Source organism: Streptomyces cyaneochromogenes, from assembly GCF_003963535.1.
GTDB classification, from domain to species: domain Bacteria; phylum Actinomycetota; class Actinomycetes; order Streptomycetales; family Streptomycetaceae; genus Streptomyces; species Streptomyces shaanxiensis.
The window spans coordinates 5,756,344-5,813,599 of sequence record NZ_CP034539.1; the positions used below are offsets into that span (position 1 = coordinate 5,756,344).

Annotated in this window: 50 protein-coding genes, 3 rRNA genes and 1 pseudogene (2 of these 54 running past the window's edge); 39 read left to right on the forward strand and 15 right to left on the reverse strand. The window is 69.1% G+C overall.

Annotated features, from left to right (window positions below):
- The 9 genes from panC to EJ357_RS26210 form a co-directional block, all read left to right on the forward strand.
- On the forward strand, positions 1–613 hold the 3' portion of the coding sequence (panC, locus tag EJ357_RS26170) for a pantoate--beta-alanine ligase (protein ID WP_126394025.1). The gene continues 389 nt to the left of window position 1, outside the view; the window shows 613 of its 1,002 coding nt (coding positions 390–1,002); the start codon falls outside the window, past its left edge; the stop codon is at positions 611–613.
- The gene (locus EJ357_RS26175; protein ID WP_126394026.1) at positions 610–2,325 is read left to right on the forward strand and encodes an L-aspartate oxidase; all 1,716 of its coding nucleotides are present in this window, start codon (positions 610–612) and stop codon (positions 2,323–2,325) included. Before panC ends, EJ357_RS26175 begins: the two co-directional genes overlap by 4 nt.
- A gap of 5 nt (positions 2,326–2,330) precedes the next feature.
- A complete protein-coding gene (gene nadC, locus EJ357_RS26180) occupies positions 2,331–3,311 on the forward strand; it encodes a carboxylating nicotinate-nucleotide diphosphorylase (protein WP_126394027.1) in 981 nt (326 codons plus the stop codon).
- Positions 3,312–3,319: 8 nt separating this feature from the next.
- Entirely contained in the window at positions 3,320–4,117 is a 798-nt protein-coding gene (locus EJ357_RS26185) for a type III pantothenate kinase (RefSeq protein WP_126394028.1), read from the forward strand.
- Positions 4,118–4,630: 513 nt separating this feature from the next.
- Positions 4,631–5,296: a hypothetical protein gene (locus EJ357_RS26190; RefSeq protein WP_126400050.1), complete on the forward strand. Its 666-nt coding sequence runs from the start codon at positions 4,631–4,633 to the stop codon at positions 5,294–5,296.
- Between the two features lie 134 nt (positions 5,297–5,430).
- On the forward strand, positions 5,431–5,610 hold the full coding sequence (locus EJ357_RS26195) for a hypothetical protein (RefSeq protein ID WP_126394029.1): 180 nt from the start codon (positions 5,431–5,433) through the stop codon (positions 5,608–5,610).
- A 188-nt stretch (positions 5,611–5,798) separates the two neighbouring features.
- Positions 5,799–6,383, forward strand: a complete 585-nt coding sequence (locus EJ357_RS49530) for a BlaI/MecI/CopY family transcriptional regulator (protein ID WP_407698528.1) — start codon at positions 5,799–5,801, stop codon at positions 6,381–6,383.
- 9 nt (positions 6,384–6,392) lie between these two features.
- Positions 6,393–6,956, forward strand: coding sequence for an amino-acid N-acetyltransferase (locus EJ357_RS26205; protein ID WP_126394030.1), 564 nt, complete (start codon positions 6,393–6,395; stop codon positions 6,954–6,956).
- A 258-nt stretch (positions 6,957–7,214) separates the two neighbouring features.
- Complete coding sequence (locus EJ357_RS26210) at positions 7,215–7,550, forward strand: histone-like nucleoid-structuring protein Lsr2 (RefSeq protein ID WP_030959275.1); 336 nt, start codon at positions 7,215–7,217, stop codon at positions 7,548–7,550.
- 78 nt (positions 7,551–7,628) lie between these two features.
- Here EJ357_RS26210 and EJ357_RS26215 read toward each other — a convergent pair whose 3' ends face one another.
- On the reverse strand, positions 7,629–8,333 hold the full coding sequence (locus EJ357_RS26215) for an SCO3374 family protein (protein ID WP_126394031.1): 705 nt from the start codon (positions 8,331–8,333) through the stop codon (positions 7,629–7,631).
- A 430-nt stretch (positions 8,334–8,763) separates the two neighbouring features.
- Between EJ357_RS26215 and EJ357_RS26225 the strand changes: the two genes are divergently transcribed.
- Complete coding sequence (locus tag EJ357_RS26225; protein WP_126394032.1) at positions 8,764–11,289, forward strand: ATP-dependent Clp protease ATP-binding subunit; 2,526 nt, start codon at positions 8,764–8,766, stop codon at positions 11,287–11,289.
- A gap of 79 nt (positions 11,290–11,368) precedes the next feature.
- On the opposite strand, the gene EJ357_RS26230 is transcribed toward EJ357_RS26225, so the two are convergent.
- Positions 11,369–12,013: an HAD family acid phosphatase gene (locus tag EJ357_RS26230; protein ID WP_126394033.1), complete on the reverse strand. Its 645-nt coding sequence runs from the start codon at positions 12,011–12,013 to the stop codon at positions 11,369–11,371.
- Positions 12,014–12,507: 494 nt separating this feature from the next.
- On the opposite strand from EJ357_RS26230, the gene EJ357_RS26235 reads away from it, so the two are divergent.
- A complete protein-coding gene (locus tag EJ357_RS26235) occupies positions 12,508–13,110 on the forward strand; it encodes a M23 family metallopeptidase (RefSeq protein WP_126394034.1) in 603 nt (200 codons plus the stop codon).
- A gap of 1 nt (position 13,111) precedes the next feature.
- Here EJ357_RS26235 and EJ357_RS26240 read toward each other — a convergent pair whose 3' ends face one another.
- On the reverse strand, positions 13,112–13,711 hold the full coding sequence (locus tag EJ357_RS26240) for a TetR/AcrR family transcriptional regulator (protein ID WP_126394035.1): 600 nt from the start codon (positions 13,709–13,711) through the stop codon (positions 13,112–13,114).
- A gap of 118 nt (positions 13,712–13,829) precedes the next feature.
- On the opposite strand from EJ357_RS26240, the gene EJ357_RS26245 reads away from it, so the two are divergent.
- From EJ357_RS26245 to EJ357_RS26255, 3 genes are all read left to right on the forward strand, one after another.
- Positions 13,830–15,395, forward strand: coding sequence for an MDR family MFS transporter (locus EJ357_RS26245; RefSeq protein ID WP_126394036.1), 1,566 nt, complete (start codon positions 13,830–13,832; stop codon positions 15,393–15,395).
- 82 nt (positions 15,396–15,477) lie between these two features.
- Positions 15,478–15,909, forward strand: a complete 432-nt coding sequence (locus EJ357_RS26250; protein ID WP_126394037.1) for a helix-turn-helix transcriptional regulator — start codon at positions 15,478–15,480, stop codon at positions 15,907–15,909.
- A 55-nt stretch (positions 15,910–15,964) separates the two neighbouring features.
- Entirely contained in the window at positions 15,965–16,411 is a 447-nt protein-coding gene (locus EJ357_RS26255; protein WP_126394038.1) for a VOC family protein, read from the forward strand.
- Positions 16,412–16,421: 10 nt separating this feature from the next.
- Here the strand turns inward: EJ357_RS26255 and cseC are convergent, their stop codons facing one another.
- The 5 genes from cseC to EJ357_RS26280 all read right to left on the reverse strand — a co-directional run bounded on the left by cseC (position 16,422) and on the right by EJ357_RS26280 (position 21,283).
- Positions 16,422–17,921: a two-component system sensor histidine kinase CseC gene (cseC, locus tag EJ357_RS26260; RefSeq protein ID WP_228472604.1), complete on the reverse strand. Its 1,500-nt coding sequence runs from the start codon at positions 17,919–17,921 to the stop codon at positions 16,422–16,424.
- A gap of 11 nt (positions 17,922–17,932) precedes the next feature.
- Positions 17,933–18,637: a two-component system response regulator CseB gene (gene cseB / locus EJ357_RS26265; protein ID WP_126394039.1), complete on the reverse strand. Its 705-nt coding sequence runs from the start codon at positions 18,635–18,637 to the stop codon at positions 17,933–17,935.
- A gap of 126 nt (positions 18,638–18,763) precedes the next feature.
- Positions 18,764–19,369 (reverse strand): hypothetical protein, encoded by a 606-nt coding sequence (locus EJ357_RS26270; RefSeq protein WP_126400057.1) that lies wholly within the window; start codon positions 19,367–19,369, stop codon positions 18,764–18,766.
- A gap of 131 nt (positions 19,370–19,500) precedes the next feature.
- The gene (locus EJ357_RS26275) at positions 19,501–20,040 is read right to left on the reverse strand and encodes a SigE family RNA polymerase sigma factor (RefSeq protein ID WP_003999062.1); all 540 of its coding nucleotides are present in this window, start codon (positions 20,038–20,040) and stop codon (positions 19,501–19,503) included.
- Between the two features lie 304 nt (positions 20,041–20,344).
- Positions 20,345–21,283, reverse strand: coding sequence for an HhH-GPD family protein (locus EJ357_RS26280; protein WP_126394040.1), 939 nt, complete (start codon positions 21,281–21,283; stop codon positions 20,345–20,347).
- A gap of 140 nt (positions 21,284–21,423) precedes the next feature.
- On the opposite strand from EJ357_RS26280, the gene EJ357_RS26285 reads away from it, so the two are divergent.
- Both EJ357_RS26285 and EJ357_RS26290 read left to right on the forward strand, forming a co-directional pair.
- The gene (locus tag EJ357_RS26285) at positions 21,424–23,058 is read left to right on the forward strand and encodes a sensor histidine kinase (protein ID WP_126394041.1); all 1,635 of its coding nucleotides are present in this window, start codon (positions 21,424–21,426) and stop codon (positions 23,056–23,058) included.
- Complete coding sequence (locus tag EJ357_RS26290; protein ID WP_126394042.1) at positions 23,055–23,714, forward strand: response regulator transcription factor; 660 nt, start codon at positions 23,055–23,057, stop codon at positions 23,712–23,714. Before EJ357_RS26285 ends, EJ357_RS26290 begins: the two co-directional genes overlap by 4 nt.
- 3 nt (positions 23,715–23,717) lie before the next feature.
- Here the strand turns inward: EJ357_RS26290 and EJ357_RS26295 are convergent, their stop codons facing one another.
- Positions 23,718–24,350, reverse strand: coding sequence for a phosphatase PAP2 family protein (locus EJ357_RS26295; protein ID WP_175647535.1), 633 nt, complete (start codon positions 24,348–24,350; stop codon positions 23,718–23,720).
- Between the two features lie 186 nt (positions 24,351–24,536).
- Here EJ357_RS26295 and EJ357_RS26300 point away from each other — a divergent pair, with 186 nt between their 5' ends.
- Positions 24,537–25,364, forward strand: a complete 828-nt coding sequence (locus tag EJ357_RS26300) for a hypothetical protein (protein ID WP_126394044.1) — start codon at positions 24,537–24,539, stop codon at positions 25,362–25,364.
- A 45-nt stretch (positions 25,365–25,409) separates the two neighbouring features.
- On the opposite strand, the gene EJ357_RS26305 is transcribed toward EJ357_RS26300, so the two are convergent.
- The 3 genes from EJ357_RS26305 to radA form a co-directional block, all read right to left on the reverse strand.
- Positions 25,410–25,721: a hypothetical protein gene (locus EJ357_RS26305; protein WP_228472605.1), complete on the reverse strand. Its 312-nt coding sequence runs from the start codon at positions 25,719–25,721 to the stop codon at positions 25,410–25,412.
- A gap of 230 nt (positions 25,722–25,951) precedes the next feature.
- Entirely contained in the window at positions 25,952–27,076 is a 1,125-nt protein-coding gene (gene disA, locus EJ357_RS26310; RefSeq protein WP_126394045.1) for a DNA integrity scanning diadenylate cyclase DisA, read from the reverse strand.
- An 81-nt stretch (positions 27,077–27,157) separates the two neighbouring features.
- Positions 27,158–28,567, reverse strand: coding sequence for a DNA repair protein RadA (gene radA, locus EJ357_RS26315; RefSeq protein WP_126394046.1), 1,410 nt, complete (start codon positions 28,565–28,567; stop codon positions 27,158–27,160).
- 205 nt (positions 28,568–28,772) lie between these two features.
- Here radA and EJ357_RS26320 point away from each other — a divergent pair, with 205 nt between their 5' ends.
- A complete protein-coding gene (locus tag EJ357_RS26320) occupies positions 28,773–30,569 on the forward strand; it encodes a BACON domain-containing protein (protein WP_126394047.1) in 1,797 nt (598 codons plus the stop codon).
- A gap of 11 nt (positions 30,570–30,580) precedes the next feature.
- On the opposite strand, the gene EJ357_RS26325 is transcribed toward EJ357_RS26320, so the two are convergent.
- Positions 30,581–31,459, reverse strand: a complete 879-nt coding sequence (locus EJ357_RS26325; RefSeq protein ID WP_126394048.1) for a hypothetical protein — start codon at positions 31,457–31,459, stop codon at positions 30,581–30,583.
- A 74-nt stretch (positions 31,460–31,533) separates the two neighbouring features.
- Here EJ357_RS26325 and EJ357_RS26330 point away from each other — a divergent pair, with 74 nt between their 5' ends.
- From EJ357_RS26330 to ilvD, 4 genes are all read left to right on the forward strand, one after another.
- On the forward strand, positions 31,534–32,466 hold the full coding sequence (locus tag EJ357_RS26330; RefSeq protein WP_126394049.1) for a Ppx/GppA phosphatase family protein: 933 nt from the start codon (positions 31,534–31,536) through the stop codon (positions 32,464–32,466).
- A 204-nt stretch (positions 32,467–32,670) separates the two neighbouring features.
- Positions 32,671–33,495, forward strand: coding sequence for a sugar phosphate isomerase/epimerase family protein (locus EJ357_RS26335; protein ID WP_126394050.1), 825 nt, complete (start codon positions 32,671–32,673; stop codon positions 33,493–33,495).
- Positions 33,492–34,133: a TetR/AcrR family transcriptional regulator gene (locus tag EJ357_RS26340; RefSeq protein ID WP_126394051.1), complete on the forward strand. Its 642-nt coding sequence runs from the start codon at positions 33,492–33,494 to the stop codon at positions 34,131–34,133. Before EJ357_RS26335 ends, EJ357_RS26340 begins: the two co-directional genes overlap by 4 nt.
- 124 nt (positions 34,134–34,257) lie before the next feature.
- A complete protein-coding gene (gene ilvD, locus EJ357_RS26345) occupies positions 34,258–36,111 on the forward strand; it encodes a dihydroxy-acid dehydratase (protein ID WP_126394052.1) in 1,854 nt (617 codons plus the stop codon).
- A gap of 153 nt (positions 36,112–36,264) precedes the next feature.
- Here the strand turns inward: ilvD and EJ357_RS26350 are convergent, their stop codons facing one another.
- Positions 36,265–38,403, reverse strand: coding sequence for a protein kinase domain-containing protein (locus tag EJ357_RS26350; protein WP_126394053.1), 2,139 nt, complete (start codon positions 38,401–38,403; stop codon positions 36,265–36,267).
- 182 nt (positions 38,404–38,585) lie between these two features.
- Here EJ357_RS26350 and EJ357_RS26355 point away from each other — a divergent pair, with 182 nt between their 5' ends.
- The 6 genes from EJ357_RS26355 to proC all read left to right on the forward strand — a co-directional run bounded on the left by EJ357_RS26355 (position 38,586) and on the right by proC (position 43,829).
- Positions 38,586–38,978: an SH3 domain-containing protein gene (locus EJ357_RS26355; RefSeq protein WP_175647536.1), complete on the forward strand. Its 393-nt coding sequence runs from the start codon at positions 38,586–38,588 to the stop codon at positions 38,976–38,978.
- 167 nt (positions 38,979–39,145) lie between these two features.
- Entirely contained in the window at positions 39,146–39,649 is a 504-nt protein-coding gene (locus EJ357_RS26360) for an EamA/RhaT family transporter (RefSeq protein WP_126394055.1), read from the forward strand.
- 584 nt (positions 39,650–40,233) lie between these two features.
- Positions 40,234–41,004 carry a class I SAM-dependent methyltransferase gene (locus tag EJ357_RS26365; protein ID WP_126394056.1) on the forward strand — a complete coding sequence of 257 codons (771 nt, stop codon included), beginning with the start codon at positions 40,234–40,236 and terminating at the stop codon, positions 41,002–41,004.
- Positions 41,005–41,287: 283 nt separating this feature from the next.
- Positions 41,288–42,097, forward strand: coding sequence for an ABC transporter ATP-binding protein (locus EJ357_RS26370; RefSeq protein ID WP_126394057.1), 810 nt, complete (start codon positions 41,288–41,290; stop codon positions 42,095–42,097).
- A complete protein-coding gene (locus EJ357_RS26375; protein ID WP_126394058.1) occupies positions 42,094–42,885 on the forward strand; it encodes an ABC transporter permease in 792 nt (263 codons plus the stop codon). The genes EJ357_RS26370 and EJ357_RS26375 overlap by 4 nt, the downstream gene beginning before the upstream one ends.
- 131 nt (positions 42,886–43,016) lie before the next feature.
- Positions 43,017–43,829 carry a pyrroline-5-carboxylate reductase gene (proC, locus tag EJ357_RS26380; protein ID WP_126394059.1) on the forward strand — a complete coding sequence of 271 codons (813 nt, stop codon included), beginning with the start codon at positions 43,017–43,019 and terminating at the stop codon, positions 43,827–43,829.
- Between the two features lie 41 nt (positions 43,830–43,870).
- On the opposite strand, the gene trpS is transcribed toward proC, so the two are convergent.
- Positions 43,871–44,896, reverse strand: coding sequence for a tryptophan--tRNA ligase (gene trpS, locus EJ357_RS26385; RefSeq protein WP_126394060.1), 1,026 nt, complete (start codon positions 44,894–44,896; stop codon positions 43,871–43,873).
- Between the two features lie 841 nt (positions 44,897–45,737).
- On the opposite strand from trpS, the gene EJ357_RS26395 reads away from it, so the two are divergent.
- The 11 genes and pseudogenes from EJ357_RS26395 to EJ357_RS26450 all read left to right on the forward strand — a co-directional run.
- Positions 45,738–47,263, forward strand: a 16S ribosomal RNA gene (locus EJ357_RS26395).
- A 317-nt stretch (positions 47,264–47,580) separates the two neighbouring features.
- Positions 47,581–50,702, forward strand: a 23S ribosomal RNA gene (locus tag EJ357_RS26400).
- A 93-nt stretch (positions 50,703–50,795) separates the two neighbouring features.
- Positions 50,796–50,912 (forward strand): 5S ribosomal RNA (rrf, locus tag EJ357_RS26405).
- The 16S, 23S and 5S rRNA genes sit together here, the layout of an rRNA operon.
- A gap of 60 nt (positions 50,913–50,972) precedes the next feature.
- Positions 50,973–51,617 (forward strand): HAD family hydrolase, encoded by a 645-nt coding sequence (locus tag EJ357_RS26410; RefSeq protein WP_126394061.1) that lies wholly within the window; start codon positions 50,973–50,975, stop codon positions 51,615–51,617.
- A gap of 111 nt (positions 51,618–51,728) precedes the next feature.
- A pseudogene (locus EJ357_RS49535) lies at positions 51,729–52,033 on the forward strand (VC0807 family protein); the annotation flags it as partial.
- An 81-nt stretch (positions 52,034–52,114) separates the two neighbouring features.
- Entirely contained in the window at positions 52,115–53,359 is a 1,245-nt protein-coding gene (locus EJ357_RS26420) for an MFS transporter (RefSeq protein ID WP_126394062.1), read from the forward strand.
- Positions 53,310–54,482 carry an acetoin utilization protein AcuC gene (locus EJ357_RS26425; protein WP_126394063.1) on the forward strand — a complete coding sequence of 391 codons (1,173 nt, stop codon included), beginning with the start codon at positions 53,310–53,312 and terminating at the stop codon, positions 54,480–54,482. The genes EJ357_RS26420 and EJ357_RS26425 overlap by 50 nt, the downstream gene beginning before the upstream one ends.
- Before the next feature lie 536 nt (positions 54,483–55,018).
- Positions 55,019–55,834 carry a phosphatase gene (locus EJ357_RS26435; protein WP_126394065.1) on the forward strand — a complete coding sequence of 272 codons (816 nt, stop codon included), beginning with the start codon at positions 55,019–55,021 and terminating at the stop codon, positions 55,832–55,834.
- Between the two features lie 129 nt (positions 55,835–55,963).
- Entirely contained in the window at positions 55,964–56,176 is a 213-nt protein-coding gene (locus tag EJ357_RS26440) for a helix-turn-helix domain-containing protein (protein WP_004984898.1), read from the forward strand.
- A gap of 157 nt (positions 56,177–56,333) precedes the next feature.
- Positions 56,334–56,432 (forward strand): 30S ribosomal protein bS22, encoded by a 99-nt coding sequence (locus EJ357_RS26445; RefSeq protein ID WP_003948845.1) that lies wholly within the window; start codon positions 56,334–56,336, stop codon positions 56,430–56,432.
- Positions 56,433–56,704: 272 nt separating this feature from the next.
- Positions 56,705–57,256 carry the 5' portion of an NAD-dependent epimerase/dehydratase family protein gene (locus tag EJ357_RS26450; protein WP_126394066.1) on the forward strand. It continues 510 nt past the right edge of the window, so only the first 552 of its 1,062 coding nucleotides appear in the window; its start codon is at positions 56,705–56,707; its stop codon lies beyond the right edge, outside the window.

Consider the following 57,256-nt stretch of genomic DNA (forward strand, 5'->3'; position numbering starts at 1 on the left):
CACCGTCGTCGCCAAGCTGCTCCACCTCACCCGCCCCGACGTCGCCCTGTACGGCCAGAAGGACGCTCAGCAGCTCGCCCTGATCCGCCGCATGGTCCGCGACCTGAACTTCGGCGTCGAGATCGTCGGCGTGCCGACCGTGCGAGAGGAGGACGGCCTCGCGCTCTCCAGCCGCAACCGCTACCTCTCGCCCGAGGAACGGCGCACCGCGCTCGCCCTGTCCCAGGCGCTGTTCGCCGGGCGCGACCGGCACGCGGCGCAGGAGGCGCTGCGCGCGCGGGCCCGCGAAGTGCCCGCCACACGCGCGCGTGCCGAGGCGCTCAGCGCCATAGGGGAGTCCCGCGCGGCGGCCGACGCGCACGCCGTCGCCAAGGCCGTCCCCGGCGCCGCGGCGGCCGTCCGCGCGGCCGCCCGTCTGGTCCTCGACGAGGCCGTCCGCCTCGACCCGCCGCTCGAACTGGACTACCTCGCCCTCGTCGACCCGTCGGACTTCACGGAGATCACCGATCACGAGGACGACTTCACCGGCGAGGCCGTCCTCGCCGTCGCCGCCCGGGTCGGGACGACCCGGCTGATCGACAACATCCCCCTCACCTTCGGAGCCGCCTCGTGACCAGCACAGGCATACGACTGCACGCGCCCGCGCCCGGGTGGTCCATCGCCGCGGACGTCGTGGTCGTCGGCTCCGGTGTCGCCGGCCTCACCGCGGCCCTGCGCTGCGAGGCCGAGGGCCTGAAGACGGTCGTCGTCACCAAGGCCCGCCTCGACGACGGCTCCACCCGCTGGGCCCAGGGCGGCATCGCCGCAGCCCTCGGCGAGGGCGACACCCCCGAACAGCACCTGGACGACACCCTGGTCGCGGGCGCCGGCCTGTGCGACGAGGAGGCCGTACGGATCCTCGTGACGGAGGGCCCGGACGCCGTACGCCGCCTCATCGCGACCGGCGCCCACTTCGACGAGTCCGAGGAAGGCGGCCTGGAGCTCACCCGCGAGGGCGGCCACCACCGCCGCCGTATCGCCCACGCCGGCGGCGACGCGACCGGCGCGGAGATCTCCCGGGCACTGGTCGAGGCGGTACGCGCGCGTGGCCTGCGCACGATCGAGAACGCCCTGGTCCTCGACCTGCTCACCGACGCCGACGGCCGTACGGCGGGCGTCACCCTGCACGTCATGGGCGAGGGCCAGCACGACGGCGTAGGCGCGGTCCACGCCCCCGCGGTGATCCTGGCGACCGGCGGCATGGGCCAGGTCTTCTCGGCGACGACGAACCCGTCGGTGTCGACGGGCGACGGCGTCGCCCTGGCGCTCCGGGCGGGCGCCGAGGTGAGCGACCTGGAATTCGTGCAGTTCCACCCCACCGTGCTCTTCCTCGGCCCGGACGCGGAGGGCCAGCAGCCCCTGGTCTCCGAGGCGGTACGCGGCGAGGGCGCCCACCTGGTCGACGCCGACGGCGTGCGCTTCATGGTCGGCCGGCACGAACTCGCCGAACTCGCCCCCCGGGACATCGTCGCCAAGGGCATCATGCGGCGCATGCAGGAGCAGGACGCCGAGCACATGTTCCTCGACGCCCGGCACTTCGGCGCCGACATGTGGGAGCACCGCTTCCCGACGATCCTCGCCGCCTGCCGCGCCCACGGCATCGACCCGGTGCACGACCCCATCCCGATAGCGCCGGCCGCCCACTACGCCTCCGGCGGCGTACGCACCGACTCCCAGGGCCGTACGACCGTCCCCGGCCTGTACGCGTGCGGCGAGGTCGCCTGCACGGGCGTGCACGGCGCCAACCGCCTGGCCTCGAACTCACTCCTCGAAGGCCTGGTCTACGCCGAGCGCATCGTGGAGGACATCGCGGCCTCCCGGGAGGCGAACGGCCTCCACGCGCGCGTGCCGCACCCGGTGCCCTACCCCGAGACCCCCGAGCACCCCCTGCTCGCTCCCGAGGCCCGTTTCGCGATCCAGCGGATCATGACGGACGGCGCCGGAGTCCTGCGCTCCGCCGAGTCCATGACGAAGGCCGCCGACCAGCTCCAGCGACTCCACACCGAGGCCCGCGACGCCCTCGCCGAGAACGGCAAGACCGCCGAGCCCGGTGTCGACACCTGGGAGGCCACGAACCTCCTGTGCGTGGCCCGGGTCCTGGTGGCCGCCGGCAGCCTGCGCGAGGAGACTCGGGGCTGCCACTGGCGCGAGGACGAGCCCGACCGCGACGACGCGACATGGCGGCGCCACATCGTCGTACGCCTGAACCCGGACCGCACACTGGCCGTGCACACCACCGAAACCGCAGACTTCCCCCCGACCCGGCAGCCACAGCAGGAGCAGTGACAGAAGTGACCACCCCCGACCTTCCCCTCGCCCCGAACGGCGGCTGCGGCGACGACTGCGCCTGCGGTGCCGGCGAGGAGGCCGCAGAATACGCGGAGTGCGGCCTCGACCCCGCGCTCGCCCAGCTCCTGGCCGACGCGGGCCTCGACCCGGTCGAGGTCGAGGACATCGCCAACGTGGCCATCCAGGAGGACCTGGCGCACGGCGTGGACGTGACGACGGTCGCGACCATCCCCGAAGAAGCAGTGGCCACGGCCGACTTCGTAGCTCGCGAGGCGGGCGTCGTGGCGGGCCTCAGGGTCGCCGAAGCGGTCATCTCGATCGTCTGCGAGGACGAGTTCGAGGTGGAGCGCCACGTGGAGGACGGCGACAGGGTGGAGGCGGGCCACAAGCTCCTGTCGGTCACCACCCGCACCCGAGACCTCCTGACGGCCGAACGCAGCGCACTGAACATCCTGTGCCGCCTGTCGGGCATCGCGACCGCCACGCGCGCGTGGGCCGACGTACTGGACGGCACGAAGGCAAAGGTCCGCGACACCCGCAAGACGACGCCGGGCCTGCGCGCGCTGGAGAAGTACGCCGTGCGCTGCGGCGGCGGAGTCAACCACCGCATGTCCCTGTCGGACGCGGCGCTGGTCAAGGACAACCACGTGGTGGCGGCGGGCGGCGTGGCCCAGGCCTTCAAGGCGGTCCGCGAGACCTTCCCGGACGTCCCGATCGAGGTCGAGGTGGACACCCTCCACCAACTCCGCGAAGTGGTGGACGCGGGCGCGGACCTGATCCTCCTGGACAACTTCACGCCGATCGAGTGCGAGGAGGCGGTGGCCCTAGTGCACGGCCGCGCGGCCCTCGAGGCATCGGGCCGCCTGACCCTCGACAACGCCAAGGCGTACGCCGAGACGGGCGTCGACTACCTGGCCGTAGGGGCCCTCACCCACTCCTCGCCGATCCTGGACATCGGCCTGGACCTGCGAGCGGCGGAGTAGGAACGGGCATGCTCCTCACGATCGACGTAGGCAACACCCACACCGTCCTCGGCCTGTTCGACGGCGAGGACATCGTCGAGCACTGGCGCATCTCCACGGACGCCCGCCGCACGGCCGACGAACTGGCCGTCCTCCTCCAGGGCCTGATGGGCATGCACCCGCTCCTCGGCGAGGAACTGGGCGACGGCATCGACGGCATCGCCATCTGCGCGACGGTCCCCTCGGTCCTGCACGAGCTCCGCGAGGTGACCCGCCGCTACTACGGCGACGTCCCCGCGGTCCTCGTCGAACCGGGCGTGAAGACGGGCGTACCGATCCTCACGGACAACCCCAAGGAGGTCGGCGCCGACCGCATCATCAACGCGGTCGCGGCGGTCGACCTCTACGGTGGCCCGGCGATCGTCGTCGACTTCGGTACGGCGACGACGTTCGACGCGGTGAGCGCGCGCGGCGAGTACGTCGGCGGCGTCATCGCCCCCGGCATCGAGATCTCGGTCGAGGCCCTCGGCGTCCGGGGCGCGCAACTCCGCAAGATCGAGGTGGCCCGCCCGCGCAGCGTCATCGGCAAGAACACCGTCGAGGCCATGCAGTCCGGCATCATCTACGGCTTCGCAGGCCAGGTGGACGGTGTGGTCGCCCGCATGGCCCGCGAACTCGCCGACGACCCCGAAGAGGTCACCGTCATCGCCACGGGCGGTCTGGCCCCGATGGTCCTGGGCGAGTCCTCGGTCATCGACGAACACGAGCCGTGGCTGACACTGATCGGCCTACGCCTGGTCTACGAACGCAACGTCTCCCGCATGTGACTCCGTCGGCAGGGCCGCTCACCAGTGCCGCCCACCGCCGACTCACCCGACGTCGACGCGGCCCACTGGGGGCCTGCGGCCCCCAGACCCCCGCTTCGGCCCCGAAAGGGCCTCGTCCTCAAACGCCGGACGGGCTGGAATGCCGCGACCGGCGTCCAGAGGTGACGGCCCACCGGGGATGGGCGCACCCCCGCGGCGCCGCAGTCGCGTACGGCGGCAAGGGGACGTGCCGGGGGGTGTCCGCCCGCAGTGGCCGGCGTCAACACGCGGCACCTCCCGGCCTAAGTCCAACCGCCGGTCCGAGGACGGACACCCCCCGGCACGGCCCCGACCCCCACCCCACCCGCAGGCGCTACGCGCACCCCACCAAGGCGGCACAGGCCGCCGCAGGCATAGAGGCGCACCCCCACCACCCGAGTGGCTCCCCACGCCACACCCACCCCCCTATGCCGTGTTTGTCTGATTAGCGCGTATCGTCACCGCATGCCCACGCCATACGGATCCCGCGGCGGCATGGCGTTCGGCGCGGAGGAGCTGCGTGTGCTCCGCCGCGCTCTCGCCCTCGCCCTCCACCCCAGCCCCGCCTCGGCCGAAGACGTCCAGGACTGTCTCCGCCTCGCCGAGTCGCTCGACGAGGCGATGCGCGAGGGTGCCCGGTTGCGTGCGTTCTTGGTGGCCGACCTCGCCCGCTACCGCGCCGCCCTCCCCGGCACCGCAGCCGGCTACCTCACCCTCCTCGAAGAGGCCCTCACAGCGGGGTACCACCCGACCCCCGACGACCTCGCCGCCCTGAGGGCCCTGCGCGGCAAACCCACCGCAGCCACCCTCCTCACCCGCTGCCGGCCACTCACCGCACACCCGGCCCGCCAAGCCACCCCCGCAGCCCCCGCCATCCCCGCGTCCCGCACCCACCTCCAGGCCCTCCCCGGCGGCCTCGCCGACGCTTCCCCCGCCACCACAGTCGTCCTCCCCGCCCAGGACACCGGCCAGGAGCCCGACAAGCCACCCCGGAGGAAGCCCGCCGAAAAGCCGGCCGCCCCCAAACCCGGCCCCGGCCCCGAGCCCACCCCCGCCGCCCCGAGGCCACCACGCCCCATCCCCACCCCGGGCGAGGTCTTCCCCCGCCGCAAACCGACCCCACCGCCCACGAACCCACCCCAGCAACTGGCCGCAGGCTGAAACCGACCGCAAGGCGGCCCCCGGGCGGGTGTCTCCGAAAGACACCCGCCCCGCCCCACCTCGCCCCACCCCGCCTCGCCCATCCCGCCCCACCCCGCGCCCCCCAAGCCGCACCCCCTGGCTACCCTGGACGCATGGACTACGTCTCCGCACTCCTCCCCCCAGCCGTCATGGCCGTGTTCTTCATCGGTGTGATCAGGGTGATCGTGAAGACCCAGGGCGGAGCCAACAAGGCCAAGGAGGACGCGGCCGTCGACGCCGCCCTCGCGCGCGCGGAGGGCACCCGCCAGGCGTCCACGACCCCGGACGCCTGAGCCGACAGGCGCAGGCGCCGCAACCGGCGAGCTCACCGGCGTACGACTCAAGCCATCGCTTTCCGAGTCGTACGCCCTTTTTGTTCCCGTTTGCTGGAGAAAGTGCCCGTCCGACACGCCAACCTCTAGATTTCACACTATTGTTCTGAGTTGTGCCTCGCCCATTGGGAGAACTCGAAGACGCGGTCATGACGCGGGTGTGGAAGTGGAACCGCCCGGTGACCGTTCGAGAAGTCCTGGAAGATCTCCAGCAGGAACGGTCCATCGCGTACACCACGGTGATGACCGTTTTGGACAATCTCCATCAGAAGGGCTGGGTACGCCGCGAAGCGGAAGGCCGGGCCTATCGATATGAGGCGGTCTCCACGCGAGCCGCCTACGCAGCCGCCCTGATGAACGACGCCTGGTCGCAGAGCGACAACCCCGCCGCAGCGCTCGTCGCCTTCTTCGGCATGATGAGCGAGGAACAGCGCCACGCCCTGCGAGACGCCGTACGCATCGTCCAGGGCCCGGAAACACCCGAGCCCACGGAACCGCCCGATACACGCCGCGTTACGAGCACCGATACCAGCAGCACCGATACCAGCAGCCCCGATACCAGCAGCAGCGATACAGGCAGCGTCGATACCAGCGACGTCGATACCGCCGGCCCCGATACCGGCACCGATAGCGACCGCACCCTTACCTCCGGCACCGATACCACCGGCACGGATACCCGTACCGATACCGGCCGTGAGAACCCCGCCTCGGCGCAGGACCCCCGCGGGCGATAGCGTCCGCTCATGTCAGCAGAGAGCCACTCCGCCGAGAGCCCCTCGGCGGAGAGCCCAGAAGTCACCGCAAAAGCCATCACCGTCCGGCGGGCCCGCACCAGCGATGTCCCGGTGGTGCGTCGTCTCCTTGACGAGTACGTCCAGCGTCGCATCCTGCTCGACAAAGCCACGGTCACGCTTTACGAGGACATCCAGGAGTTCTGGGTCGCAGAACGCGACGACAACGGCGAGGTCGTCGGCTGCGGCGCCCTGCACGTGATGTGGGAAGACCTGGCGGAAGTCCGCACTCTCGCCGTGAAGCCCGGCCTGAAGGGCGCCGGCGTCGGTCATCAGTTGCTGGAGAAGTTGCTGCACACCGCGCGCTGGCTCGGCGTTCGACGGGTTTTCTGTCTGACCTTCGAAGTGGACTTCTTCGGCAAGCACGGCTTCGTCGAGATCGGCGAGACCCCGGTTGACACCGATGTCTACGCGGAGCTGCTGCGTTCCTATGACGAGGGCGTGGCGGAGTTCCTCGGTCTCGAACGAGTGAAACCGAACACCTTGGGCAACAGCCGGATGCTTCTGCATCTGTGATCGCCGGGGATCCACCAAGGATCCACAACCCGTATTCAGGCCGAGCGGCCATGCCCGGGTTCCCTATGTCCGAAACGCGCATGTTTCCGGACGAGGGTCGGGCCTCTGGGTCTCTCTGGGTCTCTCCCGGGGGTTTGTGTTTTTCCCGCAAAAGCGGTTTGCTTTCCGACGTACTGCAGTACTGCATATAACAGGGGACGGTGAAACGGCGCACGCCGTAGACCCCCGGCCCTCAAGTTATCGATGAAAGGAAATCCGGTGGCACAGAAGGTTCAGGTCCTTCTTGTCGACGACCTCGACGGCGGCGAGGCGGACGAGACCGTGACGTTCGCGCTGGACGGCAAGACGTACGAGATCGATCTCACGACTGCCAATGCGGACAAGCTCCGTGGCCTTCTCGACCCTTACGTGAAGGGCGGTCGTCGTACCGGAGGCCGTGCTTCGGGTGGTCGCGGAAAGGCGCGCGCCGCTTCCGGTGGCAGTCAGGACACCGCGCAGATCCGCGCGTGGGCCAAGGAGAACGGCTACGAGGTCAACGACCGCGGCCGTGTTCCCGCGTCCATTCGCGAGGCATACGAGAAGGCCAACGCCTGATCGAGGCCATGGCTTGATCAATGGCCAACGTCTGGTTCAAGGCCAGAGTTCGACCGGCGAACAGGCCAAAAGCCTGTTCTACGGACAGGGCGACGGCTGTGCGCCCGCGCGCCGCAGTCGCAAGCGGTGGCAATGCGTTGCCACCGTGTCCAGAACCCGCACCAGATCGGGGGCGCCCCCACCGCCCCCCATGGCCGACAGTGTCGGCAGCGAGGCCTCGACCTCGCCCCCAGGCTCGGGGGGCCGCAGCCACACGGCGGCCCCCTGCACGGCATCGGGACGGCCCGTGGAAAGCGGCCGCACCGCGCAGGGCACCGGCAGACAAGGACGCCGTACGGCCGCCCTCGGCCCCGGCTCGACCGGATGCCGTACGGCCGTGACGGGCTCCCACTCGGATCGCACCGGCGCCTCCATGAGGTCGCCCTCGCCGAGCGTCGTCAGGTCCAGGGGCAGCGTGCCCCACTCCAGCCAGTCCAGCGCCCCGGGGACCTCCTGCGCGTCGCCCGCGGCGATGAGCAGCCGCATCCGGTCGCCCGTTGCGGCCACCGGGGACCCCGGCGCCAGATGACGCAGCGCCGCGAGGCCCGCCGCGGCCGGGACGTCCAGGACGTCGAAGCGCGGGCCCACGCGAAGGAACAGAGGGAATCCGGGTGCTCCGGGCACCACCGGCCAGCCCAGTTCGTTCTCGTACCACCGACGGACCTGATCGCTCGGATCGAGCGGCCGACGGGGAAGGGGGATCGTGGCGAGGTCCGTGGTGATCACGGGGCGGGTGCCGACCATGCCAAGTGCAACCGCCGAAAGAGCATGCGAGTTACGCTGGGTGTCCTAGCGGATGCGCAGAGTGTCGAAAAGGGGGCGTGCGGGGGGTGCGGGGAGGCGCAAGGTTGTTCGCCCGTAGCGGAGGGAACCGGGGGGCGCGGCATGGAGTGTCAGTCCCAGCGGGTAAGACATCCCTAGTGGGAGGGGGCGACACGCAGGACAGTGGGTCTCACGTTCGCCATCGGCGTACTGATGGTGAGGGTAACCACCTGGCCTGCGGGAACATCGTCTCGCACCATCGGGTTGGAGCAGATGTCGGCGTTCGGGGTCAGGAGGCCATCGACGGTGTCGGCAGTTGGAATGAGCGGTCCCCGCTTGCGGGACTAAGCTGCGGAAGGACAGGGAGGGGAAGTTCCCCCCACTGCCTGACCGCTCTGAGGAGCGATTAACGATGTTCGAGAGGTTCACCGACCGCGCGCGGCGGGTTGTCGTCCTGGCTCAGGAAGAAGCCCGGATGCTCAACCACAACTACATCGGCACCGAGCACATCCTCCTGGGCCTGATCCATGAGGGTGAGGGTGTCGCCGCCAAGGCCCTTGAGAGCCTCGGGATTTCGCTCGAGGCGGTCCGCCAGCAGGTGGAGGAGATCATCGGGCAGGGGCAGCAGGCCCCGTCCGGGCACATCCCCTTCACCCCCCGTGCCAAGAAGGTCCTGGAGCTGTCGCTCCGCGAGGCCCTTCAGCTGGGCCACAACTACATCGGCACGGAGCACATCCTGCTCGGCCTGATCCGTGAGGGCGAGGGCGTCGCCGCCCAGGTCCTGGTCAAGCTGGGCGCAGATCTCAACCGGGTGCGGCAGCAGGTCATCCAGCTGCTCTCCGGTTACCAGGGCAAGGAGACCGCCACCGCCGGCGGGCCTGCCGAGGGCACCCCCTCGACGTCCCTGGTCCTCGACCAGTTCGGCCGGAACCTCACCCAGGCCGCTCGTGAGTCCAAGCTCGACCCGGTCATCGGGCGCGAGAAGGAGATCGAGCGGGTCATGCAGGTGCTGTCCCGCCGTACCAAGAACAACCCGGTCCTGATCGGTGAGCCCGGCGTCGGCAAGACCGCCGTCGTCGAGGGACTCGCCCAGGCCATCGTCAAGGGCGAGGTGCCCGAGACCCTCAAGGACAAGCACCTCTACACCCTGGACCTCGGCGCGCTGGTCGCCGGCTCCCGCTACCGCGGTGACTTCGAGGAGCGCCTGAAGAAGGTCCTCAAGGAGATCCGCACCCGCGGCGACATCATCCTGTTCATCGACGAGCTCCACACGCTGGTCGGTGCGGGTGCCGCCGAGGGCGCCATCGACGCGGCCTCCATCCTGAAGCCGATGCTGGCCCGCGGTGAGCTGCAGACCATCGGTGCGACCACGCTGGACGAGTACCGCAAGCACCTGGAGAAGGACGCGGCCCTGGAGCGCCGCTTCCAGCCCATCCAGGTCGCCGAGCCGTCCCTGCCGCACACGATCGAGATCCTCAAGGGTCTGCGCGACCGGTACGAGGCCCACCACCGGGTCTCCATCACCGACGAGGCGCTGGTCCAGGCCGCCACCCTGGCCGACCGGTACATCTCGGACCGCTTCCTGCCGGACAAGGCGATCGACCTGATCGACGAGGCCGGTTCCCGGATGCGCATCCGCCGGATGACCGCGCCGCCGGACCTGCGCGAGTTCGACGAGAAGATCGCCGGTGTCCGCCGGGACAAGGAGTCCGCGATCGACTCGCAGGACTTCGAGAAGGCCGCCTCCCTGCGCGACAAGGAGAAGCAGCTCCTCGCCGCGAAGGCCAAGCGGGAGAAGGAGTGGAAGGCCGGCGACATGGACGTCGTCGCCGAGGTCGACGGCGAGCTGATCGCCGAGGTCCTCGCGACCGCCACCGGCATCCCGGTCTTCAAGCTGACCGAGGAGGAGTCCAGCCGCCTGCTCCGCATGGAGGACGAGCTCCACAAGCGGGTCATCGGCCAGGTCGACGCCGTCAAGGCGCTGTCGAAGGCGATCCGCCGTACGCGTGCCGGTCTGAAGGACCCGAAGCGTCCGGGTGGCTCGTTCATCTTCGCCGGCCCGTCCGGTGTCGGTAAGACCGAGCTGTCCAAGGCGCTCGCCGAGTTCCTCTTCGGTGACGAGGACGCGCTGATCTCCCTCGACATGTCGGAGTTCAGCGAGAAGCACACGGTCTCGCGTCTCTTCGGTTCGCCCCCCGGCTACGTGGGCTACGAAGAGGGCGGCCAGCTGACCGAGAAGGTCCGCCGCAAGCCGTTCTCCGTCGTCCTCTTCGACGAGGTCGAGAAGGCCCACCCGGACATCTTCAACTCGCTGCTGCAGATCCTGGAGGACGGTCGCCTGACCGACTCCCAGGGCCGGGTCGTGGACTTCAAGAACACGGTCATCATCATGACGACCAACCTCGGCACCCGGGACATCTCCAAGGGCTTCAACCTGGGCTTCGCGGCCTCGGGTGACACGAAGACCAACTACGAGCGCATGAAGAACAAGGTCTCGGACGAGCTCAAGCAGCACTTCCGCCCCGAGTTCCTCAACCGCGTCGACGACGTGGTCGTCTTCCCGCAGCTGACCCAGGACGACATCCTCGCGATCGTCGACCTGATGATCGGCAAGGTGGACGAGCGCCTGAAGGACCGGGACATGGGCATCGAGCTCTCCCAGTCCGCCAAGGAGCTGCTGTCCAAGAAGGGTTACGACCCGGTGCTGGGTGCGCGTCCGCTGCGTCGCACCATCCAGCGCGAGATCGAGGACTCGCTGTCGGAGAAGATCCTCTTCGGCGAGCTGCGCCCCGGTCACATCGTGGTCGTGGACACCGAGGGCGAGGGCGAGAACAAGACCTTCACCTTCCGCGGTGAGGAGAAGGCTGCGCTGCCGGACGTCCCGCCGATCGAGCAGGCGGCCGGTGGATCCGGGCCGAACCTGAGCAAGGAGGCCTGACCCCCCGGGGGGTTGAGCCGAAGAAAGGGGCCGGTGCTGAAAGCACCGGCCCCTTTCGCATGCCCGGGGAAGGGGTGGTTTACGACAACTGACCGTCGTAGTCAGGCAGCTTGTACGTCTTCTCGGCGTGGCCGCCCGACAGGTCGGTGGCGCTGTTGCCGATGTTCGCGATGATCGTGTAGCCCTTGTTCTCGATGTCGACGCGCTTGGCCGTCTTGTACTCGGCGACATTCTTGAAGAGGTCGACGAAGCTGCGCACGTAGAGGCCGGAGACCTGGTAACCGACGTGCTTGAGGTTGTAGTCGGTCACCGAGGCGATGATGCCCGGGCGGGCGGTCACGAAGAACAGGGAGACGCCGTGCTCCTGGGCGTACTTGGCGACCTCCAGGACCGGCTTGTTGGCCGGCTGCGGGTAGCTGAAGCCGAAGTCCGTCTCCAGGGTGGTGTTGTCGATGTCGAAGACGATCGCCTGCTTCTCACCCGGCTTGGTGTTCGCGATCCGCTGCTTCAGATAGGGCAGTGCCTGGCCCATCAGTGCCTGGCAGTCCTGCTGCCAGGTGGCGTAGTCGACATCCGCCGCGGATGCCGTCGCTGCCGCAGTGGCGGCGGAGGAAGTGCTTGTCGCGGTCGTGGTCGCCGCGTCGGCGGGGACCGCGAGGGCCACGAGGGCGGCGGCGGAGGCGGTGCTGACCGCGATACGGCGCGCCCAGGGGCGAAGCGTCATGTGGGGGTCCTCTCACGTCACGTGCGCGGGTTGTCGCGTGCATGGTCGTGTGCGTGGGTGGCTGGTGGGGAACCAGCGGGTTACCGGACGGTAGCTCACGTTGAGGCGTCGCTCACATAACTGCGCAGGATTTCGTTACGAGTTGATGGTTGGGCCGCGTAGCGCCCGTCACATTCCGGGGTCTCTTGATTGCGCTCGGCGGTGACATGCCGCACAGGCGATTTGTCCGTTACTAGTGGGAATAGTGGAAACGGGGGAGTGGGACAAAAGGGACTTTCATTGCGTAAATGACTGTGCGGTTTCCGCATCCGTGCTGGTTCGTCCGGAATGAGGGCTCTGTCAAGATGCGGTGATTTTTATGGCGGAGTACTAGCGTCCGTCGTAGATAAGGGGTTTTGGGGTTCGGGCGGCCGGGGGTTACCAAGGGATGGCCATCCGGTGAGCGCCCAGTGCGTCGGGTGGTTTTCTCTGTCGCCGTCCCCATGAGGTTTCGCATGTCTCCGCGCTTCTCCTTCCGTTCGCCCCGTACGTCCGCGTTCCGCACCCGTGCCGCTGTGGTGGCCGCCGGCCTGGGGGCCTCGGTCGTGCTGGGCGCCGGAGGCGCGGTCGCTGCCGAGCTGACCTCCGCCACCGGTGTCTCCACCGCCGTACAGGCTCAGTCCGCCGCCAAGCAGGCCGCGTCCTGGGTGAGCCCGGTGAAGAAGTACACGAAGTCCGCGAGCTACGCGCAGGCCGGCGGCATGTGGCAGTCCACCCACAGCGGGCAGGACTTCGCCGTCGCCAGCGGCACCCAGGTCGTGGCCGCGCACGGCGGCACCGTCGTCAAGGCCGGCGGCAACGGCGCCGGTGACGGTCCCGCGTATGGCAACGCCGTCGTCATCAAGCACGGCAACGGGACCTACTCCCAGTACGCCCACCTGTCGCGCATCGACGTGAAGGTCGGCCAGGTCGTCAAGACCGGCCAGCAGATAGCCAAGTCCGGCAACACCGGCAACTCCAGTGGGCCGCACCTGCACTTCGAGATCCGTACGACCGCCAACTACGGCTCCGCGGTCGACCCCGTGGCCTTCCTGCGGGCCAAGGGTCTGAAGATCTGAGTCACCGAGCCGTTCGGGTGCCCTGATGCGCCTGAGTGACCAGGTCCGTGGCGACCTCCAGGACTGCCTTGTGCTTGTCCTCGGGGTCGCCTTCGAGGTCCTGCAGGAGGAACATCCCGGCGTGCAGCGTGAACAGGGCGCTGATGCAGCGGACCTGGTCGACCAGGTCGGAGTCCGGGTCGATGACGATGTCGCGCATGCCGAGCATGCGGTTCTTGAACATCTCGCCGATGCTCAGCTCGCGCACCGTCGCCTGGTTCTCCTGCATGAAGCGGAACAGCGGTGCCGCGTCGGTCAGGGCCTGGCTGTAGCGGCGTACGATCTCCTGCTTGGTCTCGAGTGAGTGCGGCTGCCGCCTGCCCCACTCGATCAGTTCCTCGATAGGCTTCGTCAGATCCTCGAAGATGCTGACGATGATCTCTTCCTTGGTCTTGAAGTGGTAGTACAAGGCCGCTTTCGTGACCTCCAGCCGCTCGGCGATCTCGCGCAGAGAGGTCTTCTCGTAGCCCTGCTCGGCGAAGAGTTCGAGGGCCACGTCCTGGATGCGCTGGCGGGTGTTCCCGCGGCGCCGCTGCTTGGTGCCGTCCATGGTGCCACCCATCCTCGTACTCCTCGGCTTTCCGTAAAACTTACTTGACGCCCGGCTAGTTACGCACCTACCTTCCCTGAGTGTAGGCAACTAGCCGGGCGGCAAGTAAGTAGCTGGGGGAGTGGGAGCCATGGCGGACACACTGGCAGTGGACACAGGGCCGGCGGATCAGGCGAAGCAAGCCGATCAGGCCGACAAGCAGCCGAAGAGCGTACGGGTCGTGCTGCTCGCGCTGATGATCACGATGATGCTGGCGATGCTCGACAACATGATCGTGGGCACCGCTATGCCGACGATCGTGGGTGAGCTGGGCGGCCTGGAGCATCTGTCGTGGGTCGTCACGGCGTACACCCTGGCGACCGCCGCCTCCACTCCGCTGTGGGGCAAGCTCGGCGACATGTACGGCCGCAAGGGCATCTTCATGTCGTCGATCGTGCTGTTCCTGATCGGCTCCGCGCTCAGCGGCATGGCCCAGGACATGGGGCAGCTGATCGCGTTCCGGGCGGTGCAGGGTCTGGGTGCCGGTGGTCTGATGGTCGGCGTCATGGCGATCATCGGCGATCTGATTCCGCCGCGGGAGCGGGGCAAGTACCAGGGCATGATGGCCGGCGTGATGGCGCTCGCGATGATCGCCGGGCCGCTGGTCGGCGGCACCATCACCGACCACTGGGGCTGGCGCTGGGCGTTCTACATCAACCTGCCGCTCGGCGTCGTGGCGCTCGCCGCGATCAGTGCCGTGCTGCATCTGCCGAAGAAGCGGGCACAGGCGCGGATCGACTATCTGGGCGCCGCGCTGCTGACCGTGGGGATCACCGCGATCGTGCTGGTCACCACCTGGGGCGGTACGGAGTACGCCTGGACGTCCGCGCGGATCATGGAGCTCATCGGGATCGGCGTGGCCTCGCTCGTCGGGTTCGTGTTCTGGCAGACCAGGGCCGCGGAGCCGGTGGTCCCGCTGCACATCTTCCGCAGCCGGAACTTCACGCTGATGTCCCTGATCGGCTTCATCACCGGGTTCGTGATGTTCGGCGCGACGCTCTTCCTGCCGCTGTACCAGCAGTCGGTGCAGGGCGCCTCCGCCACCAACTCCGGGCTGCTGCTGCTGCCGATGCTCGGCGCGATGCTGGTCACCTCGATGGTCGCCGGGCGGGTGACCACCAACACCGGGCGCTACAAGGTCTTCCCGGTCGTCGGCAGCGTCCTGATGGTCGTCGGGCTGTACCTGCTGTCGACGATGGACACCGGGACGAGCCAGTTCACCTCCGGTGTGTTCATGGCCGTGGTCGGCTTCGGCATGGGCTGTCTGATGCAGATCACCATGCTGGTCGCGCAGAACAGCGTCGAGATGAAGGACATGGGCGTCGCGTCCTCGTCCACCACGCTCTTCCGTACGCTCGGCTCCTCGTTCGGCGTCGCGATCATGGGCGCGCTGTTCAACAACCGGGTGCAGGACGTCATGGCCGAGCGGGGCGGGTCGCTGGGGTCGAAGGTGACCGAGCAGTCGGCACAGCTGGACGCGGCGAGCCTGGCGAAGCTGCCGGAGGCGGTGCGTGAGGCGTACCAGCACGCGGTGTCGGCCGGGACGCACTCGGCGTTCCTGCTGGGTGCCGTGATCGCCGTGCTGTCCCTGGCGGCGGCCGTGTTCGTGAAGGAGGTGCCGCTCAAGGGGGCGGGGCCGCAGGAGGACGCCGGCTGAGCGCGCCGTACCTGGAAGGTCCTCGGGTGGGGTGCCGCCCGAGGACCTTTCGTTGTCAGTGGGCCGTGTCACCATCGGGTTCATGGACAAGGTGCGGCAGCTGCGGCTGGCCAAGGACGCGATGGACCGGGAGTGGGCCGATCCGGAGCTCGACCTGGTTGCCGTTGCCGCGCACGCCGGGTACTCGCGGTATCACTTCGTACGGGCCTTCAAGGAGGTGTACGGCGAGACCCCGGGGCAGTATCTGACGCATCGGCGGATCGAGCGGGCCGAGGAGTATCTGCGGGTGGCCAATCTGACCGTGACGGAGATCTGCCACCTGGTCGGCTTCAGCAGCCTCGGGACGTTCTCGGCGAAGTTCAAGGCGCGCACCGGCCTGTCGCCGAGCGAGTACCGCGAGAAGCACGTCGGGCGCGGGGCCGCGCTGATACCGGGGTGCTACGCGATGTGGTGGGCGGGCGGGTTCCCCCAGGGCCCCGGCGCGCAGCGCAATTCTGAAGAAGCGGGCCGGTGACTCGGCTGCCTACGGTGACGGGGCAGGAGCCGATCACCGCGAACAGGAGCACACGATGATCAAGGGACTCAAGATTTCGACCGTCTGGGTACTCGATCAGGATAGGGCGAAGGAGTTCTACACCGAGAAGCTCGGCCTTGAGGTCCGTACGGACATGTCGATGGGCGAGGGCGGAATGCGCTGGCTGACCGTGGGCTCCGAGAACCAGCCGGACGTCGAGCTCACCCTCATGGTGCCCGGCCCGCCCGCGCTGGACCCCGAGTCCGCCGAGATGGTGAAGAAGCTCGTGACCAAGGGGGTGCTCGGCGCCGGTGTGCTGACCACCGACGACATCCACGGCGACTACAAGCGGCTCAAGGACCGCGGGGTGGAGTTCCTCCAGGAACCGCAGGAGCGTCCGTACGGCACGGAGGCGCTGTTCCGCGACGACTCGGGGAACTGGTTCTCGTTCACCCAGCCCCGCGAAGGCGCCCTGGACATGTCGAAGGACTGGTCCTGCTGAGCCGGAGGCCCTACGGCAGCATCGGGTAGCTCCCCGTGTTCGTCGGCGCGTGCTCCGGGAGCCAGAGGACGGCCACCGCGCCCTCGGCCTGCACATGATCGGGGGCGCCCGCCGGGCGTACGTTGCGGAAGGTCAGACGGGCGCCCAGCACCCGGGCCTGACCTGCCGCGATCGTCAGGCCGAGGCCGTGGCCGTGGCCCGAGCGGTCGCTGCTGCCCGTGCGGAAGCGGCTCGGGCCGTCGGCGAGCAGGTCCTCGGGGAAACCGGGGCCGTGGTCGCGGACCCGGATGACCCGGCCCTCGACGCTGACCTCGATCGGCGGCCTGCCGTGCCGCGCCGCGTTGGCCAGCAGGTTGAACAGCACCCGCTCCAGGCGCCGCGGGTCGGTCGTGACCGCCGACTCGTGGATGACCCGCACCTCGATGGCGGGGTCCTTCGCCGCGACCCGCCGGCTGACGAACTCGCCCAGCATGATGTCCTGCAACTCGGCCCGCTCCGAGGCACTGTCCAGGCGGGCCACCTCCAGGACGTCCTCGACGAGCTTGCGCATGGCCTTCGCCCGGTCCAGCACCAGCTCGGTGGGCCGGCCCGGCGGCAGCAGCTCGGCCGCCGTCAGCAGCCCGGTCACCGGCGTGCGCAACTCGTGCGCGATGTCCGCGGTGACCCGGCGCTCCGCGTCCAGCCGCTGCTGCAGCGCGTCCGCCATGGCGTCCACCGCGCTCGCGAGATCGTCGGTCTCGTCCCGTACGACACCCCCGATGGCGTCCCGCACCCGCACGTCCGGCTCACCGCTCGCGACCTGGTTGGCCGCGGCCGCCGCCTTGCGCAGCCGGCGCGACAACTGCCCGCCGATGAGGACGCCCAGCGCGCTGCCGCCGACGACGACCGAGATGGAACCGATGATCATGGCCTGGTCGAGGCGGTTGAGGATGTGCTCGCTGCGGTCGGTCCAGCCGGTGCGCAGCGACAGGACGTGCCCGTCGTTGAGCGGTACGGCGGCCCAGATGTCGGGCGCCCCGCTCGACGTGTTCGTCACATACGTCGCCCGCCGGCCCTCCTCGACCTTGTCCCGCAGCGCCGCCGGCAGCGCCGGGTCGTCGATCGTGGCGTTGGGGAAGTTCAGCCGCTTGGACTGCTCGTAGCTGCGCTGGGCGATCTGGATGCGCTCGTCCGCGAGGTCGCGCGCGCTGTCCAGCATCGAGACCCGGGCCTGGTTGTGCACGACCAGGCTCAGCACGACCGCCACCAGCGCGCCGACCAGCGCGATCGCCGCACTCAGCTTCCATCTCAGGCCCGTACGAATGGCCACCCGGCTGCCCGCGCGGGTGCCCGCACGCCTGTTCGCGTCCTTGCCCGCACGCCCGCTCACGGCCGTGTCCGTACGGCCGATCACGCCGGTGTCCGTACGACCGACCACGCGCGTGGCCGCGATGTCCGCCGGATCCGTGAGGCCCGCGTGCCCTGTCTGTCCCGCGCCGGACGGGACCGGGCGTCTGAACATCCCCCTCATGCCCGCCTCGCTCAGGCCTTCAGCTTGTAGCCGAAGCCACGGACCGTCTCGATACGGTCCTGGCCGATCTTCGTCCGCAGCCGCTGCACATGGACGTCGACGACCCGGGTGTCCCCGCCCCAGCCGTAGTCCCACACACGCTCCAGCAGCTTGTCCCGCGACAGCACCGTGCCCGGCGCCGAGGAGAACTCCAGCAGCAGCCGCATCTCGGTCGGCGTGAGCGCCACCGGCTGGCCGGCCTTGCGTACCTCCATGCCCTCGGTGTCGACCTCCAGATCGCCGAAGGCCAGCACCCCGCCGGTGGCGGCCGCGTCGGGCTCCTCGGCCCGGTCACCGCCGCTCGCGTGTCCGAAGCGGCGCAGCACGGCGCGGATCCGCGCGACCAGCACGGCACCGTCGAACGGCTTGGTCACGTAGTCGTCCGCGCCCGCCTCCAGGCCCAGCACCACGTCGATCGAGTCCGCCCGCGCCGAGAGCATGATCACCGGCACGGTCGACTCGTCACGGATGCGACGGCACAGGCTGACCCCGTCCAGACCGGGGACCATGACGTCCAGCAACGCGATGTCCGGCCGGTCCGCCCGGAACGCCTCCAGGCCCGACAGCCCGTCGGGCATGGCGGTGACCGCGAAGCCGTCCCGCTCCAGGGCGAGTTGGGTGGCCTCGCGGATGACGTCGTCGTCCTCGACGAAAAGGACGTGGGTCTGGTCTGCCATCCCGGTGCTCTCAGTCCTCGTATGCCGTGTGTCGTGTGCCGTGTGGCGTCTGTCGTGTGTCGAGTGCTACTTGAGGGACGCGCGGACCGGCCGATGCGTTCACCTCAGTCGCCGTACGCCCGCTCCTCAGCTGTCGGGAGCCGCCGACTCGGCACCTCCGCCGAGGTCGCCGTATTCGGTACGCGAGTCGTACTCCTGGACGAAGCGGTCGGACTTCCACAGGTATGAGATCACGTTCTCGCTGGACGGGTTCGACAGCGCGTCGTCCTTGGCGTACACCTGCTCGGTCACCACCAGGTAGCCGCGGTCGATCTCCGCGTAGACCGGAGGCTCCTCGGCCTTGAACACATTGCGGTACTCGCCGTCCTGCTCCCGGTACACGTACGAGGCGACGCCGACCGAATCGCCGCAGGACAGGACGTTGACCACGATGTCCTCCGTCGATCCGCCGGTCAGTTCGCCGTACGACACGTCGACGGGATAGTCGTCGGACACGCACGGCTGCAGCTCGCGCTTGACCTCTCCCGACACCTTGGGGTCCGCCTTGACCAGACGCACGGCCTCCTCCGGGTCCGGGGCGGCCGAGGCGGAGGGCGTGGCCATGGGAGCGAGCGACGACTTGGCGGCCGAGCCGCCCGACAGGTCGGCGTGCGCCGGTCCCTCGTCGCGGGCGCCGGTGCCGCCGGTCGCGCACGCGGAGACGAAAAGGGCGAGGGCGACGACCACGGCCATCGCCGTGAACGCCGCCTGCGAGGTCCCCCGGACGGGTGCCGGTCCGGGGCGGTCGGATCCGATCTCCGCGGATTCCCCGTCCGTGCCCCGGTCACCCCTGTCCGTGTGCCTGGTGCCGCCCGTCGTGGTGCCTAGGCCGCGCAACGCTCCCGCTCCTCACGCTCCAGCGCGCGTGCGTCCAGATCACGGCTCTCCAGCTCCTCGCGGAGCCGGGCGAGCGCCCGGTGCAGCGTGCTCTTGACCGTTCCGGCCGACATGCCGAGGGCCGCGGCCGTCTCCTCCGTGGACATCTGCTCCCAGTGTCGCAGCACCACGACGCTGCGCTGCTTCGGTGCCAGAACCTTCATGATGTCCATCAGCAGAGCGCGGTCCGCGTGCTGCTCGGTGGAGTCGTCGACGGAGGCGTCCGGGAGCTGCTCGGTCGGCACCTCCTCCAGCTTGCGGGCCCGCCACCACTCGGTCCGCGTGTTGATCATCACGCGGCGCAGGTAGGCGTCCGCGAGCCGCTTGTCCGCTATGCCGTCCCAGCGGTGGTACGTCCGCACCAGCGCCGTCTGCAGCAGGTCCTGCGCGTCCACCGGGTCCGGGACCAGTCGGCGGGCGCTGCGCAGCAGCGCGTCCTGCCGGGTGCGGACGTACTCCTCGAACTCGAGCACCTCGCCCTGCGCCATGTTGACCGCCTCCCGTTTCCCCGTTCCCGGCCGGCTTGTTCGCCGTCGGTTCCACTGCCTGTGGTTCGTAGTCGTCCCCGCCTGTCGGGTACGGAAATGAAGCTACGGAGGCGTTGTCACGGGCCTGTCCGAAGCAGCCTGCGGCTAGCGCTCGGCTGTCCGTCGGTTGTGTAACGGAAGAAGGAAAGGGGCAAAACGAGGGCGCAGTTGATTGACGTATGGTGCGATTTGTCCGTATCTCAGCCGTGAGGTTGCTGTGCGTCGTGTGTTGCAGAGGCCCCCGTGGCTGTGATGTGACTGTGCGTCAGGTCAGGGGCAGCCGGTACATCCCGCCCGGCAGCGGCTCCACCAGGCCGTCCGCGACCAGGCCGTCCAGGGCACGGGCGCGCTGCACCGGCTCGTGCCACACGCGGTCCAGGGCCGCCTGCGGGACGGGCGAGTGGGCCTCACGCAGTACGGCGAGCAGCTTGCCGCGCACCTGGCGGTCGGTACCGGCGTACGTCTGGCCGCGTCGCGGCGGCCCGTCGTGCTCCGGCTTGCCCGCGAGCCGCCAGGCGCACTGGGCGGCGATCGGGCAACGGTGACACGACTCGTTCTTGGCGGTGCACACCAGCGCGCCCAGCTCCATGGAGGCCGCGGCCCAGCGGGCGGCGGTGCGCTCGTCGTCGGGGAGCAGGGTGCGGGCGAGCTTGCGTTCGGCGGCGGTGGTGGCGTTCGGCGGGTACTGCACGCCGGTGACGGCGCGGGCGAAGACCCGGCGGACGTTGGTGTCCAGGACGGGATGCCGCTGGCCGTACGCGAAGGAGGCCACGGCGGCCGCCGTGTACTCACCGATGCCGGGCAGGGCGAGAAGCTGGGCGTGGTCGGTCGGTACGTCCCCGCCGTGCCGTTCCGCTATGGCCACGGCGGCCCCGTGCAGCCGCAGCGCGCGGCGCGGGTAGCCGAGCCGACCCCAGGCGCGCACGGCCTCGCCGGGGGCGTCCTTGGCGAGGTCGGCGGGCCGGGGCCAGCGGGCGAGCCACTGCTCGTAGACGGGCAGGACGCGGTTCACCGGCGTCTGCTGGAGCATGAACTCACTGACCATCACTCCCCAGGGGCCGGCTTCGGGGCGCCGCCAGGGGAGGTCGCGGGCGTTGTCGTCGAACCATTCGATAACAGCGCCGTGCAGCGGGCTCTCTCCGAGGGAGGTGTCGGAGGGGGCGTCGGCAGGGCTGTCGGGGGAGGGTTTTGTGGGCGCAGTCATGGCCTTCCGATCCTGCCACGTCGGGGGCGGTCGGGTGGGTAGGCGGCGGTGCCGGTGCGTTTGTGGCTGGCCGAGAGGACGTGCCGTTACTGACGATCGGCAGGGGCGGCGCCGCGACCTCCGCTTGTAGCGTCGAGCGAATGGAACGTCCTCGCGCATGGCGGGCCTGCCTCCTGTGGGCCGCCCTCGTGCTGCCCGCCCTCACGGCCGACCGGCTCGGGATGAACGAACCGCGTGCCATGTGGCAGCAGACGGCCGGGCTGGTCGTACTCGCCGCCGCGGTCGGTGTGGCGCGGCGCCAGCCGACCGCGGCCTTCGCGCTGACGGCCGTATGGAGTCTGGCCTCGGCGCCCGCCCTGTTCACCGTCTCCTACGGCCCCGCGCTCGGCGTCTTCGCGCTGCTGCTCGGGCTGCGTGTGGCAGGGGTGCGCCCGGCGGCGGTCGTCTTCGGGGCCGTCGGCTGTGCCGGTACGGCGAGGATCGCGCTGTTCGGGGTCGATCCGGCGCCGGAGTGGGTGGTGCTGACGGGGACGCTGCTCTTCGGCTGCGTGTTCCCCTGGCTCGGCGGCCGCTACTGGCGGCAGAGCCGGCAGCTGGCCGAGGCCGGCTGGACGCGGGCCGCGCGGCTCGAGGGCGAGCAGCGTATCGCCGAGGAGCGGGCCCGGCTGCGCGAGCGGGCCCGGATCGCCCAGGACATGCACGACTCCTTGGGGCACGAGCTGAGCCTGATCGCCCTGCGCGCGGGCGCCCTCCAGGTCGCCGCCGACCTCCCGGACCACCACCGCAGCGCCGCAGCCGACCTGCGCGCGGCCGCCGCCGACGCCACCGAACGCCTGCACCGCATCATCGGCGTCCTGCGGGAGGAGGACGAGCCGGTGTCCCTTTCTCCGCCGGGCGAGACGGTCGAGCAACTCGTCGCACGGGCCGCCGAGTCGGGGTTGGCGGTGCGGTGGGAGCCGGTGCGAAGTGGCGGGGCGGTGCGGCGGACGGCCTCGGTCGGGGATGGCGCGGCGGCGCGGCGGACAGTCGGCGAAGTCGCCGAGCGCGTCCTGTACCGGGTGGTCCGCGAGGCCCTGACCAACGCGGCCCGGCACGCGCCGGGTGCCGAGGTCACCCTGACGGTGGGCAGGGAGGCCGACGGCACGACGGTCACGGTGGTCAACGGACAGGGAGCCCGCACGGCGCCGAGCCCCGCTGCCCCGCCCTCCTCCTCCGGTGGCACCGGCCTCCAGGCCCTCCGCGCCGCCGTCACCGCGGTCGGCGGCGACTTCGGGGCCGGTCCGTGTGGGGAGGGGTTCCGTGTGCAGGCGTACATCCCCGAGCCCGACGCCGCCACACCCGTACGGCCGACGCCGGCCCCCGCCCCGTACGCCCCCTTCACCCGAGCCCGCCGCCGCGTGGCGCTCGCCTTCGCGGCCGCCGCCGGCGCGGGCGTGGTGCTCGTCGGCGGGGCGTTCGCCTGGTACGCGTACACCGAGACCCACTCGGTGCTGCCGCCCGCCGCCTACGCCGAACTGCGGCTGGGAGCCTCGGGCGGCGACGTCGCGCAGGTCCTGCCGGACCGCACCGTGCGGGACGCCCCCGTGGAGCGCGCGCCCGTGCCGCCCCCGACGGGCAGCGACTGCCGCTACTACCGTGCGAGCGGCGAACTCCTCGTCTCCGTCGACCACTTCAGGCTCTGCTTCGACGAAACGGGACGGCTGGTCGCCAAGGACGTGATCCCCGGAGCCGGTCGTTCCCAACGCCCTTCCACCGATGAGGAGTTCGCGCAGTGATCCGCGTACTGCTGGCCGACGACGAGGCGATGGTGCGGGCCGGTGTGCGCGCCATCCTGGCGAGCGGCGGTGAGACCGAGGTCGTCGCGGAGGCGGGCGACGGGCGCGAGGCGGTCGAGCTGACCCGCGCGCACCGCCCGGACGTGGCCCTGCTGGACATCCGCATGCCCCGCCTGGACGGACTCGCCGCGGCGGAGGAGATCGTACGGACCGTCCCCGGCACTGCCGTGGCGATGCTCACCACCTTCTCCGAACAGGCTTACGTCGCCCGCGCCCTCGGCGGCGGCGCGACCGGCTTCCTGCTGAAGTCCGGGGACCCGTACGAACTGATCGCCGGGGTAAGGGCGGTGGCGGCCGGCGCGGCCTTCCTGTCGCCGAAGGTCGCGCGGTACGTCATCGACTCACTGGGCGGCAGCGGCGGCCGACTCGGCCGCGAGGCCGCCGCACGCGCGCGCGTGGACGGGCTCAGCCCGCGCGAGCGCGAGGTGCTCGGGCTCGTCGGCGCGGGCCTGTCCAACCCGGAGATCGCCGCCCGGCTGCACCTCGTGGAGGGCACGGTGAAGGCGTATGTGAGCGCGGTGCTCGACCGGTTGGGGGTGCGCAACCGGGTGCAGGCGGCGATCGTGGCGTACGAGGCGGGGCTGGTGGAGTCGTGAGCCTCAGCGCATGTCGTACGAGGGGACGCGCGCCGGTCCCGGCCCCGTGAACCACCGCACGGCGGGCGTCGACGAGGTCCGCATCGCCTCCGCCAGCCGGGTCGCCGGACGCGTGGACAGCCGTACGACCGTCACCGCGACCAGCGCGCCGAAGGCGAGGCCCGCCGCGACGTCGTGCGGGTAGTGGACGCCGACGAAGACGCGGGAGAAGGCCAAGAGGAGGGCCAAGGGCGCCGTCAGCCACAGGAGGGTGCGGCGCGTCAGGGCCACGGCGACGGCCGCGGCACCCGCGATCGTGGCGTGGTTGCTGGGGAAGGACCAGTCGCCCGGCGGTGGGCAGGCGCTGAGCGGAGCGGTCGCGTCCGGCACCGCCCGGCACGGACGCTCCTGTGTGACAAGGGACTTGAGCACCTCACTGCAGACGTACGCCACAGCAGTGGCCAGAGGTGCAAGGACCGCGATCGCGAACGCGCGGGCGCTGTCGCCCCTGGCCCGCCACCACGTGGTGACGAACAGCGCGGCGAACAGCAGCAGTCCGGCCTCCGTCCCTGTCTCGGCGGTGTGCTGTACCCACGTTGGGGTGTCCCGGGCGAAGCCGGTGATGTCGCGGTAGAGCTCGGCGTCCTCGAAGTCCATGGTCACGGACCGTAGGCGGCGGGCCGATACCGTCACATCCTGCGATCGTCAGGTGCCGGCCCTGACGGAAGACAGGGGTGAGGCGGCCGCCGCCGGACGGTTTCCGGAATGATGATCCGGAAAAGTTGCGGCTCTGGGCGGCGGGTGGGGCAGGCTGACGGGCTGATCTCTCGTACAGTTTGCGCCGTGGGATCTCTGCGCAATCCGGTCGGGCCGCTTCCCTCCACCATCTACTGGCGACGGAGGGCCGTACTGCTGTCTGTGGTCGCCCTGTTGGCGCTGCTGGTCACCTGGGTGCTCGCATCGGGTGGCGGAGGCGGCAAGAACAACGCGGGCGGCTCGGACGGCAAGAATCCAGGGCCCTCGACGATCACGCCGGGCCCGTCGGGTTCGGGGCCGGCGATCAGTCAGGCGCCGGGCGGACGGGACGAGTCTCCCGGCGGCGCGGACTCCGGTGGGTCGGGGTCCGGTGACGGCTCCGGGTCCGCGGACGGCGGCGATTCCGGTGACGGGGACTCCGGCGGGTCGGCCGGCTCGGGCAGCGGATCCGCGGGGGGCGGTTCCGGCAGCGGTGTCGGTATGGACGACACGGTCGGTGAAGGCTCCTCCCTGCCCGGCTGCATCGCGGGCCAGGTGAAGCTGACCGTGCGGAGCCGGCAGAACGCGTACGACCCCGGTGAGACGCCCGCCCTGCTGCTGACCGCGACGAACACCTCCACCTATGACTGCAAGGTCGATCTCGGCCCGAGGAACGCGGTGGTGACGATCACTCAGGCGGGAGCCGAGGACGACTTCTGGTCCTCCGCCGACTGCCCCGAGGTCACCCGCAGCCTGCCGTTCCGGGTGCCCGCAGGGTCGAGCATCACGTACACGGTGAAGTGGGACCGCAGTGCGAGCGCCCCGCAGTGCGCGACGCCGGCCGCGGCGTCGGCGGAGGCGGGGACGTACCTCGTGGAGACCAAGACACCGGGCTTCGGGACGGCGCAGACGTCGTTCGTGCTGGAGAACGACTAGGGCGTTTCTTTTGGATCATCTGGAAACGGCCCGCGCTGGAGCATGTCAGGCCAGCTGGAAGCCGCTCCGGAAGACACCGCCGTACTCGCCAGGCGTCTCCCAGCAGGTGTAATGGCGGCCAAGGAGATCGGGCAGGTCGATCCCCAGTTGCTCCGCCAAGTCGGCGGCACCGGTCTGGCGGGTCCGAGAGGGGTCATCGGCAGCTTGAAACAGGGCCGAGGCGCCGCGCAGTTCGACTACCACGTACTCCACACGCTTGCCCGTGCCGACTACGGGTTCCTCGTGGTGCTGCTCATGCCGGGGATTCACAGCCTGCCCGCAGAGCCCGCAGCGCAGGTCGTCCTGTGATGCATCCACGGCGGGCATCGTACAGCTCGCTCGAACACGTGTGGCCACCAGTCATCCTCCCCCCAGGACGCCCGGGCATCGGCTCGCCGAACGCCCCCACCCCCATCACTGATCCGAAAGAAACGCCCTGGCGGCGGTTCCGGCGGGGGTCGTGAACCCCCGCCGTCTGCGGGCCATCGTGCCGTCGGCCCGGCTCCCGGCCAAGGCAAGGCCGGAAAACCGGGCGAAGCCCCGGAAACCTAGACGTACCGCTCCAGAATCGAGCTCTCCGCAAGCCGCGAAAGCCCCTCCCGCACGCTTCGCGCCCGAGCCTCCCCGACTCCGTCCACCGTCTGCAGGTCGTCCACACTCGCGGCGAGCAGCTTCTGCAGCCCCCCGAAGTGCTCCACCAGCCGATCGATGATCGCCCCCGGCAGCCGCGGCACCTTGGCCAGCAGCCGGAAGCCGCGCGGGGACACCGCCGAGTCCAGCGCCTCGGGGGAGCCTGTGTAGCCCAACGCCCGTGCCACCGTGGGGAGTTCCAGGAGCTCGGCGTGGGTGAGGGCGTCCAGCTCGTACAGCGCCTCGTCGACGGTGCGGGAACGCTTGGCCGTCGGCTCGGGGACGTAGTCGCGCACCACGAGCTCGCGCTCGGGCTCCACGCCCGCGATCAACTCGTCGAGCTGGAGCGCCAGAAGACGCCCGTCCGTGCCCAGCTCCACCACGTACTCGGCGATCTCGGTCGCGATGCGGCGCACCATCTCCAGCCGCTGGGCGACCGCCGAGACGTCGCGGACCGTCACCAGGTCCTCGATCTCCAGCGCTGACAACGTTCCCGCGACCTCGTCGAGGCGGAGCTTGTAGCGCTCCAGGGTGGCCAGGGCCTGGTTGGCGCGGGAGAGGATCGCGGCGGAGTCCTCCAGGACGCGGCGGTGTCCGTCGACGTACAGGGCGATGAGCCGCATCGACTGGGAGACGGAGACGACCGGGAAGCCGACCTGCTTGCTGACCCGGTCCGCCGTACGGTGCCGGGTGCCCGTCTCCTCCGTGGGGATCGTCGGGTCCGGCACCAGCTGGACGCCGGCGCGCAGGATCTTCGACAGGTCGGACGACAGCACGATGCCGCCGTCGAGCTTGCACAGCTCCCGAAGCCGCGTTGCCGTGAACTCGACATCCAGGACGAATCCGCCCGTGCACATCACTTCGACGGTCTTGTCGGAGCCGAGCACGATGAGTCCGCCGGTGTTGCCGCGGAGAATCCGTTCGAGGCCGTCGCGCAGGGCCGTGCCTGGTGCCACGGCGCTCAGTGAGGCGCGCATCAGGCCATCGGCACCGGAGCTCCCACCGGACTTTCCGGGAGCTGCTGCCCGGTCGTTGGCTGCCACTGCACTCCTCCGGTCGCAGGTTCTGGGGCGCTCCCGTTTCGCACACTCTGTTCGTACGGACGGGCGAGACCAGGGCAAAGTCTACCGGCGGTCCTCCTCGTCCCGTGGGGCCTCTCGACGACGCGAGCGCGGAAGGACCCGGAGAGCGTCCCCTATGTCGGCCACTTCCAGCACCTTCATGCCGGGAGGGATCTTGCCGGGATCGCCCGGAACGAGTGCGTGGGTGAAGCCCAGCCGGTGCGCTTCGGCGAGCCTGCGCTGCACTCCCGTGACCCGTCTGACCTCGCCCGCGAGGCCCACTTCGCCGATCGCCACCAGGTTCTTGGGGAGAGGTGTGTCACTCGCGGCGGAGGCCAGCGCGAGGGCGACCGCGAGGTCCGCGGCGGGCTCCGAGAGCCGCACTCCGCCGACCGTCGCTGAGTAGATGTCCCGCTTGCCGAGGGCGCTGATCCGCCCGCGCTGCTCCAGCACGGCCAGCATCATCGAGACGCGCGAGGTCTCCAGGCCGGAGGTGGTGCGGCGGGGGGAGGGGATCTGCGAGTCGACGGTGAGCGCCTGGACTTCGGCGACCAGCGGGCGGCGTCCCTCCAGGGTGACGGTCAGGCAGGTGCCGGGGACCGGTTCGGCACGTCTTGTCAGGAAAAGTCCGCTTGGGTCCGCAAGGCCCGTGATGCCCTCGTCGTGCAGCTCGAAGCAGCCGACCTCGTCCGTCGCGCCGTAGCGGTTCTTGACGCCGCGTACGAGACGCAGGCGCGCGTGCCGGTCGCCCTCGAAGTGGAGCACCACGTCCACGAGGTGTTCCAGGAGGCGGGGACCGGCGATGGCGCCGTCCTTCGTGACGTGTCCCACGAGGAGCGTGGACATGCCGCGTTCCTTGGAGGCCCGGATCAGGGCGCCGGCCACCTCCCGGACCTGCGCCATGCCACCGGGCGCACCGTCGATCTCCGGGGAGGCCACGGTCTGCACGGAGTCGAGGATGAGCAGCGAGGGCTTCACCGCGTCCAAGTGGCCGAGCACGGCGGCCAGATCGGTCTCGGCGGCGAGGTAGAGGTGGTCGTCGAGGGCGCCGATGCGGTCGGCGCGCAGCCGGACCTGGCTCGCCGACTCCTCACCGGTGACGTACAACGTGCGGTGCTCGTCGCTCGCCGACTTGGCCGCCACGTCGAGCAGCAGGGTGGACTTGCCGACGCCGGGCTCGCCCGCGAGGAGGACGACGGCTCCGGGCACCAGTCCGCCGCCGAGGACCCGGTCCAGTTCGGGCACGCCGGTGGACCGCGCGGTCGCCTGACGGCCGTCGACCTGCCCGATGGGCACCGCGGACGTCGACACCCGCCCCGGCGCCGTGGTGCGGACCGCGGGCGCGCCGTACTCCTCGACCGTCCCCCACGCCTGGCACTCGGGGCAGCGGCCGAGCCACTTGGCCGTCTGCCAGCCGCACTCGGTGCAGCGGTAGGAGGGGCGGTCCTTCGCGGACTTGGTACGGGCAGCCATGCGAAGAACCGTAACCGAGCCCACTGACAACGCCGTACGGCCGCGCGTCCGGCCCCGTTTCCGAGGCCGCCGCGGGGTCGTCTCGTCATGCACAAGCCACGGAATCAGGGGTTCCTGTCCCCGATTGAGGGATCGTTTCACCCGTATGGATTAAAACGACTCAAGCGGCAAGAAGGCGCCACCCCGGGCCCCCTACGGTCCACCAATGATGAGCAGCAGTCCGGAAACCTCGACCCGCACCGCCGGAGCCCACCGGGGGCGCCGGGAGGCGCGTGATCGTGCGGCGGCGCGTACGTCGGCGCAGCGGCCGCCCGCCCGCTACGAGCCGTATCTGGACGGGCTGTTCACCTACTGCCTGTCCGTCCTGTGCGACCACGACGCCGCGACCGCCGCTCTGGGCGACGCCCTCGCGCTCGCCGAACGGCGCGGGCAGCGTGTGCCGGACTCCGCCGCCGACCGGCGCCCCTGGCTGTACGCGCTGGCCCGCTGGGCGTGTCTGCGCAAGCTGGCCGAGGCCAAGCAGAAACGTCAGAGCAGCCACGCGGCGGGCCGGCACGGCGCCCACCGGCAGACGCCGACCCGGGCCGAGGGGCCGCCCGTCTCCGAGGAGGTCCAGGAGCTGCGGCGCCGTGAACTCGCCCTGCTCGCCTGGCCGGAGGCCGCCGGCACCACCCCGGAGCAGCGCGAGGCCCTCGAACTCGCCGTACGCCACCACCTCGCCGCCCACGAGGTCGCCGCCGCCCTCGGCATGGACCTGGCAGCCGCCCGTGACCTGCTCGCCTCCGCCGCCTGCGAGGTCGAGCGCACGCGCGCGGCCCTCGCCGTCGTCGAGACCGGCGCCTGTCCGAGCGTCGCCCGGCTCACCGGCGACAACCAGCTCGTCCTCAGCACGGCCCTGCGCCGCGAACTCGTCCGGCACGTCGACGACTGCCCCCGATGTCGCCGCACCGCCGAGCGCGCGATCCCCGGCCGGTGGCCCGGCGCGACCGTCACCCCCGCCGAGCTGCCCGTCCTTCAGGCACCCCGCGCGTCCCTGCACATGGCCCTGACGCACCACTCACGCGCGCGGGGCGTCGCCGTGCCGCGCTTCGACCGGCGTGGCTTCCCGATGGACCCCAAGGACCGTGCCGCCCGCAGGGACCGGCTACGCGCGCGTGCCGTCACCACGACCGTCGTCGCCACCGTCGTCGCCGCCCCGGTCCTCGCCCTGTGGGCCGCCTACCGGGGCACCCCGACCGGCGAGGGCGTCGACGGGCCCTCGGCCACCGCGAGCGAGGCGCACGGCCCCGGCAGCCTCGACGGGGAAACGGCGGACGGCGGCTACGAGAACGCCGGCAACGCGCGCCCCGACCGGGGGGACCGTTTCGGCGACCGCGACAAACCGGACGTCTCCGTGGAGGTCGTCAGCGTCGGCGGCGTGGGCGGGAAGAGCGCCGGGCAGCTGGAGGTCTCGGCCGGCAACAGCGGCGACACCACGCTCGTCACCCTGACGGCGACGGGGCGCGCGCCGGTGCGCTGGTCCGCGACCACCGGCGCGCAGTGGCTCTATCTGAGCCAGTCGGCGGGAACCCTGGCGCCCGGCGAGTCGTTGACGATCAAGGTGTACGTCGACCAGCTGCGCGAGCCGTCCGGGCCCTGGAGCGCGCGCGTGGCGATCTCACCGGCCGGCGCCGTCGTCTGCATCGAGGGCTACGGCACCGCCCCGAGCCCCTCCGACCCGGGACACGGCCCGGACCCCACCGATCCCACCCACCCCGGCAATCCCACCGACCCGACCGACCCCGGGAGCCCCAGCGGCCCCCCGCCCTCGTCCCCCGGACCCGATCCGACGCCGACGAGCCCGGCTCCGACCGACCCCATGCCCAGCGAGCCGCCGCCCTCGTCGCCCGACCCGTCCCCGACCGCGGGCGACCCGTCGCCGTCCGATCCGTCCGGCCCGTCCGATCCGGGCAGCCCGCCGCCGGCCGACGGCAGCGGCGAACCGGGCCCGTCGGCGTCATAGACCGCGGGGGCTCAGCCCTGCAGGCCCTCCTGGCCCACGGGATCCGCCGGGTGGGGCGCCAGCAACGGCAGCTGCGAGGCCAGCCGCTCCTCGCACAGCTCGACGAGGCGGTCGTAGCCCGCCTTGCCCATCAGCTCGGTCAGCTCCGGCCGGTAGGACACGTAGACCGGGTCGCCCGCGCCGTGCGCAGAGGTCGCCGAGGTGCACCACCAGTGCAGGTCGTGGCCGCCCGGGCCCCAGCCGCGGCGGTCGTACTCACCGATCGAGACCTGAAGGACGCGGGTGTCGTCGGGCCGGTCGATCCAGTCGTACGTCCGCCGGATCGGCAGCTGCCAGCAGACGTCCGGCTTGGTCTCCAGCGGCTCGCGGCCCTCCTTCAGGGCGAGGATGTGCAGCGAGCAGCCCGCGCCGCCGGCGAAGCCGGGCCGGTTCTGGAAGATGCACGAGCCGTTGTAGGGGCGGGTCTGGCGGTCGCCGTCCTCGTCCTCCGAGACCCAGCCGTGCTCCATGCCCTCGTCATGGTGCTGCCAGATTTCCGGCGTGAGTCTCGCCACATGGTCGGCGACCCGCTTCTCGTCGTCCTCGTCGGAGAAGTGGGCGCCCAGGGTGCAGCAGCCGTCGTCCGCGCGGCCCGCCTGGATGCCCTGGCAGCCGCTGCCGAAGATGCAGTTCCAACGGGAGGTCAGCCATGTCAGATCGCAGCGGAAGACCTGCTCGTCGTCCGCCGGATCAGGGAACTCCACCCATGCGCGGGCGAAGTCGAGTCCCTTCTCGTCCGGCTCCGGGGAGCCCTTCTTGGGCTTCTTCGACTTCGTGGCTGCCTTTGCCTGCGAAGAACCCGTGGCGGATTTGGCCGTCTTGTCGCTCTTCGCCTTTTTCGTCTTTGGCACGGGACCAGGGTACGGCGTCCGTACCTGCGACTTCGAGGACGGAGCAGCGCCCAGGTGGCAGTAGCGTTCCGTACATGAGACTCGGTGTCCTCGACGTGGGATCTAACACCGTGCATCTGCTGGTGGTGGATGCACACCCTGGCGCGCGCCCGCTGCCCGCGCACTCACACAAGGCGGAGCTGCGCCTTGCCCAACTCCTCGACGACAGCGGGGCCATCGGTCCCGACGGGGTCGACAAGCTGATCGGTGTCGTCCACGAGGCGTTGCAGGCGGCCGAGGACAAGGGTGTCGAGGAGGTCCTGCCGTTCGCGACGTCCGCGGTGCGGGAGGCCAGCAACGCGGACGACGTCCTCGCGCGCGTGAAGGGCGAAACCGGGGTTGAGCTGCAGGTTCTCACCGGCGCCGAGGAGGCCCGGCTGACCTTCCTCGCCGCCCGGCGCTGGTTCGGCTGGTCGGCCGGGAAGCTGCTGGTGCTCGACATCGGCGGCGGCTCCCTGGAGATCGCGTACGGCATGGACGAGGAGCCGGACACCGCGGTGTCGCTGCCGCTGGGCGCGGGGCGGCTGACCGCCGGCTGGCTGCCGGGCGACCCGCCCGACCCGGAGGCGATAAGGGCGCTGCGACGGCATGTCCGCGCACAGATCGCCCGTACGGTCGGCGAATTCAGCCGTTTCGGGGCCCCCGACCATGTGGTCGCCACCTCCAAGACCTTCAAGCAGCTCGCCCGCCTGGCCGGCGCGGCCCGCTCCACGGAGGGCCTCTACGTCCAGCGCGACCTGAAGCGGGAGTCCCTGGAGGCCTGGGTCCCGCGCCTGGCCGGCATGACCACCGCCCAGCGGGCGGAACTCCCGGGCGTCTCGGAGTTCCGCGCGGGACAGCTGCTCGCGGGGGCGCTGGTGGCCGAGGGGGCGATGGACCTGTTCGGCGTGGAGACGCTGGAGATCTGTCCCTGGGCGCTGCGGGAGGGCGTGATCCTGCGGAAGTTGGATCATTTGACGGTGGGGTGACGGCCGCTCTCCGGGGGCGACGGCCCCCGTCAGGGCATGTGGCGACCCCGGGCGTCGTGAACCCCGCCACACCGTCGGCCCATGCCCCCACTCCAAGCCCTCGGCATATGCCCAGTTCGCACCCCTGACCGCCGCGACGCCCCCATGGCGGGCCCGCGCCCATCCGTTCCCCGGCCTCCAGCACGGCCCCGTACTCTGTCCCTCGTGGCAGAACCAGTGGTGCGCATCCCGGATGCGAAGGTCGCCCTCTCGACGGCCTCCGTCTACCCGGAGTCGACGGCAACGGCCTTCGAGATCGCCGCGCGCCTGGGGTACGACGGCGTCGAGGTCATGGTGTGGACCGACCCGGTCAGCCAGGACATGGAGGCGCTGCGCAGGCTCAGCGACTACCACCGCATCCCGATCCTCGCCGTTCACGCCCCCTGCCTGCTGATCACCCAGCGCGTGTGGTCCACCGACCCCTGGACCAAGCTCCAGCGCGCCCAGGCGGCCGCCGAGAAGCTGGGGGCCTCCACGGTCGTCGTGCACCCGCCGTTCCGCTGGCAGCGCCAGTACGCCCGCGACTTCGTCGCCGGTATCTGGCGGATGGCGAACGAGACGGACGTACGGTTCGCCGTCGAAAACATGTACCCCTGGCGCTACCGCGACCGCGAGATGCTCGCCTACGCCCCCGACTGGGACGTGACGAAGGACGACTACCGGCACTTCACGATCGATCTCAGTCATACGGCGACCGCCCGGAGCGACGCGCTCCAGATGATCGACCGGATGGGGGACCGTCTCGGCCATGTTCACCTCGCCGACGGCCGGGGATCGGCGAAGGACGAGCACCTCGTCCCCGGCCGTGGCACCCAGCCCTGCGCCGAGGTGCTGGAGCGTCTCGCGCACACCGGCTTCGACGGCCACGTGGTCATCGAGGTCAACACCCGCCGCGCGATGTCCAGCGCCGAGCGCGAGGCCGACCTCGCCGAGGCCCTCGCCTTCACGCGGCTGCATCTGGCCTCCGCGGCGAAGGTGCCCCGTCCGTGACCGACACCACGCCGGGCCAGGGCGGCGTGGGCTCCCGACGCCGGGGCCGGCCCCCTCGTACGGACTCCGGCGGCACCCGTGACCGGATCCTGAACGCGGCCCGCGAGGAGTTCTCCGAGCGCGGCTACGACAAGACGTCCGTGCGCGGCATCGCCAAGGCCGCCGGGGTGGACTCGGCCCTCGTGCACCACTACTTCGGCACCAAGGAGCAGGTCTTCGAGGCGGCGGTGGAGGTCGCCTTCGCGCCGGCGCTGAAGGTGCGGGACGCGGTCCTTCAGGGGCCGCTCGACGACGCCGGCGAGCGGATGACCCGCACCATCTTCGGGCTCTGGGAGAACCCGGTCACCCGCAAGCCGCTGCTCGCGATCGTCCGCTCGGCGGTCAACAACGAGGCCGCGGCCGCCGTCTTCCGCCGCCTCGTCTCCGCGCAGCTGCTGCGCCGCATCGCCGACGAGATAGACGCCCCGGACGCGCAACTGCGCGCCGAGCTGGCGGCCGCGCAGCTCGTGGGCGTCGCGATGATGCGCTACGTCATCAAGATCGAGCCGATCGCGTCGGCGGACGTGGAGCAGATCATCACGCGCGTGGCGCCCGTCGTGCAGGGACATCTCACCGGGTGGGGAGCGCCGGACAGCTGATGTGCGAGACGCGCATCCCGCATTTCGGACACCTCGTCCCGCCCTCTGGATGACCGGCGTACGCTCGTTAGCAGTCAGAAGTCTCTGATCGCAGTCCCAGCTGTCCCTGAAGGAGCGAGCGACGATGCCCGAGCTGAGGTCCCGCACAGTCACCCACGGCCGCAACATGGCGGGCGCCCGCGCCCTTATGCGCGCCTCCGGTGTACCCGGTGCGGACATCGGCCGGAAGCCGATCATCGCGGTGGCGAACTCCTTCACCGAGTTCGTGCCCGGCCACACCCACCTGCAGCCCGTCGGCCGGATCGTCAGCGAGGCGATCCGCGAGGCCGGCGGCATCCCGCGCGAGTTCAACACGATCGCCGTCGACGACGGTATCGCCATGGGACACGGCGGCATGCTGTACTCGCTGCCCTCCCGCGACCTCATCGCGGACTCGGTCGAGTACATGGTTGAGGCCCACTGCGCCGACGCCCTGATCTGCATCTCCAACTGCGACAAGATCACCCCGGGCATGCTGAACGCCGCGCTGCGGCTGAACATCCCCACGGTCTTCGTCTCCGGTGGCCCCATGGAGTCCGGCCGCGCCACGCTGGTCGACGGCACGGTCCGCACCCTCGACCTGGTCGACGCGATCTCCGACGCCGTGAACGACAAGATCTCGGACGAGGACATCCTCCGTATCGAGGAGAACGCCTGTCCGACCTGCGGCTCCTGTTCCGGCATGTTCACCGCCAACTCGATGAACTGCCTGACCGAGGCCATCGGCCTGTCCCTGCCGGGCAACGGCTCGGTGCTGGCCACTCACACGGCCCGTAAGGCGCTGTACGAGGACGCGGCCCGCACGGTCATGGACATCACCCGCCGCTACTACGAGCAGGACGACGACACGGTCCTGCCGCGCAACGTCGCCACCTTCGCCGCCTTCGAGAACGCCATGGCCCTCGACATCGCGATGGGCGGCTCCACCAACACGATCCTGCACCTGCTGGCCGCCGCCCAGGAGGCGGGCGTTCCGTTCGGCCTGGAGCAGATCAACGAGGTCAGCCGCCGGGTCCCGTGCCTGGCGAAGGTCGCGCCCAACGTCGCCAAGGACCGCACGTACTACATGGAGGACGTGCACCGCGCCGGCGGCATCCCGGCCCTGCTGGGCGAGCTGCACCGGGCCGGCCTGCTCAACGAGGACGTGCATGCCGTCCACAGCCCGTCCCTGGCGGACTGGCTGAAGACCTGGGACGTGCGCGGCGGATCCCCCTCGCCCAAGGCCGTCGAGCTGTGGCACGCCGCCCCGGGCTGCGTCCGGTCGGCCGAGGCCTTCTCGCAGTCCGAGCGCTGGGAGGCCCTCGACGAGGATGCCGAGGGCGGCTGCATCCGCAGCGCCGAGCACGCGTACTCCAAGGACGGCGGCCTCGCCGTCCTCAAGGGCAACCTGGCCGTCGACGGCTGTGTCGTGAAGACCGCGGGCGTCGACGAGTCGATCTGGACCTTCGAGGGCCCGGCGGTCGTCTGCGAGTCGCAGGAAGAGGCCGTCGAGAAGATCCTCAACAAGCAGGTCAAGGACGGCGACGTCGTCGTCATCCGCTACGAGGGCCCCAAGGGCGGCCCCGGCATGCAGGAGATGCTCTACCCGACGTCCTTCCTCAAGGGCCGCGGCCTCGGCAAGACCTGCGCCCTGATCACCGACGGCCGCTTCTCGGGCGGCACGTCCGGTCTGTCGATCGGCCACGCCTCCCCGGAGGCCGCGTCCGGCGGCACGATCGCCCTCGTCGAGGACGGCGACCGTATCCGCATCGACATCCCGAACCGCTCGATCGAGTTGCTCGTCGACGAGGTGGAACTCACCCGCCGTGAGCAGGCGTTGAACGGGGTGTACGCCCCGAAGAACCGCGAGCGCAAGGTGTCGGCGGCACTGCGCGCGTACGCGGCGATGGCGACCAGCGCGGACAAGGGCGCGGTGCGGGATGTGACGAAGCTGGGCTGAGGTTGCTGTGCCGCAGGGGCCGTCTTCCTTCGGGAGGCGGCCCCTGTGGCTGTCACGGGGGCGGGAGAAGGCGGACGTACGGTTCCGTCACCAGGGGGAGAGAGTGGACGTAAAGCTCTGTCACCAGAGGGAGAGAGCGGAGGTAAGACTCCGTCACCAGGCCGACGGGTCACGGCCGTCGACAGCGAACACGCTCCCGTCGGGAGCGCTGCCGAAGACGTGGCCGTCGGCGAGCACGGGCTCGGGCAGGTCGGCCGCCACCCGGTCGGATGTGCCGAGCCGGACCGGGGTCTCGCCCACCAGCCGTCCGCTGTCGGCGTCCACGGCGAGCAGCCGGCCGTCGGGGGCGCTGACATACACATGCCGGCCGTCGGTGACGGGCGACGACATGCGAAGCAGGGACGTCTCCGTTCTCCAGAGCTGCCTGCCGTCCTCCATGTCGACGGCGACCAGCGAACCGCCCTCGCCCACGATGTAGACGACGTTCCCGCGGGCAGTGCCGTGGGCCTGCTGAACCTCACGGGGCAGCGCCACGCGCCGCGTGGTCCGGTCGGCGGGGGAGTAGCGGACCACGGACCTCGTGGCGCCGTAGGTCCCGTCGAGGGAGACGAAGAAGACCGATCCGTCCGACGCACCGGCGAGCTCCAACGCCCCCTCCAGCCGCGCGTCCCAACGCACGTCACCCGTGGCCGGGTCCACCGCGGCGACCCGCGTGCTCGACCCGTCGAGGGACTCGCTCGTCGTGTACACCAGCGGGTCCCCGGCGAACGAGACGAAGTACGGCGCCCTCTGCCCCGGTACGGTGCGGCTCCACTTCGTGTCGCCCGAGGCGCCGTCCACGCCGGTCACCGTGCCGTCGGCGCCGGTGAGCAGCACCATGCCGCCGACGGTCGAGGAGCTGCCGTGCGCGGGCGCGGTCCGCTGCCAGCGCGCCTTGCCCGTAGCGGGATCGAGCGCCTCCAGCCGACGGCCCGGCTCTGATGGCGGCTGCACGAGGCCGCCCGCCACGGCCGGCGGTCCGCCCAGGTCCGACGTGTCGCCGGAATGCAGCCACAGCAGCCGGCCGTCCTGCGGGTCGAGCCCGAAGACGAGGCCGCTCTGGGCGCACAGCACCTTCCCCGCGCCGAGGGAACACAGGGGCGTGCGCCCCTTGGCCGCCGGTACCGCGGCCCACCCGCCGAACCCGGCCGACGTGGTCCGCACGCTCTCGGGAGCCGGCTCCGGGTTCACACCGTCGAGAAGCTGTACGGAGACCAGCGTGAGGACCGTGGCGAGACCGACGGCCCCGGCCCCGAGGGCCAGCAGCCGACGCCGACGCCTTCCGGGCGGCCGTTCGGCCTCTTCCCCGACCCCTGGCCCCGGCGTCGATTCCGGCTCCTGTTCCTGCCCTTGCTGGATCCCGGGCTGGGGCTGGGGCTTCTCACTGGCACGCTGCGCCGGAATGAACGCCTGCGTGTCGTACGACGCCGCCACCGACCGCAGTTCCCGCATCATCTCGTCGGGCGTGGGCCGGTCCTCGGGCTCCTTGGCCAGGCATCGCAGCACGAGCGGCGCCAGATTCGCCGGTACGCCGGTCAGGTCCGGCTCGTCGTGCACCACCTGGTAGGCGACCACGTACGGGCTGTCGGAGTCGAACGGCCCCCGTCCCGTCGACGCGTGCACCATCACCGACCCGAGCGCGAAGATGTCGGCGGCGGGCCCGACCTCCCGGGGCCGCCGGAACTGCTCCGGTGCCATAAAGGGCGGCGTACCGATCAACTTCCCGGTCTCGGTGCGCAGTTCGCTGTCCTTTGGCCGAGAGATGCCGAAGTCGATGACCTTCGGTCCGTCGTCGGCGAGCAGCACATTGCTCGGTTTGAGGTCCCGGTGCACCACACCGACCCGGTGGATGTCGCGCAGCGCCTCCGCCAGCCCGGCCATCAGCCGCCGCAACTGCGCGGGCTCCATCGGCCCGTTCCGCTTGACGTGGTCGGCGAGCGTCGGCCCCGGGATGAACAGCGTGGCCATCCAGGGCCGTTCGGCCTCCGGATCGGCGTCCACGACGGGCGCGGTGAACGCCCCGCTCACCTTGCGTGCCGCACCCACCTCCTGCCGGAAACGGCCCCTGAACTCGGGATCCCGCGCGAACTCGGCATGCACGACCTTCACCGCGAGCTGCATGCCCGAGGTGCTCCGCGCCAGATGGACGACGCCCATGCCGCCGGAGCCCAGGTGTGACTCCAGGCGGTAGTGACCGGCGTACTCGGGAAGTTCCGCTTCCGCGCCCGCTCCGGCGTTCTGCTGTGGCGCCATGGGACCACCCCCGTGCTGTTCGTCCGCGCGCGCGACGCACGGAGCCTAGTCGATGACTCGTACGAGACAGAGGCGGCTTGCTAGCCTCCGTGTTCCCATCACGCACATGTGTGCGTGGCGTGATTTAGGGGAATCAACGGGACCCCATGGGAGTCATGGGGATCAACGGGGGAGGTATTTCCATGTCTGTGGACCGCGCTGAAGGGCTTGAGAGACCCGATGGGGTCGGCGTCGGCAACGGGGTCGGGAGAGACGAGGAAGAGGCGGTCATGACCCTGGCGGCCCCGGTGGCCACTGCCACGGCGGCCGAGGTCACGACCACGGAGGTGCGCTACTACCCGGTCGCGCCGGGCGTCCGCCTGAACGTCCGCCGGGGCCCCGGCACCCAGTACCCCATCGTCCGCATCCTGCCCGAGGGCGCCCGGGTCCCGATCTTCTGCCAGACGCCGGGCACGACGGTGACCGGCCCCTACGGCACGACGAACATCTGGGACAACATCGACGACGGCGAGTACGTCTCGGACGCCTATGTGAACACCGGCAGCGACGGCTACGTCCGACCGCGCTGCTCCTGAGCCCGGCGGATCCCGGCTGAACCTGGCGGATCCTGGCTGAGCCTGGCGGATCCCGGCTGAGCCGGCCGTTCCTTTCGGATCCCGGCCGATCCTGCCCCGCCCGGACTGTTTCCATTTCGCCGGAACCCGTCCGGAGCCCGCGGCCACACCGGAGCCATAATCGACTCGTGAGCGAGAAGAACGGCACCCCGGCAACCCCCGCGGGCTCCACGGGCCCCCGCCCCGAGCCCCTCCGCTTCTTCGGCACGACCTGGGTCGACCACGACAACGGCTACACCGCCCGCCGCATCGCCGTGGCCATCGGCTCCCTCGCCACCGCGGCCGTCTCCTGCCTGGTCCTGCGCTTCGCCTACCAGGGGATCCAGATCGCCGCAGTCGGGGGCTTCGTCACCGTCCTGGTGGTGGTGATGTTCGCGGTGTGCAGCGCCCTCGCCTTCCGCCACACCTGGGACGGCTTCACCAAACGCCCCGACCCCGACCGCCACGCCAATCTCCGCAGCCTCCTCATGATCGGCTTCGTCGGCTCCCTCCTCGCCTACTTCTTCCGCTCTCTCATCGAGGCCCCCGGCGAGAAGCTCCACCGCGAGGAATACGAGAAGGCCCGCAAGCAACACGACACCCGCACCACCCGCCGCACAGGCAACCCGGGCAAGAAGCGCCGCCGCCGCTGACCACGACCGGCCACCACCCCAACGCCTCCCCCCTCATTCCGCCCGCCCCAGCAGGCTCTGCCGCACCAGGCCCGCGCGGGGCGTTGCCGCGCTCCAGTCCCCTCAGAGCCGGCCCGCCACCTCGCCTGCACCTGCCTCCCCTGCGGGCCACCGGCGCCGCAACGTCCGTGCCAACTGAGCACGGTCTGCCGGATCCCCCAACCCCGAGCCTGTAGCCCGGGCGGGTGCCTGTGGCTCAGTCCGGGCGTGTCGTCCGCTGCCCCGGCTTCGGCTCTCTGCGGTCTCGGTACCTCGAGCCTGTAGCCCGGGCGGGTGCCTGTGGCTCAGTCCGGGCGTGTTGTCCGCTGCCCGGCTTCCCCTCTCTGTGATCTCGGTACCCCGAGCCCGTAGCCCGGGCGCCTGCCCACCGGCCAGCCTTGGCCCGCCCTCCGCCGCCGACCGCACCTCTCCGCAAAGCTCGATACCCCGACCACCCCACCCCCCGGGCGCCTGCCCACCGACCAGTCCGCCCCGCCCTCCGCCACCCCACCCCATCCCTCCGCGGCCTCAAGGCACATCGCACCAACCACGGCCACCATGGCCATATGACGGCCCCCTCACACACCGACCGCGCCCGCTCCTTCAACGCCGCCGCAGCCCAGTACGCCGCGAACCGCCCCGCCTACCCACCCGCCCTCTTCGACGCGATCGAGGACCTCGCAGGCCGCTCCCTCACCGGCGCACGCGTCGTCGACGTCGGCGCCGGCACAGGCATAGCCACGGCCCTCCTTCGACAGCGCGGCGCCGACGTCCTGGCCGTGGAACCCGGCGACGGCATGGCGGCCCAGTTCCGCCGCAGCCACCCCGACATCCCGATCGTCCGCGGCAACGGCAACGCCCTCCCCCTCGCCACCGCCTCCACCGACTTCCTCACCTACGCCCAGGCCTGGCACTGGACCGACCCCGCCCACTCGGCCCCGGAGGCCCTCCGCGTACTGCGGCCGGGCGCCGCACTGGCCCTGTGGTGGAACAGCACCCCCCTCGACATCCCCTGGCACATGACCCAGGCGCGCCGCATCGAACGCCGCTTCGGCCTTCACCCCGTCGTCGAGCAGGGAGCCAGCGGAGACCGAGCAGTCCAGAACGACCCCACCGGCCGCCTCGCCTTCACCCGCCGCAAGGTCCGCTGGAGCCGCCGCGTCCCCATCGACACCCACCTGGCGAACCTCGGCAGCCACTCGATCTTCCTCGTCCACGGCACAGAGGCGAGCACAGCCTTCCTCGCCGAGGAGAAGCAGAACCTCCTCAAGGAATTCCCGGACGGAATCATCGAAGAGACCTACGACGTCGACCTCCTCGTCGCCATCACCCCCTGACCCCCTTCCCCCAATCCCTCCTCGCGCCCGCGCTCCCCCTGCCGCCTCGGACACCAGCCCAACACCGAGCCGGGGAGCGCGGGCGAATCACGCACCGGACCTGAAAGTCCTCAGGACTCGCCACTCAGGGCTCAGGGCACAGGGACCGTGGAGGGGGGGCATTCACGTCCCCGGGGACCCGGCGGCCCCACCGCCCCACCACCCACTGCCCATCGCGCACCCCTCAGCACCCCACCCCACCTCGGCGCTTGACGGCGCAGCCCCACCGGAGGATATTCATCGCATGATGAATTATTCGCCCGCCCGATCTGATCCCCCCGACACCCCCCGCAACCCCGCCATCCGAGCCGACGCCCTGAACGTCATACGCGGCACCCGCCAAGTACTCCGCGACCTCGACTTCACCGTCCCGCGCGGCCAGATCACCGGGCTGCTCGGCCCGTCCGGCTGCGGCAAGACGACCCTCATGCGGGCGATCGTCGGAACCCAGGCCAAGGTCACCGGCACCCTGGACGTCCTCGGCCACCCCGCCGGCCACCCCGCCCTGCGCACTCGCATCGGCTACGTCACCCAAGCTCCCTCCGTCTATGACGACCTGACGATCAGCCAGAACCTCGCCTACTTCGCCGCGATCCTCGACCCGGGCCACGCAGCCGCCGACCGCCGCCACGAGAACGTCACCCGCGCCATCGCGGACGTCGACCTCACCAGCCACGCCGACGCCTTGGCCGGCAACCTCTCCGGCGGTCAGCGCAGCCGCGTCTCCCTCGCCGTCGCCCTCCTCGGCACCCCCGAACTCCTGGTCCTGGACGAACCGACGGTCGGCCTGGACCCGGTCCTGCGCCGCGACCTCTGGAACCTCTTCCACGACATCGCCGCCTCCCGCGGCGCCACCCTCCTCATCTCCTCCCACGTCATGGACGAGGCCGAGCGCTGCCACCGCCTCCTCCTCATGCGCGAGGGCCGCATCCTCGCCGACGACACCCCGGACGCCCTGCGCACCCGTACGAACTCCGAGACGGTCGAGGCGGCCTTCCTGCACCTGGTCGACGAGGCGGTCGCGGCCGCCCGCACGAAGGAGACCACCCGATGACCACGACAACGAGCACGTCCCCTGCACCCCGTCCCGCCCCCACCGGCCCCCTGAACCTGGCCCGCACAACCGCCACCGCCGCCCGGGTCCTGCGCCAGCTCCACCACGACCCGCGCAGCATCGCGCTGATGCTCCTCGTCCCCTGCGTGATGCTGTTCCTGCTGCGCTACGTCTTCGACGGCAGCCCGCACACCTTCGACAGCATCGGCGCCTCCCTCCTCGGGATCTTCCCGCTGATCACGATGTTCCTGGTCACCTCCATCGCCACCCTGCGCGAGCGCACCTCGGGCACCCTCGAACGCCTCCTCGCCATGCCCCTCGGCAAGGGCGACCTGATCGCCGGCTATGCCCTCGCCTTCGGCACCCTCGCGATCATCCAGTCCGCCCTGGCGACCGGACTCGCCCTCTGGTTCCTGGGCCTGGACGTCACCGGCAGCCCCTGGCTGCTCCTCCTCGTGGCCCTGCTCGACGCACTGCTCGGCACCGCGCTCGGTCTCTTCGTCTCGGCCTTCGCGGCCTCCGAATTCCAGGCCGTCCAGTTCATGCCGGCCGTGATCTTCCCCCAGCTCCTCCTCTGCGGCCTCTTCACTCCCCGCGACAACATGCACCCGGCCCTCGAAGCCATCTCCAACGTCCTCCCCATGTCCTACGCGGTCGACGGCATGAACGAGGTCCTCAAACACACCGACATGACCGCCAACTTCGTCCGCGACGCCCTGATCGTGGCCGGCTGTGCCCTGCTGGTCCTGGGCCTGGGCGCGGCGACGCTCCGGCGCCGGACGGCGTGACCGCCCCGGCACGACCAACCCCGGCGGCCCGTCCGTCCCACCCGTCCCGCCCACCGGACACGCCACCTCGAAAGCCGCCCCCGGTGCGAGGATGAACCCGGACGACGCAACCCCCGGAGGGCACCCCAGCCATGACCCAGAAAGTCGCAGTCCTCGGCACCGGCAAGATCGGCGAAGCCCTGCTCAGCGGAATGATCCGCGGCGGCTGGGCCCCGGCCGACCTCCTGGTGACAGCCCGCCGCGCGGAACGAGCCGAAGAACTCCGCACCCGCTACGGAGTCACGCCGGTCACCAACGCGGAAGCCGCCAAGACCGCCGACACCCTGATCCTCACGGTCAAGCCACAGGACATGGGCACCCTCCTCGACGAACTCGCCCCGCACGTCCCCGCCGACCGCCTGATCATCAGCGGAGCCGCAGGCATCCCCGCCTCCTTCTTCGAGGCCCGACTCGCCGCCGGAACCCCGGTGGTCCGTGTCATGACGAACACCCCCGCTCTCGTGGACGAGGCCATGTCCGTCATCTCGGCCGGCAGCCACGCCAGCGAAGCCGACCTCGCCCACACCGAGGAGATCTTCGGCTCCGTAGGCAAGACACTCCGGGTCCCCGAGTCCCAGCAGGACGCCTGCACGGCCCTCTCCGGCTCCGGCCCGGCGTACTTCTTCTACCTGGTCGAAGCCATGACCGACGCCGGCATCCTCCTCGGCCTGCCCCGCGACAAGGCCCACGACCTCATCGTCCAGTCCGCGATCGGCGCCGCGACGATGCTCCGCGACAGCGGCGAACACCCCGTCAAGCTCCGCGAGAACGTCACGTCCCCCGCCGGCACCACCATCAACGCCATCCGCGAACTCGAGAACCACGGCGTACGAGCCGCCCTCATTGCCGCCCTCGAAGCCGCCCGCGACCGCAGCCGCGAACTGGCCTCCGGCAACAACCAGTGACGCCAGGCCGCCCCTGCCCAGGGGCGGCCCAAGCGCAGCCCCTACACGGTCACCCCGATATCCGCGGCCGCAGCCGCCGGCAGCAACCCGATCGCCCGATACGCGGCATCCACGGTCGGCCGCGCCATCGCCCGAGCCCGCTCCGCACCATCGCGCAGCACCCCCTCCACATAGCCAGGATCCGCGCACAGCTCCCTGTGCTTCTCCTGCACAGGCCTGAGAACCTCGACCACGGCTTCCGCGGTGGCCGACTTCAAAGAGCCGTACGACTCATATACACCGCTCAGCTCCGTTGGGTTCCCACCCGTGCACGCCGCCAGAATCTCCAGCAGATTCGCCACCCCAGGCCGCGCGTCCCGGTCGTACACGACCTCCTGCCCGCTGTCGGTCACGGCCCGCATGACCTTCCTGCGCACCACATCCGGCTCATCGAGCAGATAGACGATCCCCGGCCCGGCGTCATCGCTCTTGCCCATCTTCGACATCGGGTCCTGCAGATTCATCACCCGAGCCGCGACCTGCGGATGCGTGGCCCGAGGCACCACGAACGTATGCCCGTACCGCTGGTTGAACCGCACGGCGAGGTCCCGCGTCAGCTCCACATGCTGTGTCTGATCGTCCCCGACCGGCACCTCCTCGGCCCCGTAGGCCAGGATGTCCGCCGCCATCAGCACGGGATACGTCAGCAAGGACAGCCGCACACTCCCGCCCCGCTCCCGCTCGCGCGCCGCCTTCTCCTTGTACTGGATCATCCGCCGCATCTCGCCGTCCGTGGCCACGCACTCCAGCACATACGACAGCCGCGCGTGCTCGTCCACATGACTCTGTACGAACACGGTGCACAGCTCCGGATCCAGCCCGGCCGCCAGCAGCAACGTCGCCGCCTGCCGACTGAGCCTGCGTACCCGCGCAGGATCGTGGTCCACCGTCAGGGCATGCAGATCGACGATGCAGAACAGCGCGTCGGCCCGGTGCTGGTCGACGGCAGCCCACCGCCGCATGGCCCCCAGGTAGTTCCCCAGCGTCAGATGCCCCGTCGGCTTGACCCCACTGAAGACCCGCGTCATCTCTTCCTCCACCTCCTGGTCGAGGCCGCCGTCCCGGCCGGCCGACCCTCAGGAGCTCTGGAGGGAGATACGAGAACGGCCGCCGAGGCGGCGGCCGTTGAGTGCATACGTGACTACGGCCGCCTTCAGGCGGCCCACCACAGCTGGGTGCACGTACGCGTTGTCATGTCCCTCAGACTACGCCCGAGAGCGCCGTCCGGCGTGAAGTTGACACGCCCCGGGCCGATCCGTAGTGTTCTCCGAGTTGTCCGACGTGAGCGCCGACTCCGGTCGGTCCCCGGACAGCCACTCCGCAAGTACCAACCAACACTCGACGACAGTCGATCTGTCTGCCGTCGTTTCATTGGCATGCGTATTTACGGAATGAGGAATCCGCGCTCGACAGAGCGCAGCCCCGATTAGCTCGGGAGCGAGGAATCCGCTAAAGTCTCACTCGTCGGAACGGCCGAACAGCCGCGAAGACAAGCCCCGCTGACTGGGGGTCAGGCCGAGAAGGATCTGATAAAGTCGGAACCGCCGGAAAGGGAAACGCGAGAGCGGAAACCTGGAAAGCACCGAGGAAATCGGATCGAGAAAAGATCTGATAGAGTCGGAAACGCAAGACCGAAGGGAAGCGCCCGGAGGAAAGCCCGAGAGGGTGAGTACAAAGGAAGCGTCCGTTCCTTGAGAACTCAACAGCGTGCCAAAAATCAACGCCAGATATGTTGATACCCCGTCTCCGGCCATCACGGCTGGGACGAGGTTCCTTTGAAAAAACACAGCGAGGACGCTGTGAACGGTCGGGCCTATTCCGCTCGACTGTTCCGCTCTCGTGATGTGTCGTCCCGATTACGGGAAAACATTCACGGAGAGTTTGATCCTGGCTCAGGACGAACGCTGGCGGCGTGCTTAACACATGCAAGTCGAACGATGAACCACTTCGGTGGGGATTAGTGGCGAACGGGTGAGTAACACGTGGGCAATCTGCCCTTCACTCTGGGACAAGCCCTGGAAACGGGGTCTAATACCGGATACCACTCTCGCAGGCATCTGTGAGGGTTGAAAGCTCCGGCGGTGAAGGATGAGCCCGCGGCCTATCAGCTTGTTGGTGAGGTAATGGCTCACCAAGGCGACGACGGGTAGCCGGCCTGAGAGGGCGACCGGCCACACTGGGACTGAGACACGGCCCAGACTCCTACGGGAGGCAGCAGTGGGGAATATTGCACAATGGGCGAAAGCCTGATGCAGCGACGCCGCGTGAGGGATGACGGCCTTCGGGTTGTAAACCTCTTTCAGCAGGGAAGAAGCGAAAGTGACGGTACCTGCAGAAGAAGCGCCGGCTAACTACGTGCCAGCAGCCGCGGTAATACGTAGGGCGCAAGCGTTGTCCGGAATTATTGGGCGTAAAGAGCTCGTAGGCGGCTTGTCACGTCGGGTGTGAAAGCCCGGGGCTTAACCCCGGGTCTGCATTCGATACGGGCTAGCTAGAGTGTGGTAGGGGAGATCGGAATTCCTGGTGTAGCGGTGAAATGCGCAGATATCAGGAGGAACACCGGTGGCGAAGGCGGATCTCTGGGCCATTACTGACGCTGAGGAGCGAAAGCGTGGGGAGCGAACAGGATTAGATACCCTGGTAGTCCACGCCGTAAACGGTGGGAACTAGGTGTTGGCGACATTCCACGTCGTCGGTGCCGCAGCTAACGCATTAAGTTCCCCGCCTGGGGAGTACGGCCGCAAGGCTAAAACTCAAAGGAATTGACGGGGGCCCGCACAAGCAGCGGAGCATGTGGCTTAATTCGACGCAACGCGAAGAACCTTACCAAGGCTTGACATACACCGGAAACGGCCAGAGATGGTCGCCCCCTTGTGGTCGGTGTACAGGTGGTGCATGGCTGTCGTCAGCTCGTGTCGTGAGATGTTGGGTTAAGTCCCGCAACGAGCGCAACCCTTGTCCTGTGTTGCCAGCATGCCCTTCGGGGTGATGGGGACTCACAGGAGACCGCCGGGGTCAACTCGGAGGAAGGTGGGGACGACGTCAAGTCATCATGCCCCTTATGTCTTGGGCTGCACACGTGCTACAATGGCCGGTACAATGAGCTGCGAAACCGTGAGGTGGAGCGAATCTCAAAAAGCCGGTCTCAGTTCGGATTGGGGTCTGCAACTCGACCCCATGAAGTCGGAGTTGCTAGTAATCGCAGATCAGCATTGCTGCGGTGAATACGTTCCCGGGCCTTGTACACACCGCCCGTCACGTCACGAAAGTCGGTAACACCCGAAGCCGGTGGCCCAACCCCTTGTGGGAGGGAGCTGTCGAAGGTGGGACTGGCGATTGGGACGAAGTCGTAACAAGGTAGCCGTACCGGAAGGTGCGGCTGGATCACCTCCTTTCTAAGGAGCACTTCTTACCGAGCTCTTCGGGGCGAGGTCAGAGGCCAGTACATCAGCGAATGTCTGATGCTGGTTGCTCATGGGTGGAACGTTGATTATTCGGCCGGGTTTTCGGGTCGGAGGCTGCTAGTACTGCTCGCAAGAGCGTGGAACGCATGATCTCCGGACGGAGCCTGGCCGGGCACGCTGTTGGGTGTCTGAGGGTACGGCCGAATGCGGCTGCCTTCAGTGCCGGCCCCGGTGAAGCATCGCGTGAGTGGTGTGTGACGGGTGGCTGGTCGTTGTTTGAGAACTGCACAGTGGACGCGAGCATCTGTGGCCAAGTTTTTAAGGGCGCACGGTGGATGCCTTGGCACCAGGAACCGATGAAGGACGTGGGAGGCCACGATAGTCCCCGGGGAGTCGTCAACCAGGCTTTGATCCGGGGGTTTCCGAATGGGGAAACCCGGCAGTCGTCATGGGCTGTCACCCATACCTGAACACATAGGGTATGTGGAGGGAACGCGGGGAAGTGAAACATCTCAGTACCCGCAGGAAGAGAAAACAACCGTGATTCCGGGAGTAGTGGCGAGCGAAACTGGATGAGGCTAAACCGTATACGTGTGAGACCCGGCAGGGGTTGCGTATGCGGGGTTGTGGGATCTCTCTTCTGTCGTCTGCCGGCGACAGGACGAGTCAGAAACCGTTGATGTAGGCGAAGGACATGCGAAAGGTCCGGCGTAGAGGGTAAGACCCCCGTAGTCGAAACGTCAGCGGCTCGTTTGAGAGACACCCAAGTAGCACGGGGCCCGAGAAATCCCGTGTGAATCTGGCGGGACCACCCGCTAAGCCTAAATATTCCCTGGTGACCGATAGCGGATAGTACCGTGAGGGAATGGTGAAAAGTACCCCGGGAGGGGAGTGAAATAGTACCTGAAACCGTGTGCCTACAAGCCGTGGGAGCGTCGGATGGAAGCTTGCTTCCATCTCGTGACTGCGTGCCTTTTGAAGAATGAGCCTGCGAGTTTGCGGTGTGTTGCGAGGTTAACCCGTGTGGGGAAGCCGTAGCGAAAGCGAGTCCGAATAGGGCGATATAGTAGCGCGCTCAAGACCCGAAGCGGAGTGATCTAGCCATGGGCAGGTTGAAGCGGAGGTAAGACTTCGTGGAGGACCGAACCCACCAGGGTTGAAAACCTGGGGGATGACCTGTGGTTAGGGGTGAAAGGCCAATCAAACTCCGTGATAGCTGGTTCTCCCCGAAATGCATTTAGGTGCAGCGTCGTGTGTTTCTTGCCGGAGGTAGAGCACTGGATAGGCGATGGGCCCTACCGGGTTACTGACCTTAGCCAAACTCCGAATGCCGGTAAGTGAGAGCGCGGCAGTGAGACTGTGGGGGATAAGCTCCATGGTCGAGAGGGAAACAGCCCAGAGCATCGACTAAGGCCCCTAAGCGTACGCTAAGTGGGAAAGGATGTGGAGTCGCAGAGACAACCAGGAGGTTGGCTTAGAAGCAGCCACCCTTGAAAGAGTGCGTAATAGCTCACTGGTCTAGTGATTCCGCGCCGACAATGTAGCGGGGCTCAAGCGTACCGCCGAAGTCGTGTCATTGCGATATATACCCCCAACGGGGATCGTGATGGGTAGGGGAGCGTCGTGTGCCGGGTGAAGCCGCGCCGGAAGGCAGTGGTGGACGGTTCACGAGTGAGAATGCAGGCATGAGTAGCGATTCACACGTGAGAAACGTGTGCGCCGATTGACTAAGGGTTCCTGGGTCAAGCTGATCTGCCCAGGGTAAGTCGGGACCTAAGGCGAGGCCGACAGGCGTAGTCGATGGATAACCGGTTGATATTCCGGTACCCGCTGTGAAGCGTCAAACATCGAACCAGGCGATGCTAAGTCCGTGAAGCCGCCCTGGAGCCTTCGGGCAAAGGGGAGTGGTGGAGCCGACGGACCAGACTTGTAGTAGGTGAGTGATGGGGTGACGCAGGAAGGTAGTCCAGCCCGGGCGGTGGTTGTCCCGGGGTAAGGGTGTAGGCCGGTGTGTAGGTAAATCCGCACACCGTTAAGGCTGAGACCTGATGCCGAGCCGATTGTGGTGAAGTGGATGATCCTATGCTGTCGAGAAAAGCCTCTAGCGAGTTTCATGGCGGCCCGTACCCTAAACCGACTCAGGTGGTCAGGTAGAGAATACCGAGGCGTTCGGGTGAACTATGGTTAAGGAACTCGGCAAAATGCCCCCGTAACTTCGGGAGAAGGGGGGCCACACCTGGTGATGGCACTTGCTGCTTGAGCTGGGGGTGGCCGCAGAGACCAGCGAGAAGCGACTGTTTACTAAAAACACAGGTCCGTGCGAAGCCGTAAGGCGATGTATACGGACTGACGCCTGCCCGGTGCTGGAACGTTAAGGGGACCGGTTAGTCATGATTCGTCATGGCGAAGCTGAGAACTTAAGCGCCAGTAAACGGCGGTGGTAACTATAACCATCCTAAGGTAGCGAAATTCCTTGTCGGGTAAGTTCCGACCTGCACGAATGGCGTAACGACTTCTCGACTGTCTCAACCATAGGCCCGGTGAAATTGCACTACGAGTAAAGATGCTCGTTTCGCGCAGCAGGACGGAAAGACCCCGGGACCTTTACTACAGTTTGATATTGGTGTTCGGTTCGGCTTGTGTAGGATAGGTGGGAGACTGTGAAGCGGGCACGCCAGTGTTCGTGGAGTCGTCGTTGAAATACCACTCTGGTCGTGCTGGATGTCTAACCTGGGTCCGTGATCCGGATCAGGGACAGTGTCTGATGGGTAGTTTAACTGGGGCGGTTGCCTCCTAAAGGGTAACGGAGGCGCCCAAAGGTTCCCTCAGCCTGGTTGGCAATCAGGTGTTGAGTGTAAGTGCACAAGGGAGCTTGACTGTGAGACCGACGGGTCGAGCAGGGACGAAAGTCGGGACTAGTGATCCGGCGGTGGCTTGTGGAAGCGCCGTCGCTCAACGGATAAAAGGTACCCCGGGGATAACAGGCTGATCTTCCCCAAGAGTCCATATCGACGGGATGGTTTGGCACCTCGATGTCGGCTCGTCGCATCCTGGGGCTGGAGTCGGTCCCAAGGGTTGGGCTGTTCGCCCATTAAAGCGGTACGCGAGCTGGGTTTAGAACGTCGTGAGACAGTTCGGTCCCTATCCGCTGTGCGCGTAGGAGTCTTGAGAAGGGCTGTCCCTAGTACGAGAGGACCGGGACGGACGAACCTCTGGTGTGCCAGTTGTTCTGCCAAGGGCATGGCTGGTTGGCTACGTTCGGGAGGGATAACCGCTGAAAGCATCTAAGCGGGAAGCCTGCTTCGAGATGAGGACTCCCACCCACTTGATGGGGTAAGGCTCCCAGTAGACGACTGGGTTGATAGGCCGGATCTGGAAGCACCGTGAGGTGTGGAGGTGACCGGTACTAATAGGCCGAGGGCTTGTCCTCAGTTGCTCGCGTCCACTGTGTTGGTTCTGAAACCACGAACGGCCCCGCGTTTCCATGGAGCGTGGTGCGGCATGTTTGACAGTTTCATAGTGTTTCGGTGGTTATAGCGTGAGGGAAACGCCCGGTTACATTCCGAACCCGGAAGCTAAGCCTTACAGCGCCGATGGTACTGCAGGGGGGACCCTGTGGGAGAGTAGGACGCCGCCGAACAAAATTTGAAGAAAACCCCGCACCTTTCGGTGCGGGGTTTTCTGCGTTTAGGCTCACCGTATGCGCTATGACCTCGTCATTTTCGACAACGATGGTGTGCTCGTCGACAGCGAGCCCATCTCCAATCGGCTGCTGGCTGAGTATCTGACCGAGCTGGGGCATCCGACGTCGTACGAGGACTCCATTCGGGACTACATGGGGTCCGCGATGCACCGGATCCACGATCTGATCGAGGAGCGGACGGGGCAGCGGCTGCCGGCTGACTTCGATGACGTCTTTCATGCGAGGGTGTTCGCGGCGTTCGAGCGGGAATTGAAGGCGGTGGACGGAGCCGCGGATGTGCTGGCGAGGCTTGCCGAGGATGGGGTGCCGTACTGTGTGGCCTCCTCGGGTAGTCATGAGCGGATCCGGGTGGGGCATCGGACGACTGGGCTGGACCGGTGGTTCGACGGCGGGCGGATCTTCAGCTCGCAGGATGTGGGGCGGGGGAAGCCGGCACCCGACCTGTTTCTGTACGCGGCCGAGCGGATGGGGGTCGCGCCGGAGCGGTGTGTCGTCGTCGAGGACAGTCCGCTGGGGGTGCAGGCGGCCGTCGCGGCCGGGATGGATGTCCTTGGGTTCACTGCCATGACGCCAGTTGAGAGGCTGGTGGGTGCCACTCGACTCTTCTCGGATATGGGGGAGTTGGCCGAGCTGGTCGTTTGACATTGGTCATGCCGAGCTCCGGACGTTCGTTCCTGCTGGGCGGGCTCCGATGGGCGGGACGCTGAGTGCATGACGACGCGGACGAGCAAGCAGGACGCCTTCGGGCCGCTGATCCTGGTGTCGGTGGCGCTGGGGCGGCCGCTGATGACCGCGGGGCTCAAGCCCTCCCTGGTGCAGGGCGACCCGGGGAGGGAGGCTGCTTGGGCGCGGCTGGTGTTGTGCGGCGCGTGGGGGGTGCGTACACGGTGCCCGTGGACACCATGGTGTGGCTCGGGTCCGTGATCCTGGTCGGCTCCATGGCGTTGGCCTTCTTGGTCAGCCGGGTTGTGGCCGCCGGGCCCATGGCGCGGCTGGTCATCGCCGAGGTGAAGGCGGCCGAGAGGGCCGTGCGGTCCGAGGTTGCCGTCGCCGTCTGAGGGTGGAGTCGGTAAAGCTGAGGGAAATTCATCTTTGGCTGGATCTACCCACGGGTAGTCCGGGGCCCTACGCTCGCCGCCATGACTGATGTGCTGCGGCGCGGTAGGGCCTCGTTGGCGTTCAGCTTCTTCGCTCAGGGTGTCGCCTTTGCCCTGCTCGTGACCCGGATTCCGGCCATCCAGGACCGGTACGGGGTCTCCGACGCGCTGCTGCCCGCGTTCCTCGCGGCCGTGCCGATCCTGGCCGGCGTGGGGAGTGTGGCGACCGAGCGGCTGGTGAGGCGCATACCGCCGAGTCGGCTGCTGCGGTGGTCCCAGCCCGTCGTGCTCCTGGCGCTGCTCGGGGTGGGGGCAGGGGAGCGCATGGTCGAGCTGGGGCTTGCGCTTGCCGCGTTCGGGCTGGCCGTGGGTGTGCTCGACGCCTCGATGAACATGCTCGGGGTGAGTCTGCAGCGGTCGTACGGGCGCAGCATCATGCTCAGCTTTCACGCTGCGTACAGTCTGGGCGGGATTGTGGGGGCCTCGTTGGCCTGGGTGGGGGCGCACTGGGATCTGGCGCTGTTCGTGTCCTATCTGCCGGTCGTCGTGGTGTTGTTGCCGGCTGCGCTGGTGGGGAGTCGGTGGTACGTCGATGGCGGGAGTGGCAGTGGGGGTGGGGGCTCTGTTGTGGCGGGGGGCTCGGGGGAGCGTGGGGGCGTCGCCTTCAAGGTGCTGTTGCCGTTCTGTCTGGTGATGACCTTCGCCTATATCGGGGACTCGACCGTCTCCAACTGGAGCGCGAAGTATCTGCAGGACGTGCTGGGGAGTTCGGAGCAGCTGGCGACTGTGCCGTACAACGTCTACATGGTCACCACGTTGCTGGGGCGGGCCATCGGGGACCTCGGGGTGCGGAGGTTCGGGGCCGTCGCGGTGGTGCGGGCGGGGGCGCTGGTGGCCGCTGTCGGGTTCGCGGTGGTGGCCGGGGCGTCGGGGGCGTGGGTCGGGATGCTGGGGTTCACGCTGCTCGGGCTGGGGTTGTGTGTGGTGGTGCCGCAGACGTTCGCGGCGGCTGGGCGGCTTGCTGGTGACAGAGGCGGGCCGGGGGCTTCGGATGCTGCCATTGCGCGGCTCAATGTGTTCAATTACGTGGGGTTTTTGATCGGTTCGCCGCTGGTGGGTGCGCTGGGCGATGCGTGGAGTTATCGCGGGGCCATGCTTGTGCCGATGGTGTTGGTGCTGGTGACGCTTGTGTACGCCCGGTCGTTCGCCGCTCAACCGGACCGATACGGTGGCGGGCATGAGCGGCCGCGCACAGCTGATGTGGGACGAGGCAGTAACGGGCTATGACTTCGGCCGGGACCATCCGATGGACCCGGTGCGGCTGGCCCTGACCAGGAGGCTCGTCGATGCCTTCGGGCTGGACAAGGACGTGGACGTCGTCGCGGCGCAGCCGGCCGGGGAGTCGACGTTGCGGCTGGTGCACCGGGAGGACTACATCGAGGCCGTGAAGGCGGCGTCGGTGGATCCGCGGGCGGCGGATCAGTCGTACGGGCTCGGGACGCTGGATGATCCCGCGTTCGCGGGGATGCATGAGGTGTCGGCGCTGATCGCCGGGCAGTCTGTGGGGGCGGCGGAGGCCGTGTGGCGGGGGGACGCGCTGCACGCGGTGAACTTCGCGGGTGGGCTGCATCATGCGATGCCCGGGGGTGCGTCGGGGTTCTGTATCTACAACGACGCCTCGCTGGCTGTCGCGCGGTTGTTGGAGCTCGGGGCCGAGCGGGTCGCCTACATCGATGTCGACGTGCATCACGGGGATGGGGTGCAGGCGGCGTTCTGGGAGGATCCGCGGGTGCTGACGGTTTCGTTGCACGAGCATCCTCGTACGTTGTTTCCGCAGACCGGGTGGCCGGAGGAGACCGGGGGCGGGGGTGCGGAGGGGACGGCCGTCAATGTCGCGTTGCCGGCCGGGACCGGGGATGCGGGGTGGTTGCGGGCGTTTCATGCCGTGGTGCCGGAGGTGATCGCTGATTTTCGGCCGCAGGTGTTGGTGACTCAGCATGGGGCCGATACGCACTTCGAGGATCCGTTGGCGCATCTTGCCGTGTCGTTGGATGCGCAGCGGGCTGTGCAGGTGGCGTGTCATGACCTGGCGCATGAGTACGCCGGGGGGAAGTGGGTCGCGCTGGGTGGGGGTGGGTACGCCGTGGTGGAGGTCGTGCCTCGGTCGTGGACGCATCTGGTGGGGATTGCGGCGGGGCGGCCGATTGAGCCTTCGGCGGTGATTCCGGAGGGGTGGCGGCAGGAAGTCTTTGCGCGGACTCGGCAGTTGGGGCCGGTGCGGATGACTGATGGGCGGTGGCCTGTGTCGTGGGGGGACTGGGAGGCGGGGTACGACCCTGCGGATCGGTTGGATCAGGCTGTGCTGGCGACTCGGAAGGCTGTGTTTCCGTTGCGGGGGTTGTTGGCGTAGGGCAGGCGTAGAGGGCTGGGGGCTGGGGGCTGGGGGTGCGTGTGGGGCGGGTTTTCTTCGCCCCCGCCGCCCCTACCCGTCCCGTCCTCCAGGGGCTCTGCCCCTTCGACCCCGGGGCGTTTCCGGGGGCTGCGCCCCCAGACCCCCGCTTCGGCCCTGAAGGGGCCTCGTCCTCAAACGCCGGACGGGCTGAAATGCCGGTGCCGGCGCCGAGAAGTCGCCCTCGCCCAGATCATGCCCCCTGCGGGTGGATGGGGGCTCGGGATGGCGGGGCCTCATGTGGCCCTTGCTCAGAGGGCGTCCCCTGGGTGGGTGGGGGTTCGGGATGGCGTGCCCGATGCTCGGGCGCCGGGCGGGCTGAGATGCCTGGGCCCGGGTTGAGAGGTGCTGCCTCGGCCGCGCCCGTGCAGTGACCGCCAATCCCCTGTGGCGAAGCCGTCCTTGTGTGAGGGGTGTGGTGGGGTTCCTTAGCCCAACCGCGCGGTGTTTGTCCGTTCGCCCGGCCCCGTGGTGGTCCGTCCGTCACCATCGCTCACGTGTTGAGTACCGGAGCCCTTCGTGCCCATCTCCTGGCCGCTCGGCTTGCCGGGACCGTGGCTACCTCTCGGGAGGTGAGTCTTCGGAGTTATCGGCTTTTTGCTGCTCGGGATCCTCGGGTGCTCATTGGGCTTGATCCCGAGTGGAGCTGGCGGGTGCGGGATTTGATCGGGTTGATGGCGGACAAGTGTGGGGTTTCGGCCGATCCGGCGCATGTATCCGGCCTTGATGTGATCGATCCTGGGCGGACTCTGAGTGGGTTGAATGCTTTCGCTGAGCGGATCGGGGTGGCCGCGGAGCGCCGTGTGCCGGTGCTGATCGGTACCGGGCATCCGCATCGACTGCTCGGGTTCTACGCCGCCTTGGCGGACGCGTTGTCGGCGGCGGGGTGTACCGTCCTCACCCCCGCGCATGGTCATTGTGTCGACATAACGACCCGGTTCGGCCTACGCACGTACAACCTTGACTACGTACGAGGAGTCGCGTTGGTGCGGGAAGCCGGCGCCCTGAGCTCCGGGCGTGAGACCGGCGCACATACGCATTCACCGCTCCCGGTTCGTACCGCTCTGGCCGCCGCGGCCGAGGCTGGCGGGCCGTTGCCGGAGCTGGTGATCGGGGATCACGGTTGGGTCTGCGGGGCAGGTCAGCTGGGGTTTGAGGCCATTGGTCTCGCCGATACGAATGACCCCGCGCTCTTTGTGGGGGAGGCCGAGGGGTCGGTGTCCGTCGTCGTTCCACTTGATGACGCTGTGCGGTCTGATTACTACCGGCCGCTTACCCGCTACGTACTCAATCGAGCGTGTCTGTCACAGTAGGTCGCCGATGGCTGCACCTCTTCCCCACTCGCATCACCCGCCCCTACATTGGGGAGTGAGCACGCAGCGACGAAGAGTCACCGGAAGGGGAAGCCGGTGGCCGTCGAGTGCGGAAGGTTCAGGTGTGTCATGGCTGCAGCTGGCGAGAGGCCTCTGAACGAGGTTCAGTTCCTTACCGTGGCGGAAGTCGCCTCGGTGATGCGAGTGTCGAAGATGACCGTGTACCGGCTGGTGCACAGCGGTCATCTGCCCGCGATCCGGGTGGGGCGGTCCTTCCGCGTCCCCGAGCAAGCGGTTCACGAGTACCTCCGCGAGAGTTATGTGGGGGTGGAAACCGCCTGACGGCGACGGGTGAGGGGGCGTCCTCAGGGCTTTGCGGGATTCCCCCTCGTCCCCTCGATTACGACCTCAGCGCTCGGGCGGGTAGGCTAGCCCCTCGTAGGTCGTGTGGGCCCATGGCGCCCAAACACCGAGTGATGAGAAGTGAGCGAGGGTAGTCGTGGGCTCTGTTATCAAGAAGCGGCGCAAGCGGATGGCCAAGAAGAAGCACCGCAAGCTGCTCAAGCGCACGCGCGTTCAGCGTCGCAACAAGAAGTGAGCGACGCCGCGGAAGCGGCGCATGGCGTGTCTGTGGCCCCCCACCACATCCGGTGGGGGGCCACACGCGTATCGGGGGCGGTGTACGAAGGGCCGAACCCTGTGCGTATGCCTGGACGAAGGGTTGACCCGTCCGGTCGTATGCAGGGAATTCTCGTCACTTCATGCATTGGGGGGTCATCACAGCGCAACATCGACCGGCTAAGTTGGCCGCACACGGGGAACTCGGCAGGGTACGCAGGGGACGAGTGCTGGGAAGGAAGGCGCTGAATCTTGGGCAAGGTCGTGCTCGTGACCGGAGTGGCCCGTCAACTGGGGGGCCGGTTCGTACGACGGATCCAGCGTGACCCACAGGTGGACCGGGTGATCGCCGTGGACGCGGTGCCGCCCGAGCACCATCTGGGGGGTGCCGACTTCATCCAGGCCGACATCCGGCAGCCCACCATCGCGCGGGTGCTGGCCGAGAGCGGCGCCGACACCGTCGTGCACATGGACGTGACCGGAACCGCGCTCGGCAGCGGCAGCCGGACCACGGTCAAGGAAACCAACGTCATCGGGACCATGCAGCTGCTCGGCGCCTGCCAGAAGTCCCCCAACGTCAAGCGACTCGTGGTCAAGTCCAGTACGAACGTGTACGGATCCGCGCCCCGCGACCCGGCCGTCTTCACCGAGACGACCCCGCCCAAGTCCCTGCCCAGCGGCGGATTCGCCAAGGACGCGGTGGAGGTCGAGGGCTATGTGCGCGGGTTCGCGCGGCGGCGGCCGGACGTCGCCGTGTGTGTGCTGCGGTTCGCCAACATCCTCGGGCCGACCGCGGACACGCCG

Bases quoted from the DNA above. Each gene is read 5' to 3' on its own strand.
- EJ357_RS26185 (WP_126394028.1), top strand. From the start codon at position 3,320: ATGCTCCTCACGATCGACGTAGGCAACACCCACACCGTCCTCGGCCTG.
- EJ357_RS26190 (WP_126400050.1), top strand. From the start codon at position 4,631: ATGGCGTTCGGCGCGGAGGAGCTGCGTGTGCTCCGCCGCGCTCTCGCC.
- EJ357_RS26195 (WP_126394029.1), top strand. From the start codon at position 5,431: ATGGACTACGTCTCCGCACTCCTCCCCCCAGCCGTCATGGCCGTGTTC.
- EJ357_RS49530 (WP_407698528.1), top strand. From the start codon at position 5,799: ATGACGCGGGTGTGGAAGTGGAACCGCCCGGTGACCGTTCGAGAAGTC.
- EJ357_RS26205 (WP_126394030.1), top strand. From the start codon at position 6,393: ATGTCAGCAGAGAGCCACTCCGCCGAGAGCCCCTCGGCGGAGAGCCCA.
- EJ357_RS26215 (WP_126394031.1), bottom strand. From the start codon at position 8,333: ATGGTCGGCACCCGCCCCGTGATCACCACGGACCTCGCCACGATCCCC.
- EJ357_RS26225 (WP_126394032.1), top strand. From the start codon at position 8,764: ATGTTCGAGAGGTTCACCGACCGCGCGCGGCGGGTTGTCGTCCTGGCT.
- EJ357_RS26230 (WP_126394033.1), bottom strand. From the start codon at position 12,013: ATGACGCTTCGCCCCTGGGCGCGCCGTATCGCGGTCAGCACCGCCTCC.
- EJ357_RS26235 (WP_126394034.1), top strand. From the start codon at position 12,508: ATGTCTCCGCGCTTCTCCTTCCGTTCGCCCCGTACGTCCGCGTTCCGC.
- EJ357_RS26240 (WP_126394035.1), bottom strand. From the start codon at position 13,711: ATGGGTGGCACCATGGACGGCACCAAGCAGCGGCGCCGCGGGAACACC.
- EJ357_RS26245 (WP_126394036.1), top strand. From the start codon at position 13,830: ATGGCGGACACACTGGCAGTGGACACAGGGCCGGCGGATCAGGCGAAG.
- EJ357_RS26250 (WP_126394037.1), top strand. From the start codon at position 15,478: ATGGACAAGGTGCGGCAGCTGCGGCTGGCCAAGGACGCGATGGACCGG.
- EJ357_RS26255 (WP_126394038.1), top strand. From the start codon at position 15,965: ATGATCAAGGGACTCAAGATTTCGACCGTCTGGGTACTCGATCAGGAT.
- cseC (WP_228472604.1), bottom strand. From the start codon at position 17,921: ATGAGGGGGATGTTCAGACGCCCGGTCCCGTCCGGCGCGGGACAGACA.
- cseB (WP_126394039.1), bottom strand. From the start codon at position 18,637: ATGGCAGACCAGACCCACGTCCTTTTCGTCGAGGACGACGACGTCATC.
- EJ357_RS26270 (WP_126400057.1), bottom strand. From the start codon at position 19,369: ATGGCCGTGGTCGTCGCCCTCGCCCTTTTCGTCTCCGCGTGCGCGACC.
- EJ357_RS26275 (WP_003999062.1), bottom strand. From the start codon at position 20,040: ATGGCGCAGGGCGAGGTGCTCGAGTTCGAGGAGTACGTCCGCACCCGG.
- EJ357_RS26280 (WP_126394040.1), bottom strand. From the start codon at position 21,283: ATGACTGCGCCCACAAAACCCTCCCCCGACAGCCCTGCCGACGCCCCC.
- EJ357_RS26285 (WP_126394041.1), top strand. From the start codon at position 21,424: ATGGAACGTCCTCGCGCATGGCGGGCCTGCCTCCTGTGGGCCGCCCTC.
- EJ357_RS26295 (WP_175647535.1), bottom strand. From the start codon at position 24,350: ATGGACTTCGAGGACGCCGAGCTCTACCGCGACATCACCGGCTTCGCC.
- radA (WP_126394046.1), bottom strand. From the start codon at position 28,567: ATGGCTGCCCGTACCAAGTCCGCGAAGGACCGCCCCTCCTACCGCTGC.
- EJ357_RS26320 (WP_126394047.1), top strand. From the start codon at position 28,773: ATGATGAGCAGCAGTCCGGAAACCTCGACCCGCACCGCCGGAGCCCAC.
- EJ357_RS26330 (WP_126394049.1), top strand. From the start codon at position 31,534: ATGAGACTCGGTGTCCTCGACGTGGGATCTAACACCGTGCATCTGCTG.
- ilvD (WP_126394052.1), top strand. From the start codon at position 34,258: ATGCCCGAGCTGAGGTCCCGCACAGTCACCCACGGCCGCAACATGGCG.
- EJ357_RS26350 (WP_126394053.1), bottom strand. From the start codon at position 38,403: ATGGCGCCACAGCAGAACGCCGGAGCGGGCGCGGAAGCGGAACTTCCC.
- EJ357_RS26355 (WP_175647536.1), top strand. From the start codon at position 38,586: ATGTCTGTGGACCGCGCTGAAGGGCTTGAGAGACCCGATGGGGTCGGC.
- EJ357_RS26365 (WP_126394056.1), top strand. From the start codon at position 40,234: ATGACGGCCCCCTCACACACCGACCGCGCCCGCTCCTTCAACGCCGCC.
- EJ357_RS26370 (WP_126394057.1), top strand. From the start codon at position 41,288: ATGATGAATTATTCGCCCGCCCGATCTGATCCCCCCGACACCCCCCGC.
- EJ357_RS26375 (WP_126394058.1), top strand. From the start codon at position 42,094: ATGACCACGACAACGAGCACGTCCCCTGCACCCCGTCCCGCCCCCACC.
- proC (WP_126394059.1), top strand. From the start codon at position 43,017: ATGACCCAGAAAGTCGCAGTCCTCGGCACCGGCAAGATCGGCGAAGCC.
- trpS (WP_126394060.1), bottom strand. From the start codon at position 44,896: ATGACGCGGGTCTTCAGTGGGGTCAAGCCGACGGGGCATCTGACGCTG.
- EJ357_RS26410 (WP_126394061.1), top strand. From the start codon at position 50,973: ATGCGCTATGACCTCGTCATTTTCGACAACGATGGTGTGCTCGTCGAC.
- EJ357_RS26420 (WP_126394062.1), top strand. From the start codon at position 52,115: ATGACTGATGTGCTGCGGCGCGGTAGGGCCTCGTTGGCGTTCAGCTTC.
- EJ357_RS26425 (WP_126394063.1), top strand. From the start codon at position 53,310: ATGAGCGGCCGCGCACAGCTGATGTGGGACGAGGCAGTAACGGGCTAT.
- EJ357_RS26440 (WP_004984898.1), top strand. From the start codon at position 55,964: ATGGCTGCAGCTGGCGAGAGGCCTCTGAACGAGGTTCAGTTCCTTACC.